The 57,542-nt window shown below is 62.8% G+C and carries 53 protein-coding genes (1 of these 53 running past the window's edge); 19 read left to right on the forward strand and 34 right to left on the reverse strand.

The window, feature by feature from the left end; translation table 11 throughout:
- Positions 1-198 precede the first annotated feature (198 nt).
- Genes BVH06_RS09920 through BVH06_RS09930 form a run of 3 tightly spaced genes read right to left on the reverse strand, consistent with a single transcriptional unit; the run spans position 199 to position 2,198 of the window.
- On the reverse strand, positions 199-1,008 hold the full coding sequence (locus BVH06_RS09920; protein WP_075933957.1) for an OmpA family protein: 810 nt from the start codon (positions 1,006-1,008) through the stop codon (positions 199-201).
- Positions 1,005-1,358, reverse strand: coding sequence for a DUF4398 domain-containing protein (locus BVH06_RS09925; protein ID WP_075933958.1), 354 nt, complete (start codon positions 1,356-1,358; stop codon positions 1,005-1,007). The genes BVH06_RS09920 and BVH06_RS09925 overlap by 4 nt, the downstream gene beginning before the upstream one ends.
- Before the next feature lie 9 nt (positions 1,359-1,367).
- Positions 1,368-2,198 carry an ABC transporter substrate-binding protein gene (locus tag BVH06_RS09930; RefSeq protein ID WP_075933959.1) on the reverse strand — a complete coding sequence of 277 codons (831 nt, stop codon included), beginning with the start codon at positions 2,196-2,198 and terminating at the stop codon, positions 1,368-1,370.
- A gap of 98 nt (positions 2,199-2,296) precedes the next feature.
- On the opposite strand from BVH06_RS09930, the gene BVH06_RS09935 reads away from it, so the two are divergent.
- Positions 2,297-3,262, forward strand: a complete 966-nt coding sequence (locus tag BVH06_RS09935) for an alpha/beta fold hydrolase (RefSeq protein ID WP_075932482.1) — start codon at positions 2,297-2,299, stop codon at positions 3,260-3,262.
- 58 nt (positions 3,263-3,320) lie between these two features.
- Here the strand turns inward: BVH06_RS09935 and BVH06_RS09940 are convergent, their stop codons facing one another.
- Both BVH06_RS09940 and BVH06_RS09945 read right to left on the reverse strand, forming a co-directional pair.
- A complete protein-coding gene (locus BVH06_RS09940) occupies positions 3,321-4,250 on the reverse strand; it encodes an electron transfer flavoprotein subunit alpha/FixB family protein (protein WP_075932483.1) in 930 nt (309 codons plus the stop codon).
- Positions 4,250-4,999, reverse strand: coding sequence for an electron transfer flavoprotein subunit beta/FixA family protein (locus tag BVH06_RS09945; protein ID WP_075932484.1), 750 nt, complete (start codon positions 4,997-4,999; stop codon positions 4,250-4,252). Before BVH06_RS09945 ends, BVH06_RS09940 begins: the two co-directional genes overlap by 1 nt.
- A gap of 320 nt (positions 5,000-5,319) precedes the next feature.
- Between BVH06_RS09945 and BVH06_RS09950 the strand changes: the two genes are divergently transcribed.
- Positions 5,320-6,984: an electron transfer flavoprotein-ubiquinone oxidoreductase gene (locus tag BVH06_RS09950; protein ID WP_075933960.1), complete on the forward strand. Its 1,665-nt coding sequence runs from the start codon at positions 5,320-5,322 to the stop codon at positions 6,982-6,984.
- A 226-nt stretch (positions 6,985-7,210) separates the two neighbouring features.
- On the opposite strand, the gene BVH06_RS09955 is transcribed toward BVH06_RS09950, so the two are convergent.
- From BVH06_RS09955 to BVH06_RS09965, 3 genes are all read right to left on the reverse strand, one after another.
- Entirely contained in the window at positions 7,211-7,777 is a 567-nt protein-coding gene (locus BVH06_RS09955; RefSeq protein ID WP_075933961.1) for a DUF1285 domain-containing protein, read from the reverse strand.
- Between the two features lie 13 nt (positions 7,778-7,790).
- A complete protein-coding gene (locus tag BVH06_RS09960; protein ID WP_075932487.1) occupies positions 7,791-8,396 on the reverse strand; it encodes a DUF4823 domain-containing protein in 606 nt (201 codons plus the stop codon).
- A gap of 101 nt (positions 8,397-8,497) precedes the next feature.
- Positions 8,498-9,136, reverse strand: a complete 639-nt coding sequence (locus BVH06_RS09965) for a TetR/AcrR family transcriptional regulator (RefSeq protein ID WP_075932488.1) — start codon at positions 9,134-9,136, stop codon at positions 8,498-8,500.
- 73 nt (positions 9,137-9,209) lie between these two features.
- On the opposite strand from BVH06_RS09965, the gene BVH06_RS09970 reads away from it, so the two are divergent.
- On the forward strand, positions 9,210-10,343 hold the full coding sequence (locus BVH06_RS09970; protein ID WP_075933962.1) for an aminotransferase class V-fold PLP-dependent enzyme: 1,134 nt from the start codon (positions 9,210-9,212) through the stop codon (positions 10,341-10,343).
- Positions 10,344-11,399: 1,056 nt separating this feature from the next.
- Here the strand turns inward: BVH06_RS09970 and BVH06_RS09980 are convergent.
- The 13 genes from BVH06_RS09980 to BVH06_RS10040 form a co-directional block, all read right to left on the reverse strand.
- Positions 11,400-12,191, reverse strand: coding sequence for a TatD family hydrolase (locus BVH06_RS09980; RefSeq protein ID WP_075933963.1), 792 nt, complete (start codon positions 12,189-12,191; stop codon positions 11,400-11,402).
- 87 nt (positions 12,192-12,278) lie between these two features.
- A complete protein-coding gene (locus BVH06_RS09985; protein ID WP_013791815.1) occupies positions 12,279-12,635 on the reverse strand; it encodes a PilZ domain-containing protein in 357 nt (118 codons plus the stop codon).
- Between the two features lie 34 nt (positions 12,636-12,669).
- Positions 12,670-13,656, reverse strand: a complete 987-nt coding sequence (locus BVH06_RS09990; RefSeq protein ID WP_075933964.1) for a DNA polymerase III subunit delta' — start codon at positions 13,654-13,656, stop codon at positions 12,670-12,672.
- Positions 13,649-14,281 (reverse strand): dTMP kinase, encoded by a 633-nt coding sequence (tmk, locus tag BVH06_RS09995; RefSeq protein WP_075933965.1) that lies wholly within the window; start codon positions 14,279-14,281, stop codon positions 13,649-13,651. The genes BVH06_RS09990 and tmk overlap by 8 nt, the downstream gene beginning before the upstream one ends.
- Positions 14,278-15,342 (reverse strand): endolytic transglycosylase MltG, encoded by a 1,065-nt coding sequence (mltG, locus tag BVH06_RS10000; protein ID WP_075933966.1) that lies wholly within the window; start codon positions 15,340-15,342, stop codon positions 14,278-14,280. Before mltG ends, tmk begins: the two co-directional genes overlap by 4 nt.
- A gap of 3 nt (positions 15,343-15,345) precedes the next feature.
- Positions 15,346-16,158: an aminodeoxychorismate lyase gene (pabC, locus tag BVH06_RS10005; protein ID WP_075933967.1), complete on the reverse strand. Its 813-nt coding sequence runs from the start codon at positions 16,156-16,158 to the stop codon at positions 15,346-15,348.
- Positions 16,158-17,402, reverse strand: a complete 1,245-nt coding sequence (gene fabF, locus BVH06_RS10010; protein ID WP_075932495.1) for a beta-ketoacyl-ACP synthase II — start codon at positions 17,400-17,402, stop codon at positions 16,158-16,160. Before fabF ends, pabC begins: the two co-directional genes overlap by 1 nt.
- Before the next feature lie 215 nt (positions 17,403-17,617).
- Positions 17,618-17,854, reverse strand: a complete 237-nt coding sequence (acpP, locus tag BVH06_RS10015; protein WP_003245177.1) for an acyl carrier protein — start codon at positions 17,852-17,854, stop codon at positions 17,618-17,620.
- A gap of 192 nt (positions 17,855-18,046) precedes the next feature.
- A complete protein-coding gene (gene fabG / locus BVH06_RS10020; RefSeq protein WP_042556697.1) occupies positions 18,047-18,790 on the reverse strand; it encodes a 3-oxoacyl-ACP reductase FabG in 744 nt (247 codons plus the stop codon).
- Positions 18,791-18,805: 15 nt separating this feature from the next.
- Positions 18,806-19,756, reverse strand: a complete 951-nt coding sequence (gene fabD, locus BVH06_RS10025) for an ACP S-malonyltransferase (RefSeq protein WP_075933968.1) — start codon at positions 19,754-19,756, stop codon at positions 18,806-18,808.
- Between the two features lie 98 nt (positions 19,757-19,854).
- Positions 19,855-20,871, reverse strand: coding sequence for a phosphate acyltransferase PlsX (plsX, locus tag BVH06_RS10030; RefSeq protein WP_075933969.1), 1,017 nt, complete (start codon positions 20,869-20,871; stop codon positions 19,855-19,857).
- Positions 20,872-20,874: 3 nt separating this feature from the next.
- Positions 20,875-21,057 carry a 50S ribosomal protein L32 gene (gene rpmF / locus BVH06_RS10035; protein ID WP_025167420.1) on the reverse strand — a complete coding sequence of 61 codons (183 nt, stop codon included), beginning with the start codon at positions 21,055-21,057 and terminating at the stop codon, positions 20,875-20,877.
- Between the two features lie 12 nt (positions 21,058-21,069).
- The gene (locus tag BVH06_RS10040; RefSeq protein ID WP_075932498.1) at positions 21,070-21,597 is read right to left on the reverse strand and encodes a YceD family protein; all 528 of its coding nucleotides are present in this window, start codon (positions 21,595-21,597) and stop codon (positions 21,070-21,072) included.
- A 111-nt stretch (positions 21,598-21,708) separates the two neighbouring features.
- Between BVH06_RS10040 and BVH06_RS10045 the strand changes: the two genes are divergently transcribed.
- The 3 genes from BVH06_RS10045 (at position 21,709) to BVH06_RS10055 (ending at position 25,032) form a co-directional block, all read left to right on the forward strand.
- Positions 21,709-22,287: a nucleoside triphosphate pyrophosphatase gene (locus tag BVH06_RS10045; protein WP_075932499.1), complete on the forward strand. Its 579-nt coding sequence runs from the start codon at positions 21,709-21,711 to the stop codon at positions 22,285-22,287.
- A 520-nt stretch (positions 22,288-22,807) separates the two neighbouring features.
- Positions 22,808-23,731, forward strand: a complete 924-nt coding sequence (locus BVH06_RS10050; protein WP_075933970.1) for a sulfurtransferase — start codon at positions 22,808-22,810, stop codon at positions 23,729-23,731.
- Positions 23,732-23,874: 143 nt separating this feature from the next.
- Entirely contained in the window at positions 23,875-25,032 is a 1,158-nt protein-coding gene (locus BVH06_RS10055; RefSeq protein WP_075933971.1) for a YeeE/YedE family protein, read from the forward strand.
- A gap of 195 nt (positions 25,033-25,227) precedes the next feature.
- Here the strand turns inward: BVH06_RS10055 and recD are convergent, their stop codons facing one another.
- From recD to BVH06_RS10090, 7 genes are all read right to left on the reverse strand, one after another.
- Entirely contained in the window at positions 25,228-27,261 is a 2,034-nt protein-coding gene (gene recD, locus BVH06_RS10060; RefSeq protein WP_075933972.1) for an exodeoxyribonuclease V subunit alpha, read from the reverse strand.
- Entirely contained in the window at positions 27,258-30,893 is a 3,636-nt protein-coding gene (recB, locus tag BVH06_RS10065; protein WP_075933973.1) for an exodeoxyribonuclease V subunit beta, read from the reverse strand. Before recB ends, recD begins: the two co-directional genes overlap by 4 nt.
- Positions 30,890-34,342, reverse strand: coding sequence for an exodeoxyribonuclease V subunit gamma (gene recC / locus BVH06_RS10070; protein ID WP_075933974.1), 3,453 nt, complete (start codon positions 34,340-34,342; stop codon positions 30,890-30,892). Before recC ends, recB begins: the two co-directional genes overlap by 4 nt.
- A 304-nt stretch (positions 34,343-34,646) precedes the next feature.
- Entirely contained in the window at positions 34,647-35,423 is a 777-nt protein-coding gene (locus tag BVH06_RS10075) for a hypothetical protein (protein WP_075933975.1), read from the reverse strand.
- A 172-nt stretch (positions 35,424-35,595) separates the two neighbouring features.
- Positions 35,596-36,153 carry an ankyrin repeat domain-containing protein gene (locus BVH06_RS10080; RefSeq protein WP_083651974.1) on the reverse strand — a complete coding sequence of 186 codons (558 nt, stop codon included), beginning with the start codon at positions 36,151-36,153 and terminating at the stop codon, positions 35,596-35,598.
- An 80-nt stretch (positions 36,154-36,233) separates the two neighbouring features.
- Positions 36,234-37,733, reverse strand: coding sequence for a catalase (locus BVH06_RS10085; RefSeq protein ID WP_371915279.1), 1,500 nt, complete (start codon positions 37,731-37,733; stop codon positions 36,234-36,236).
- Between the two features lie 588 nt (positions 37,734-38,321).
- Complete coding sequence (locus BVH06_RS10090; protein ID WP_075933977.1) at positions 38,322-40,244, reverse strand: methyl-accepting chemotaxis protein; 1,923 nt, start codon at positions 40,242-40,244, stop codon at positions 38,322-38,324.
- 260 nt (positions 40,245-40,504) lie between these two features.
- Here BVH06_RS10090 and BVH06_RS10095 point away from each other — a divergent pair, with 260 nt between their 5' ends.
- Positions 40,505-41,197: a DUF421 domain-containing protein gene (locus tag BVH06_RS10095; RefSeq protein ID WP_075933978.1), complete on the forward strand. Its 693-nt coding sequence runs from the start codon at positions 40,505-40,507 to the stop codon at positions 41,195-41,197.
- A gap of 268 nt (positions 41,198-41,465) precedes the next feature.
- On the opposite strand, the gene BVH06_RS10100 is transcribed toward BVH06_RS10095, so the two are convergent.
- The gene (locus tag BVH06_RS10100; protein ID WP_075933979.1) at positions 41,466-42,389 is read right to left on the reverse strand and encodes an AraC family transcriptional regulator; all 924 of its coding nucleotides are present in this window, start codon (positions 42,387-42,389) and stop codon (positions 41,466-41,468) included.
- A 114-nt stretch (positions 42,390-42,503) separates the two neighbouring features.
- On the opposite strand from BVH06_RS10100, the gene BVH06_RS10105 reads away from it, so the two are divergent.
- Positions 42,504-43,415: an alpha/beta fold hydrolase gene (locus BVH06_RS10105; RefSeq protein WP_075933980.1), complete on the forward strand. Its 912-nt coding sequence runs from the start codon at positions 42,504-42,506 to the stop codon at positions 43,413-43,415.
- A 73-nt stretch (positions 43,416-43,488) separates the two neighbouring features.
- On the opposite strand, the gene BVH06_RS10110 is transcribed toward BVH06_RS10105, so the two are convergent.
- The 3 genes from BVH06_RS10110 to BVH06_RS10120 form a co-directional block, all read right to left on the reverse strand.
- Positions 43,489-43,824 (reverse strand): hypothetical protein, encoded by a 336-nt coding sequence (locus BVH06_RS10110; RefSeq protein WP_075933981.1) that lies wholly within the window; start codon positions 43,822-43,824, stop codon positions 43,489-43,491.
- A 210-nt stretch (positions 43,825-44,034) separates the two neighbouring features.
- Positions 44,035-45,378 carry an APC family permease gene (locus BVH06_RS10115; protein ID WP_075933982.1) on the reverse strand — a complete coding sequence of 448 codons (1,344 nt, stop codon included), beginning with the start codon at positions 45,376-45,378 and terminating at the stop codon, positions 44,035-44,037.
- 228 nt (positions 45,379-45,606) lie between these two features.
- Positions 45,607-45,849 (reverse strand): hypothetical protein, encoded by a 243-nt coding sequence (locus BVH06_RS10120; protein WP_075933983.1) that lies wholly within the window; start codon positions 45,847-45,849, stop codon positions 45,607-45,609.
- Positions 45,850-46,329: 480 nt separating this feature from the next.
- Here BVH06_RS10120 and BVH06_RS10125 point away from each other — a divergent pair, with 480 nt between their 5' ends.
- The 6 genes from BVH06_RS10125 to BVH06_RS10150 all read left to right on the forward strand — a co-directional run bounded on the left by BVH06_RS10125 (position 46,330) and on the right by BVH06_RS10150 (position 51,807).
- Positions 46,330-46,605: a hypothetical protein gene (locus tag BVH06_RS10125; RefSeq protein WP_075933984.1), complete on the forward strand. Its 276-nt coding sequence runs from the start codon at positions 46,330-46,332 to the stop codon at positions 46,603-46,605.
- Positions 46,598-46,855: a LasR-specific antiactivator QslA gene (locus BVH06_RS10130; protein WP_075933985.1), complete on the forward strand. Its 258-nt coding sequence runs from the start codon at positions 46,598-46,600 to the stop codon at positions 46,853-46,855. Before BVH06_RS10125 ends, BVH06_RS10130 begins: the two co-directional genes overlap by 8 nt.
- 491 nt (positions 46,856-47,346) lie before the next feature.
- Positions 47,347-48,207, forward strand: coding sequence for an RNA ligase family protein (locus BVH06_RS10135; RefSeq protein WP_075933986.1), 861 nt, complete (start codon positions 47,347-47,349; stop codon positions 48,205-48,207).
- A 14-nt stretch (positions 48,208-48,221) separates the two neighbouring features.
- Positions 48,222-49,373 (forward strand): AAA family ATPase, encoded by a 1,152-nt coding sequence (locus BVH06_RS10140; RefSeq protein ID WP_075933987.1) that lies wholly within the window; start codon positions 48,222-48,224, stop codon positions 49,371-49,373.
- Positions 49,374-49,800: 427 nt separating this feature from the next.
- Positions 49,801-51,147, forward strand: a complete 1,347-nt coding sequence (locus BVH06_RS10145; RefSeq protein ID WP_075933988.1) for a site-specific integrase — start codon at positions 49,801-49,803, stop codon at positions 51,145-51,147.
- An 18-nt stretch (positions 51,148-51,165) separates the two neighbouring features.
- Positions 51,166-51,807 carry a hypothetical protein gene (locus tag BVH06_RS10150; RefSeq protein ID WP_075933989.1) on the forward strand — a complete coding sequence of 214 codons (642 nt, stop codon included), beginning with the start codon at positions 51,166-51,168 and terminating at the stop codon, positions 51,805-51,807.
- A 72-nt stretch (positions 51,808-51,879) separates the two neighbouring features.
- Here BVH06_RS10150 and BVH06_RS10155 read toward each other — a convergent pair whose 3' ends face one another.
- Positions 51,880-53,295, reverse strand: coding sequence for a YfjI family protein (locus BVH06_RS10155; RefSeq protein WP_139315611.1), 1,416 nt, complete (start codon positions 53,293-53,295; stop codon positions 51,880-51,882).
- 48 nt (positions 53,296-53,343) lie between these two features.
- Positions 53,344-53,586 carry a helix-turn-helix transcriptional regulator gene (locus tag BVH06_RS10160; RefSeq protein ID WP_371915277.1) on the reverse strand — a complete coding sequence of 81 codons (243 nt, stop codon included), beginning with the start codon at positions 53,584-53,586 and terminating at the stop codon, positions 53,344-53,346.
- A 324-nt stretch (positions 53,587-53,910) separates the two neighbouring features.
- Between BVH06_RS10160 and BVH06_RS10165 the strand changes: the two genes are divergently transcribed.
- From BVH06_RS10165 to BVH06_RS26265, 5 genes are all read left to right on the forward strand, one after another.
- Entirely contained in the window at positions 53,911-54,237 is a 327-nt protein-coding gene (locus tag BVH06_RS10165; RefSeq protein ID WP_075933991.1) for a hypothetical protein, read from the forward strand.
- 92 nt (positions 54,238-54,329) lie between these two features.
- Positions 54,330-55,298, forward strand: coding sequence for a DUF932 domain-containing protein (locus BVH06_RS10170; RefSeq protein WP_075933992.1), 969 nt, complete (start codon positions 54,330-54,332; stop codon positions 55,296-55,298).
- 86 nt (positions 55,299-55,384) lie between these two features.
- Positions 55,385-56,389, forward strand: a complete 1,005-nt coding sequence (locus BVH06_RS10175; protein ID WP_075933993.1) for a YqaJ viral recombinase family protein — start codon at positions 55,385-55,387, stop codon at positions 56,387-56,389.
- Positions 56,390-56,477: 88 nt separating this feature from the next.
- Entirely contained in the window at positions 56,478-57,374 is an 897-nt protein-coding gene (locus BVH06_RS10180; RefSeq protein WP_075933994.1) for a hypothetical protein, read from the forward strand.
- A 41-nt stretch (positions 57,375-57,415) separates the two neighbouring features.
- Positions 57,416-57,542, forward strand: the 5' end (the start) of a protein-coding gene (locus BVH06_RS26265) for a hypothetical protein (protein ID WP_371915278.1). The gene runs 164 nt beyond the window's last position; only the first 127 of its 291 coding nucleotides appear in the window; its start codon is at positions 57,416-57,418; its stop codon lies off the right edge, out of view.

Consider the following 57,542-nt stretch of genomic DNA (forward strand, 5'->3'; position numbering starts at 1 on the left):
CAATGACAGAAAAGCCCTCCCAAAAGGGCAGGAACGTATTAACATCGTGCACAAGAACGCCGGTTTGTAGATGTGTTTGCTCGCACGAACATCATCCATCAAACCGGCGTTCTTGTTTCTGTCTTTCCCAGGATTCCGTGAAGAACCAATAAAAAACCCCGCCCTGTTATCCAGTGGCGGGGTTTGGTGACAACTGATTCAGCGCGTGGCGCCTAGGCGCCCCTGCTCGTCGGAGAACAGAATCTCCACCCGCCGGTTCTGCGCGCGCCCCTTGGCCGAGGCGTTTTCGGCGACCGGGAAGCTTTCGCCGAAACCCTGCACCTCGATGCGCTTGGCGTCGATGCCGAGGTCGATCAGCGCATCGGCGACGGTCTGCGCGCGTGCCCTGGACAGCGCCAGGTTTTCCTCACGCTTGCCGCTGCTGTCGCTATAACCCTCGATACGCACCGTACGGCGCGGGTTGAGTTGGAGAAACTGCACCAGCTTGAGCACGGTACGGTTGGCACTGGTCTTCAGGCGCGCTTCGCCGGCATCGAACAGCAAGTCACCGAGGGTCATCACCAGGCCGCGATCGGTTTGCGCCGTGGCCAGGTTGACGATCTGCTCTTCCAGCCAGGCATTCTGTTCCTGCACGCTGACCAGCTTGGCCTCGCGCAGTGCCAGCTGCAGGCGTTGGCGATCCAGCTCCAGACGCGCGGCACGCTCCTGGTCCAGGGCGAGCTTGGCGTGCTCACGGGCGATATCGCTGTAGCGCTGGCTCAGGTAGGCGTAGTGAGCGACATCGTCGGCACTACCCCAGTAGCCCGCCAGGCGTTCGGCACGGCCAAGGGACTCGCCAGCGCGAATCACGTCCTTGGGCGCGCTGCGCAGCACCTGCGGGTCTTCCTTCACGGCCTGGAAGCTGGCCCGGGCCGCATCCAGCTCGGCGGTGTGCTCGTCACCAAGGCCGGCACAACCGGCCATGGCCAGGCTCAGTAGCGCCAACGCGCCACTACGCAGCGGGCTCATGGCATCGCTCCAAGCTGATCACGCAAGCGCCCGATACGGCGATTGAGTTCGGTCAACTGCGCCTGGCTGCGCAGCGTCAATACCCGTGCTTCGGCCAGGCGCGCGTCCAGTTCAGCCTGCTCGGCCTGTACCCGCGCGGTGCGGTAAGCACCTTCTTCCATGGCCGCCTGCGCCTGGGCGAGCTTGTCTTCGGCTTGGCTCAGCTCGGCAACGGTTTCGCCGGCAGCCACGGTACGCGCCTGCTCGATCACCTGCTCGGTCAAACGCATCTGCTCGGTTGGCGCGGGATCGCTGGCACAGCCCTGAAGCAACAGCAGCGCCAGAGCGGCGCTGGTATATCGATAGATCACGGGTACGTCCTACTGATTCGGAACACTGGCGGCCGGTGCGGGCTGTTGCTCCTTCCAGCGCTGCAAGTTGCGCTGCAGAAGGGTTTGCGGCATGCCGGCGGCGGTGAATTCTGTCATTTTTTTGGCCAGCTGTCCGCGCAGCCAGGCGTCATTGCATGCCGAGTTGTGCGACAGCGCCAGGTGCAACCCCTCGCTGGACACCGGCGGATCGAGCACCTGCAGATCGTCCTGCAGGCCCAGGGTCGAGGCCAGTGCCTGCCCCGGATAGCGTTCGTAGAGCACGTAATCGGTACGTTCGAGCAAGAGTTTCTGGAATGCCTGGGTGAGGCTGGAAACGCCCTCGAGCGTCAGGTTGTCGCGGGCATAGGCATCGAACGCCTGGCCGAAGCTGTTGTTGACCAACGTGTCGCCGGTACGGCCCTGCAGATCGGCCCAGCTGGCGTAGGGAAATTCGTGGCCCTTGCGCACCCACACCACGCTCGGCGTGGATAGAAAGGCCGGGTGCACGAAGTCCATGGTCTCCAGGCGCGGCACGGTGAGGAAGGCGCCAGCCAGCATGTCGACACGGCCGGTGCGTACTTCCTCCTGGGCTCGCGACCAGGGCCCGGCGTAGATCACGTCGATGCCGACGCCAAGGTCCTTGGCGACCGCCTTGAGCAGATCGACCGTCGCGCCGACCAGCTTTTCCGGGTTCTGCGGGTCACGCCAGAGATAAGGCGGATACTCGGGGTTGCCCGTGGCGACCAGCCGCTCGCATTTGCCGGCAGCCTGGGCGCCGCCTGCCAGCAACATGCCGGCGCACACCCACAGCCCGAACCAGCCCAACCCTCGCTCACCCATTTGCACACTCTCGATTCGGATACAGCCGGCCATCCACCGGCCAGAGATTCATGACATGCTAGCTCATACGATCTCGATAATCAGCGATAAGACGCCGCATGAAGAAATTGATCCTTGCCGTATTGGTTCTCCTGGCTGCAGCGGGCACCGCTCTGTACCTTTCACCAGCGGCGCAGCTGGCGGTCTATCAGGGCGTCGAGCAGTGGCGCGCGGGGCTGCACGCGCGCAGCGTCAGCGTGAACGACCTCAAGGTCAGCTATTACGAAGGCGGCCCCCAGGGCGCCGAAACCGTGCTGCTCATTCACGGTTTCGGTGCCGACAAGAGCACCTGGCTGTGGTTCGCCCGGGAGCTGACTGAGCGCTATCACGTCATCGCCGTGGATCTGCCCGGTTTCGGCGATAGCGACCGCCCCAACGGCAGCTATGACGTCGGCACCCAGACCGAGCGCCTCGCCGCATTCGTCGACGCCCTGGGCATCCGCCGCCTGCACCTCGCCGGCCACTCCATGGGCGGGCATATCGCGGCGCTCTATGCAGCCCGCTATCCCGAACAGGTGACCAGCCTGGCGCTGATCGCCAACGCAGGGGTCACTGCGCCGCGGCGCAGCGAATTCTTCCAGCGCCTCGAAGAACAGGGCGACAATCCGTTGCTGGTGGAAAGCGCGCCGCAATTCGACGAGTTGCTCGACTGGCTGTTCGTGGCGCCGCCGCAGTTGCCCGAGCATCTTCACCAGTACCTGGCGCAACGTGCCGTTGCCGACAGCGCGCACCAGCGGCAGGTATTCGAGCACCTGCGCGACCGTTATCTGCCACTCGAACCCGAACTGCCGAGAATCGACGCCCCTACCCTGCTGCTCTGGGGCGACCAGGATCGCATCATCGACGTCTCCAGCATCGAGACCATGAAACCGCTGCTCAAGGACGCCAGCGTGGTGATCGTCAAGGGCTGCGGTCATGCGCCGATTCTCGAGCGCCCTCAGGAAAGCGCGGCTGATTACCTGAAGTTCATCGACCAGGCGAGCCTGCAAGCGGCCCAGGCCCGCAAAACAGCGCCAATCCGATAGCATCGAAGCAATAAAAAACCCGCTCGATGAGCGGGTTCTTTCGTTGCGGGAAATGCTGTCAGACCAGTTTTTCCAGCTCCGGTACGGCTTCGAACAGGTCGGCTACCAGGCCATAGTCGGCGACCTGGAAGATCGGCGCTTCTTCGTCCTTGTTGATCGCGACGATCACCTTGGAGTCCTTCATGCCCGCCAGGTGCTGGATGGCACCGCTGATGCCGACCGCGATGTACAGCTGCGGCGCGACGATCTTGCCGGTCTGACCGACCTGCATGTCGTTGGGCACGAAGCCGGCGTCGACGGCTGCACGGGAAGCACCCACTGCCGCACCGAGCTTGTCGGCCAGGGTATACAGGTGCTTGAAGTTGTCGCCGTTCTGCATACCGCGACCACCGGAAACCACGATCTTGGCAGCGGTCAGCTCCGGGCGGTCGGACTTGGCCAGTTCTTCACCGACGAATGCCGACTTGCCGGCGTCGCCACCTGCCGAAACGTTCTCGATGGCAGCGGAGCCGCCTTCGGCCGCCACGGCGTCGAAGCCGGTGGCACGCACGGTGATGACTTTCACGGCAGCCGACGACTGTACGGTAGCGATGGCGTTACCGGCATAGATCGGGCGCTTGAAGGTGTCCGGGCTTTCCACGGAAACGATCTCGGAGATCTGGTCGACGTCCAGCTGCGCGGCGACGCGCGGCAGGATGTTCTTGCCGTTGCTGGTGGCAGCAGCCAGCACGTGGCTGTAGCTCTTGCCAAGCTCGGCCACCAACGGCGCGACGTTTTCCGGCAGCTGATGAGCGAACGCAGCGTTGTCGGCGACCAGCACCTTGGCCACGCCAGCGATCTTGGCGGCGGCTTCGGCAACGGCACCAACGCCCTGGCCGGCGACCAGCACGTGGATGTCGCCACCGATCTTCTGGGCAGCGGCAACGGTGTTCAGGGTGGCAGGTGCCAGCGCGGAATTGGTGTTTTCAGCGATTACCAGGATAGTCATTAGATCACCTTCGCTTCGGTTTTCAGTTTCTCGACCAGTTCGGCGACCGACTTGACCTTGATACCGGCACCACGTGCCGCAGGCGCCTCGACCTTGATGGTCTTGACGGTGGACGCAGTGGAAACGCCCAGCGCGTCGGGCGTCAGGGTTTCCAGCGGCTTCTTCTTGGCCTTCATGATGTTCGGCAGCGAAGCGTAGCGCGGCTCGTTCAGGCGCAGGTCGGTGGTGACGATGGCCGGCAGATTCAGGGCAACGGTCTGCAGACCGCCGTCGATCTCACGGGTCACGTTGGCCTTGTCGCCATTGACGTCCACCTTGGAGGCGAAGGTGCCCTGGGCGTAGCCGGTCAGGGCAGCAAGCATCTGGCCGGTCTGGTTGTTGTCGCTGTCGATGGCCTGCTTGCCGAGAATGACCAGCTGCGGCTGCTCCTTGTCGACCACGGCCTTGAGCAGCTTGGCGACGGCCAGGGAATTCAGCTCGTCGGCGGACTCGACCAGAATGGCGCGATCAGCACCCAGTGCCAGGGCGGTACGCAGTTGCTCCTGAGCCTGGGTCGGGCCGATGGAAACCACCACGATCTCGCTGGCGACGCCCTTTTCTTTCAGGCGCACGGCCTCTTCAACGGCGATTTCACAGAAAGGGTTCATCGACATCTTGACGTTGGCAAGATCGACGCCGCTGTTGTCCGGTTTGACGCGAACCTTGACGTTGTAATCGACCACTCGTTTGACAGCTACAAGAACCTTCATGGATTCCTCGTTACTCTCCGGTGAATAGGAATGTCGCCAGAAGCGAGCATGCGGGTGATGCAGACAAGCAGGACGCAAGCGACCTTCAGCCCAGACGGCGAGCGCAAAACCGCCCGTATCTTGACCGTACGACCTAGCTCGGTCAATACGACTGGCTGCGAGCCATTCGTGTTGTAGCCGGATTCTAGCAGGCCTACAGAAAATTCAAACAAACGTTTGTATTGGCCCTGATCCGGGCTCGCTATATACTGCGCGAGCGTGCCTCGGGAAGGATGCCGGCCCGCCATGAAAATTAGAGAGCCTTGATGAGGAGATAGCCCGTGGAACGCGAATTTATGGAGTTCGACGTCGTCATCGTCGGCGCCGGCCCTGCCGGTCTGTCCGCCGCTTGTCGCCTGAAGCAGAAGGCCGCCGAGGCTGGCCAGGAAATAAGCGTCTGCGTGGTCGAGAAAGGCTCCGAAGTCGGTGCCCACATCCTCTCCGGCGCGGTATTCGAACCGCGCGCCCTGAACGAGCTGTTTCCCGACTGGAAAGAGCTGGGCGCCCCGCTCAACACCCCGGTCAAGGGTGATGACATCTATGTGCTCAAGAATGCCGAAAGCGCCACCAAGGTGCCGGGTTTCTTCGTGCCCAAGACCATGCACAACGAAGGCAACTATATCATCTCGCTGGGCAACCTGTGCCGCTGGCTGGCCCAGCAGGCCGAGAACCTCGGCGTGGAAATCTACCCGGGCTTCGCCGCTCAGGAAGCACTGATCGACGAAAACGGCGTGGTGCGCGGCATCGTCACCGGCGACCTGGGTGTCGACCGTGAAGGCAACCCGAAAGAAGGCTATTACACCCCCGGCATGGAACTGCGCGGCAAGTACACGCTGTTCGCCGAGGGTTGCCGCGGCCACATCGGCAAGCAGCTGATCAAGAAGTACAACCTGGACAACGAAGCCGACGCCCAGCATTATGGCATCGGCATCAAGGAAATCTGGGACATCGACCCGAGCAAGCACCAGCAGGGCCTGGTGGTACACACCGCTGGCTGGCCGATGGACATCATGGGCACCGAAAACACCGGCGGCTCCTTCCTCTATCACCTGGAGAACAACCAGGTTGTGGTCGGCCTGATCGTCGACCTGTCCTACGCCAACCCGCACCTGTCGCCGTTCGACGAGTTCCAGCGCCTCAAGCATCACCCGGTGCTCAAGCAGTACCTGGAAGGCGGCAAGCGCGTTGCTTACGGTGCCCGCGCCATCGCCAAGGGCGGCCTCAACTCGCTGCCGAAGATGGTCTTCCCCGGCGGCGCGCTGATCGGCTGCGACCTGGGCACCCTGAACTTCGCCAAGATCAAGGGCAGCCATACCGCCATGAAGTCCGGCATGCTGGCTGCCGAAGCCATCGCCGAAGCCCTGGCTGCCGGCCGCGAGGGCGGCGACGAACTGCGCAGCTATGTAGACGGCTTCAAGGCCAGCTGGCTGTACGACGAACTGTTCCGCAGCCGCAACTTCGGCGCGGCGATCCACAAGTACGGCGCGGTGATCGGCGGCGGCATCAACTGGGTCGACCAGAACCTGTTCGGCGGCAAGTTGCCATTTACCCTGCACGACAACAAGCCGGACTACGCCTGCCTCAAGCCGGCGGCCGACTGCAAGAAGATCGACTACCCGAAACCGGATGGCAAGCTCAGCTTCGACAAGCTCAGCTCGGTGTTCCTGTCCAACACCAACCATGAAGAAGAGCAGCCTTGTCACCTGAAGCTCACCGACCCGAGCATCCCGATCGGCAAGAACCTGCCGCTGTACGATGAGCCGGCGCAGCGTTATTGCCCGGCCGGCGTGTACGAAGTGGTGGCCAACGACGATGGCAGCAAGCGCTTCCAGATCAACGCGCAGAACTGCGTGCACTGCAAGACCTGCGACATCAAGGATCCGGCCCAGAACATCACCTGGGTGGCGCCGGAGGGTACGGGCGGGCCCAACTATCCCAACATGTGACTACGGCCAGCTGCGCGTCGGCCCTGCGGCGTTAAAAACAGGCTCGGCGAGCCGCTTGCGGCTAACGCACTTCAGTGCGGCCCCGAAGGGGCGAGCGAAGCGAGTAATGCCTACACTCCGCTTCCTCGCCTGTTTTTGCGGGGCCGCCCAGGCCTGGCAGGGCTCTAGCTCGCAAGCCCGTCAACATCGCGAAATCAAGGCTCCTTCGGGAGCCTTTTCATTGGTGTTATTCCAGCGGACCGATGGGAAAGAACACCCCGCCACTCCACACGCCGAGCCAGGGCTGGCCATCGATTTCGCGAGTCTGCGCCAGCTCCACCAGCTGATAGAACACGTTGCGGTGAATCAGCGCGTCCAGGTTGGCGCGCACGTGCACGTAGGGAGAAGGCTCCTGGGTTTGCGGGTCGAGCTCGACCCGCAGCGGATGCTCGGCACCTGCCTCGACCTCGTCGCCGACGTTGGTGACGAACTTCAGCACCTGGGTTTCGCCCTGCCCGCTCGCCTGCAGCGACACCGCCACGAAGGGCGCATCATCGACGGTGATGCCGACCTTCTCCACCGGCGTGACCAGAAAGTAGTCATCGCCATCGCGGCGAATGATGGTCGAAAACAGCCGCACCATCGCCGGCCGCCCGATCGGCGTGCCCATGTAGAACCATGAGCCGTCGCGGGCGATGCGCATGTCGATATCGCCACAGAAATCAGGGTTCCACAGGTGCACCGGCGGCACGCCCTTGCTGCCTGCCGGCGGGATTTGCGCCAGCAAGTTGCCGGCCTTGTCGCCCTCGCTCATTGTCACTCCTGGGTTATCGACTGAAACCCAGGAGTGTACGCGCATAATCCTCGAGCGGCGCCCGGATCAGGTCTTCGGGCCTGGCATCGTAGAAGGTCAGGAAACCGCCGCGGCTGCGAATGCGCGCGGTGTCGACCAGAAAACGGGTGTTGGTCTCGATCAGCATCAGTTGCAGCACGCTGCGGTCGGTGCCCAGGCGATCGAATTCCTCCTGATCCTCCCACTCCTCCATCGTGCCGATACGATCATCGGCATAGGCGAAACGGGTGTAGAGCAGGTAGTGGGCGCCAGCGGCACGGGCCTCACCCAGCGCTTCATCCAGGCCGACCGGCGCGCGGGCGCGGCGAACCATGGGGAAATACTCGACGAAGCCGCGAAACGCTTCCTCGGCCACCACGTTGGGCCGCGGATAGGCGTGCTTGCCGTTGGGGGTGAATGGCCCCTGGGCGATGTAGATGAACGAATCAGGCTGCAGACGCCAGGAAGCCGAGCGGCGGATCTTGCTGTAGTCCAGCACGCCGGCATCGCGCAGGTGGTAGGTGGCGCCATCGGCCATGTCGCTGACGTTCATGCAGCCGGTCAGGCTCAGCACGAAAACCAGGGCGAACAGGTTACGCATATGAAATCTCCCGACACCGGCGACGGAAAACCGGCGAATGACTGCCTCAAGCAGGTTTCGCGCCAGGAGACGCGCGCGACCTCGACAGGCCGCGCCACGAGTCAGGCGGGAGGCGTTTCGCTGTCGCGCTTGCGCTTGTTGCCCATGCGCACGCCGATGTCCATCAGGAACTGGAAGAAGCCTTCCTGATCCTCGAGCACGTTGCTCCAGAACGGCGAGTGATAGAGCGCCACGGCGCCATGCACCAGCGCCCAGGCCGCGCAGTAATGGAAGTACGGCGGCACGTCTTCGAGCTTGCCTTCGGCGATGCGCCCCTTGATCAAGTGGGTCAGCCGCTCGAAGTTCGAGGCGCGGATGGCGTGCAATTGCTCGACCAGTTCCGGCACCTGGTTGCCCTTGACCACCTTCTCTTCCAGGCGATCGAACAGACGATAGCGCTGCGGGTCGCGCATGCGGAACTCGAAATAGGCCCGCGACAACGCTTCCTTGTCACGGTCGATATCGGACGAGTGCAGCAGCTCGTTCAGATCACGCTCGTAGTCGAGCATCAGGCGCAGGTAGATTTCCGCCTTGGACTTGAAGTGCTTGTAGATGGTGCCTTTGCCGATACCCACGGCATCGGCAATCATCTCCACGGTCACGCTGTCCTCACCCTGCTCGAGGAAGAGTTTCAGAGCGATGTCGAGGATCTCCTGCTCACGGCGGCGAAACTCACGGATCTTGCGGGGTTCTTTCTGCATAGGGAAATGACAAGGTCGGAATTCAAGTCCGCTATTATGCCCAACTAACGCCAAATTGCACGGATCACGCGACATGAATGCCATCATTGACGAGTTTCCCCAGCCGACCGATCTCTACTACCTCAATCACGCCGCCGTCGCCCCCTGGCCAGCACGCAGCGCACGGGCCGTGGAGCGCTTCGCCCGGGAGAACATCGCCACCGGCGCTCGCGACTACGCGCAATGGCTGATCACCGAACGCACCCTGCGCGAGCGCCTGGCGCGCTTGCTCAACGCCGCCTCGCGCGCCGATATCGCGCTGGTAAAGAACACCTCCGAAGCCTTGTCGTTCGTCGCCTTCGGCCTGGATTGGCGCGAAGGTGACCAGGTGATCATCAGCACCGAGGAGTTTCCCTCCAACCGCATCGTCTGGGAAGCGTTGCGCCCGCGCGGCGTGGAAGTGGTGCAGGTCGACCTGCAGGGCGGCGATGCCGAAGGCGCCCTGCTCGCCGCCTGCACGCCGCGCACCCGCCTGATGGCGATCAGCGCCGTGCAATACGCCAGCGGCCTGCGCCTGGATCTCGAACGCCTGGGCGTGGGCTGCGAGCAACGCGACGTGCTGCTGTGCGTCGATGCCATCCAGCAACTGGGCGCCCTGGGCATGGACGTGCAGCGCAGCCGCTGCGCCTTCGCCATGGCTGACGGCCATAAATGGCTGCTCGGCCCGGAAGGCCTGGGCGTGTTCTATTGCCGCCAGGACCTGCGTGAGCGCCTGGCCCTGCACGAATACGGCTGGCACATGCTGGAAAACGCCGGCGACTACGACCGCGATGACTGGGCTCCAGCGCGCAGCGCCCGCCGCTTCGAGTGCGGCAGCCCCAACATGCTCGGCGCCATGGCCCTGGAGGCCAGCCTGTCGCTGCTCGAGGAGGTTGGCATGCCCCAGGTCGAACGCGCATTGCACGAGCGGGTGCAATGGTTGCTCGATGGGTTGGGCGAGACGGCCGGCATACGCTTGCTCAGCGCGCAGCAACGCGAGCGGCGTGCCGGCATCGTCACCTTCACGGCAGACAGCTGGGATAATCGCCAGCTGCACGAACGCCTCAAGGCCGAACAGATCATCTGCGCGCAGCGCGGCGGCGGCATTCGCCTCTCACCGCACTTCTACACCGAGGCGCGGGTGATCGAACACACCTTGCAACGTCTGCGGGCGATCCTCAGCGAATAGGCACTCAGAGGCGGCGGGAGTATTCCAAATCCGTTTAAAGCCGCCATGGACGATGGCCGCGGATGACCGATACTCAAGCATACCGGTGCGGCATATTCCCCCAAGTGTCGCAGCGGCCGAAGTGCCGAGGACCGTGCACTTCGTTTGACTCCTAATGGTCTTGACCCGGATTCCGTCCCGAAGCCGGGTTTTTTTATGCCTCTTCGCATAGTTTGGGAAAGTTAGGGTTACTGCCGGACTGGCAAGTTTGTGTGCGTACTACCTACATAGCACCATCCATTACCGAGTCCACTGAGCGTTTGTGTTGCGCCCCTTACGGGCGCCACACCTTTCTTGCTTGCCCAAGAAAGGTGTGCCAAAGAAGGGCACCCCGACATCCGGGTTTCGCTGCGCGAAACTTCCCTCGCTCCGGCGCTGCTCCGGGGGCCGGCTTACAAGGGCCGTCCCTGGCCCTTTAAGCCTCTCGCCGCATCCATGCGGCTCGCTCCCCTACGCAACACCTCCACTCGGCCTCCTGACGGGACCAAGGCGCGAGCTTGCAAGATTTCCACGGGCTCAAGTTCGGCGGCGTCTATTTTTTCTTTTGCTCTCGAGTTGCGATCGAACAGATGAAGCCCAAGTCCCCTTCAGGTGGCCGAGCGGAATCACTACGTAAGGGGCCGGGCGGGTAGCCATGAGCGACATGGATGTCGCGAGAGCCGTGATGGGCCAGGGATGGCCCTTCACGGCGTGCCCCTGGAGTGGTGATGGAACGAGGGAACCCCGGCGCAGCAGGGCGGGGGCGCCTAGCCCGAATGGTGGGGTGCCCTTCTCTTTGGTTACTTTCTCTTGGGCAAGCAAGAGCTACGAAGCGCAGCGAAGTAACAGCCGTAGGCTGGCCCGAAGGGTGAGCGCAGCGAATCAAGTGACTCGCCCGTAAGGGGCGAAACCCATCCGGCCAGGCGGCGCGCTAATGGAGAATGAAAGTTGTCGACAGCTAACACTTAATTGCCAGTCCGGTAGCAAGCAGATCTTCACAGCGAAGACGACAAAACCGCTCGCGGTTTTCCTGGCGCGTCAGGCGTCAGCGGCGACTCGGGCCAGGGGGAACAGACGCCGGAAATTGTCGCCAGTCTGCTGCGCCAGGGTTTCGTATCTGACGCCGCGCAGCGTCGCCAGATACTCGGCAACATCGCGCACGTACTCCGGCAGGTTCGGCTTGCCACGGTGCGGCACGGGCGCGAGATAGGGTGAATCGGTTTCTACCAGCAGCCGGTCGGCTGGCACCTGACGGGCGACTTCGCGCAGCGCCTCGGCGTTGCGGAACGTAACGATGCCGGACAGCGAAATGTAGAAGCCGATATCCAGCGCCGCCCTGGCCATTTCCCAGTCCTCGGTGAAACAGTGCAGCACGCCACCCTGGGGCAGCGCGGCTTCGCGCAGCAACTTCAGGGTATCGGCGCGGGCTTCACGGGTATGCACGATGACCGGCTTGCCGGTAATCTGCGCGGCCTGCAGGTGCAGGCGAAACGCTTCCTGCTGCAGCTCGGCCGCTTCGGGCTCGTAGTGATAATCCAGGCCGGTCTCGCCGATGGCCACCACGCCAGGATGGTCCAACTCGGCGAGCAGCCAGTCCAGCGCCGGCGCACTGCTGGGCTCGAGGTCCAGCGGGTGGATGCCGACGGAGCAATCGACATCGGCATAGCGCCCTGCCAGCTCGCGCACCGCGGCAGCGTTGTCGGCGCTCACGCCGATGCACAGGAAATGGCGGACGCCACGGGCGCGGGCAGCAGCCAGCGCATCGTCCAGGGAACCGCCATGGGCGGCCAGGTCGAGACGGTCGAGGTGGCAGTGGGAATCGATGAGCATAAATCAGAACCTTGAGCGGCAGGCGGGATGCGGCACGTTACCCGGCAGACCAAGGGGCCTGCCAGCCAGGCGCACAAAGGGCCGCTGTTACATCGTATGGGTGGGGCGATCGGACTTGAGGGCGCCAGCCAGGTAGGTCTCGATCTTGTTGCGGGCGGTATTGTCGCCTTCGTTGAACTGCACGCCTACGCCAGCGGCGCGGTTGCCCTGGGCGCCTTTCGGGGTGATCCACACCACTTTGCCAGCCACCGGAATCTTTTCCGGCTCGTCCATCAGGTTGAGCAGCATGAACACTTCATCACCGAGCTTGTAGCTCTTGTTGGTGGGAATGAACAGGCCGCCATTCTTGATGAAGGGCATGTAGGCGGCATACAGCACGGACTTGTCCTTGATGGTCAGGGACAGGATGCCGTTACGGGGTCCCAGATTAGGTGGCAAGTTCATGCGTGATTCCTGAAGTCATGACGTGAGCCCGATTCTAGCTCGGTCCAGGCAGGCTTGCCCACTGCACCAGCAAGGCTTCGAGAAGCAGCACACGGTTGAGGTTGGCTTTGCCCAATACTTTCTGGCGCTGCTGCAGCAGCCATTCCTGGATGGCCATTACCTTGGCCCGGGACGCTTTCTGCGCCAGGTACTGGACCACCTTGGCCATGTCCGCCGGGCCAAGGCCCTGTTCGTCCTGGGTGAGCTGATAGCGCAGGGTCAGGTGCGCCCAATCGCAGAACCAGTCGAACAACAGCGTCAGCGGCACGTCCTTCCAGCCTTCGGCCAGTTGGCTGGCAGAAGCCTGCTGCTTGTGCAGCTTCTTCACCCCATCGACCACCAGCGCGCGCTGCTCGCGCACGCCCTGCTCCTGCAGCCTGGCAGCCGCCAGCGGCGAGCCCGCCGCCAGGTACAACAGTTCGCGGATTTCCTGCTCGCTGCAAGCAGGCAGGGTTTCGCTCAACCACTGCAGGCTCATCGCCTCGCTAGGCAGTGGGCAAGCCTGTTGCACGCAACGGCTCTTGATGGTCGGCAGCAGGCGGCTCGGCTGATGGCTGATCAGCAGCAGCACGGTATCGCCCGACGGCTCCTCGAGGCTTTTCAGCAGCGCGTTGGCCGCGTTGAGGTTCATCGCTTCGGTGGGCTCGAGCAGCACCACCTTGCGCCCGCCGAGCTGCGCGGTCTGCACCACGAAGTGGACCAGCGCACGTACCTGGTCGACCTTGATCGGCTTGTCGGCCTCTTCCGGCTCCAGCACGTAGTTGTCCGGGTGACTACCGGCAGCCAGCAGATGGCACGACTTGCACTGCCCACACGGCTGCAGATCCACCGGCGACTTGCACAGCAGCAAGGCCATCAGGCGCTCGGCCAGCGCGCGCTTGCCGATGCCGGCCGGGCCATGCAGCAGATAGGCATGCGCGTGCTGCGTACGTCCAGCCAGTTGCTGCCAGAGCGCGGTCTGCCAGGGGTACACGTCAGCCACGCTGCAGCTCCACCAGTTGCGGCAGTAGCGCATCCAGGTCCCGCTGCACCGCCTCGAGGGACTGCGACGCGTCGAGAATTCGGTAGCGCGCAGGCGCCGCCTCGGCGCGCTGCAGGTAGGTAGCACGCACCGCTTCGAAGAAACCTCGGCCCTCCTGCTCGAAGCGATCCAGACGACCGCGCGCGGCGGCACGGGACAGGCCCACTTCCACCGGCAGATCGAACACCAGGGTCAGGTCCGGGCGCAGCGAACCCTGAACGAAGGTTTCCAGCTGAGCGATGCGCTCGACATCCAGGCCACGACCTCCGCCCTGGTAGGCATAGGTGGCATCGGTGAAGCGATCGCAAAGCACCACCGCACCGCGGTCGAGGGCTGGAACGATGACCTGGGCCAGGTGCTGGGCACGGGCGGCGAACACCAGCAGCAGCTCGGTATCGCTGGCCATGGGCTCATCACTGGGCGCCAGCAGCAGCTCGCGTACCCGCTCGGCCAGTGGCGTGCCGCCCGGCTCGCGGGTCAGCAGCACGTCGATCCCCTGCTCGCGCAAACGCGCCGCCAGGTACTCCCGATTGGTGCTCTTGCCGGCGCCCTCGGGGCCTTCCAGGGTGATAAACAAGCCGCTCACTGGGTGTCCTTTTCGCTGGTCTGGGGAATGGGCGCCGGGCTGGACCGGTAGTCCGTGCGGCGCTTCAACTGATACTCGCGAACCGCACGATTGTGGGCATCGAGGGTTTCCGAAAACACGTGACTGCCGTCGCCGCGGGCGACGAAATACAGGGTCTTGCCATCGACCGGATGCAAGGCCGCATGGATCGCTTCACGACCGACCAGAGCGATCGGCGTCGGCGGCATACCGTCGATGGTGTAGGTGTTGTAAGGCGTGGGCTCGCGCAGGTGAGCACGGGTGATGCGCCCCTGGTAGCGCTCACCGAGACCGAAAATCACCGTGGGGTCGGTCTGCAGGCGCATGCCGATGGCCAGGCGACGCACGAACACGCCGGCGATCTCGCCGCGCTCTTCGGGCACACCGGTTTCCTTCTCGATCATCGAGGCCATGATCAGCGCCTCGTAGGCATCCTTGTAGGGCAGCGCGTCGGCGCGCTTCTCCCACTCCTCGTCGAGCACCACCTGCAGGCGCTTGTGGGCCTGCTTGAGCAGGTCCAGGTCGCTCATGCCGCGCACGTAGCGGTAGGTATCGGGGAAGAAGCGCCCTTCGGGGTTTTCGCCGGGCTGGCCGAGCTTGGCCATGATCTCGGCGTCGCTGAGCTCGCTCAGGGTCAGTTCCAGCTTGTCCTGGCGCGCCAGGGCGGCGCGCACCTGGCGGAAGGTCCAGCCTTCAACCAGCGTCAGGCTGTACTGCACCACTTCACCGCGGCGCCACAGGTCGAGCATGTCGCGTACCCGCAGGTCGGGGGTCAGGCGGTACTCGCCGCTGTGCAGCGGCTGGCCCTGCAGGTTGAAGCGCCAGTACAGGCGCAGCCAGAAGGCGCCGTCGATCACGCCGTCGGCCTCCAGGCGATTGAGCACGCCGCCAGGCGTGGCGCCGGCCGGCACTTTGATCAGACGTTCCTGGCTGAGGGTCAGCGGCTGTTCGAGCGCGCGATGCTGCTGCCAGGCGACCAGACCTAGGGTAAGGCCGGCCAGCACCACGACGATTTCGAGCATCAACAGTAATTTGCGAATCACGAATCAGCGGTCCAGTAGATGTCGGGCAAGAGCCTGCAGTTTACGGGTGAGCGGGCCCACCGGCCAGTGACGGGCCTGCAGCTGACGCACCGGCCACACGCCATACAGGCTGTTGCAGAGAAAGACTTCATCGGCGCCCAGCAGTTCGTCCAGTTCGATATCGCGAACCTGGCATTCGATGCCCAGCACCTGTGCCTGGTCGAGTAGCTCGGCGCGCATCACCCCGGCCACGCCGCAGCGCTGCAGGTCTGGGGTGATCAGCGCGCCGCCGCTAACCAGAAACAGGTTGCTGAACACACCTTCGATCACCCGCCCGGAAACATCGCGCATCAGTCCTTCGGCATGCTCGGCATCCTGCCATTCGCCGCGCGCCAGCACCTGCTCCAGGCGATTGAGGTGTTTGAGGCCGGCGAGCAGCGACTGCTCGCCCAGGCGCGTGACGCAGGGATACAGGCAAACGCCCTGTTCGGCGTGCTGGACGGGATACGCCGGCATGGCGGCGGATTGCAGGATGTGTCGCGGTGCGCCGGTCGACGGCGCGTAGCCGCGCTGGCCATCACCACGGGTGACGATCAGCTTGGCGACGCCCTCCCCCAGCTCGGCACAGAAGGCCGACAGCTCGCGGCGCAGCCGGTCGACATCCAGCCCGATACGCAGGCGTGCGCAACCAGCCGTGACCCGCGCCAGATGCCGTTCCAGCAGCACCGGCCGGCCACCACGCACCGCCATGGTCTCGAACAGGCCGTCACCGTAGGCCAGGCCGCGGTCAGCCAGGGGCAGCGACGCCGCTGGCTGACCGTCGACCCAGTGCAGCATCAGTCGGCGTACCGACGGAATACCAGCGAGCCGTTGGTGCCACCGAACCCGAAGGAGTTGGACAGCACCACGTCCATCGGCATCTTGCGCGCCTCATGGGGCACGAAGTCCAGGTCGCAGCCTTCGTCCGGCTGGTCCAGGTTGATGGTCGGCGGCGCGACCTGATCACGCAGCGCCAGCACGCTGAAGATCGCCTCCACCGCACCAGCGGCACCCAGCAGGTGGCCGGTCATGGACTTGGTCGAACTGACCGCCAGCTTGTGCGCGTGCTCGCCGAACACGGTCTTGATCGCCGCCACTTCCGCCTTGTCGCCGGCCGAAGTCGAGGTGCCGTGGGCGTTGATGTACTGCACCGCGGACGGCTCGATACCGGCATCACGCAGGGCGTTGGCCATGCAGCGGGCGGCACCGGCGCCATCTTCGGGTGGCGAGGTCATGTGGAAGGCATCGCCGCTCATGCCGAAGCCGATCAGCTCGGCGTAGATGGTCGCGCCGCGGGCCTTGGCATGCTCGAGCTCTTCGAGCACCAGAGCGCCAGCGCCGTCGGAGAGCACGAAGCCGTCCCGGTCCTTGTCCCACGGACGGCTCGCCCTGGTCGGCTCGTCGTTGCGGGTGGACATCGCCCGCGCTGCGCCGAAGCCGCCCAGACCCAGGCCACAGGCGGCCATCTCGGCGCCACCGGCGATCATCACGTCCGCCTCGCCATAGGCGATGTTGCGCGCGGCCATGCCGATGCAGTGAGTACCGGTGGTGCACGCCGTGGAAATGGCGTAGTTGGGGCCCTGCAGACCCAGGTGGATCGACAGGAAACCGGAAATCATGTTGATGATCGAGCCCGGCACGAAGAACGGCGAAATGCGCCGTGGCCCCTGATCAAACAGCGATTTGCAGTTGTTCTCGATGTTGGTCAGGCCGCCGATGCCGGAGCCCATGGCCACACCGATACGGTCACGGTTGGCGTCCGTGACTTCCAGCCCGGAATCGCGGGCGGCCTGGAAGCAGGCGGCCAGGCCGTACTGGATGAACAGGTCGAGCTTGCGTGCCTCTTTGGGCGACAGATAGGGCTCGACATCGAAATTCTTTACCGAGCCGCCGATGCGAGTCGAAAAAGCGGAAAGATCCATGTGTTCGATCAGGCCGATACCACTGCGGCCGGCCAGAATGCCCTGCCAGCTGCTCGGCACATCGTTACCCAGCGGCGACAACATGCCCATACCGGTAACCACGACGCGTCTACGCGACACAGCAATCTCCTCTTATCAGGTTTTTCGACGCCGCGATGCACCTGGCAAACCGTTGCCCAGGCCGTCGATCATCCGGCGATTGGCTCAGGGTAGTCGGTACCCGAGCGGGAAGACGCCCAAAGGCGCTCTTGAAAACTTTTACAGCGAGCCTTCAAAGAAAAGCCGCACGCCTTTGCAGACGTGCGGCTTTTCCGATTCGGGAAGCGACGAACTGCTTACTGAGCGTGAGCAGTAACGTAGTCGATGGCTTCCTGAACAGTGGTGATCTTCTCGGCTTGTTCGTCCGGGATCTCGGTCTCGAATTCTTCCTCGAGAGCCATCACCAGCTCAACGGTGTCAAGCGAGTCGGCACCCAGGTCTTCAACGAAGGAAGCGCTGTTGGTTACTTCTTCTTCCTTCACGCCCAGTTGCTCGGCAACGATTTTCTTGACGCGTTCTTCGATGGTGCTCACGTGTTATCACTCCTATTGGACAAATCCAGCCAGCTGGTTGTGCCGGCAAGTGTATAGAAAGGGTTTTCAGCTTTTCAAGCTGAAAGCCAGTGGCGCCCACGGAAATACGTCAACGATTCGGTGTGCAAACTTACAGCTTTATTACCAAGTTCGCATCGAATCGCAGACGTTCGCCGACGGCGCCCCTCGGATTCAGCTCATGTACATCCCGCCGTTCACAGGGATAGTAGCCCCTGTGACGTAAGCTGCACCATCGGAAGCGAGGAAAGAAACCACGTTGGCGATCTCCTGCGCTTGCCCCAGACGGCCCAGCGGAATCTGTGTCAGCAGCGCTTCACGTTGCGCTTCGGGCAATTCACGGGTCATGTCGGTATCGATGAAACCCGGTGCCACGGCGTTGACCGTGATCGAGCGCGAGCCCACTTCACGGGCCAGCGCACGGCCAAAACCTTCGAGGCCGGCCTTGGCGGCTGCGTAGTTCACCTGCCCGGCGTTGCCCATGGCACCCACCACCGAACCGATGTTGATGATACGCCCGAAACGGGCCTTGGTCATGCCGCGCAGCACGGCCTTCGACAGGCGATACAGACTGTTGAGGTTGGTATCGATCACGTCGTACCACTCGTCGTCCTTCATGCGCAGCATCAGGTTGTCACGGGTGATGCCGGCATTGTTGACCAGCACCAGTACCTGGCCGAAATCCTTCTGGATTTTTTCCAGGGTCGCCGCAACGGACTCGTCGTTGCTGACGTTGAGCATCAGGCCGGTGCCTTCGATGCCGTTTTCCTTGAGGGTCGCGGCGATGCGCTCGGCACCCGCCTCGGACGTGGCGGTACCGATCACCACGGCGCCCTGACGGCCCAGCTCCAGGGCGATGGCCTGGCCAATACCACGGCTGGCACCAGTGACCAGCGCAACCTTACCTTGCAGACTCATAGCATTCTCCCTTGTTCAGGACTGTACGTCGGCCAGTGCGGCGCGCGCAGCGGCAAAGCTTTCGGGGGTGTCGAGGTTGTGGGTGTTGACGCCCTTGACACAACGCTTGTTCAGGCCCGACAGCACTTTGCCCGGGCCACATTCGACTAGATCGGTAACGCCCTGCTCGCCCAGGCGAACGATGGACTCGACCCAACGCACCGGGCTGTACAACTGAGCCAGCAGGTCGCGCTTGAGCGTATCCAGGTCCACCACCACGGCAGCGCTGACGTTCTGCACCAGCGCAAGCTGCGGCGCCTGCCAGGCGATGGCGTTGACCGCCTCGGCAAAGCGCTCGGCAGCCGGGCGCATCAGCTCGCAATGCGACGGCACGCTGACCGGCAGCGGCAGCGCACGCTTGGCGCCACGGGCCTTGCAGGCCTCGACGGCGCGGGCGACAGCGGCAGCGGAGCCGGCAATGACCACCTGCCCCGGCGCGTTGTAGTTCACCGCGCTGACCACATCGCCCTGGGCGGCTTCGGCGCAGGCAGCCTGCACGTCGGCATCTTCCAGGCCGATGATCGCCGCCATGCCGCCCTGCCCGGCCGGTACGGCCTGCTGCATCAATTGGCCACGCAGCTCGACCAGCTTGACCGCTTCGGCGAAGCCGACGGCACCGGCAGCGACCAGCGCGCTGTATTCACCCAGGCTGTGCCCGGCGACGAACGCCGGACGCGCACCACCTTCGGCCAGCCACAGGCGCCACAGGGCGATGGAGGCGGCGAGGATCGCGGGCTGGGTCTTGTCGGTCTGGTTGAGCTGCTCTTCCGGGCCCTGCTGGGTCAGTGCCCACAGGTCATAACCCAGGGCGCTCGAAGCTTCGCCGAAGGTATCGAGGACCAGCGCGTGCTCTGCGCCGTGTCCGGCCAACATGGTCAGCGCTTGCGAGCCCTGACCGGGAAAGACGAATGCGAGGGATGCAGACATGGAACGGTTCCCTTAGTGATCTTCTCGTCGAAAATTTACGCCCGCCACTCGCGAGCGCTGGAAAACTGACACCTTGGATGGCTGGCCATCCCGAGCGGTCACATATTACGGATCAAGTGCTCGATTCGACCACCCAGTCGCGCCGGCAAATTCTCCTGCACATCGGTCATCGCCCGGCGAATGGCGCTCTTTATACCATCCGGCCCGGCACTGCCGTGGCTCTTCACCACGATGCCCTGCAAGCCGAGAAAACTGGCGCCGTTGTGACGCGCCGGCGCCAGTTCGCCACGCAAGCGGCGCAGCAGCGGCAAAGCCAGAAGGCCGGCGACACGCCCCAACAAAGTGCTTCGAAACAGCGCCTCGAGCCGAGACACGATCATGGTCACCAGCCCTTCACTGGACTTGAGCAAGGCATTGCCGACGAAGCCATCGCACACCAGCACGTCAGCCTCACCGGCATACAGGCCATCGCCTTCGACGAAGCCGATATAGTTGAGGCCATCGACACCCTCGAGCAGCGCGGCGGCCTGCTTGACCTGCTGGTTGCCTTTGGTTTCTTCGCTGCCCACGTTCAGCAAACCGACGCGCGGCGCCTCGGCGCCCTGCACCTCGGCAGCCACCGCCCCCATGATCGCGAACTGGCAAAGCTGCTCGGCCGTGCAATCGACGTTGGCGCCCAGATCCAGCAACAGGCACACACCCTTGCGACTGGGAATGGCGGCGATCATCGCCGGCCGATCGATACCCGGCAGGGTTTTCAGCACGTGCCGCGACAGCGCCATCAGCGCACCGGTGTTGCCCGCGCTCACGCAGGCATGGGCCCGCCCCTCGCGCACCGCCTCCAGCGCCACGCGCATGGAAGAGTCCGGCTTGCCACGCAGGGCGTGCCCGGGGCGCTCCCCCATCTCGATGCTTTCTGCCGCATGCTCGACACGCAGGCGCGCGCGATCCACACCGGGAATACCAGCGAGCAGTTCTTCAATCAGGGGAGCTTGGCCGACGAGGACCAGGTGCAGCGAGGGGAATTCGGCCAGGCAGGCGACGCTGGCTGGAACAATGCAGTGGGGACCGAAGTCCCCACCCATTGCATCAATCGCGATGATCGGAGCGGACAAGATTTACTCGTCAGCGCCCTTGTCGATCACTTTGCGACCACGGTAAACGCCTTCCGGCGATACGTGGTGACGCAGGTGAACTTCACCGGTGCTCTTCTCAACGGACAGAGCGTTACCCTCGAGCGCGTCATGCGAACGACGCATGTCACGGGCGGAACGGGATTTTTTGTTCTGCTGAACAGCCATACTAGTTAACTCCTAAACGTTTGGGTCACGCTTTAACTGTGCCAATACACTGAACGGGTTGGACCGCGTCACCTCGTCCTCGCTCGGCTCGGGCTCATCGAGGCCCGCCGGCTGCTGGCAATCTTTCGGGTCATGCATCGGCACGATGGGCAAAGCGAGCAACAGCTCATCCTCGACCAAGGCCAACAGATCCAGAGGATCTTCACCCATTTCCAGTACGTCATAGCCTTGCGGCACGGACTGGGTATTCGCGCCTTCCTTCACCACAGCGTAATCACACTCGCTGAGGATCGGTAAGGTGACCTGATCCAGACACCGCTGGCAAACCATCTTGACTTCGACCTCAAGCTGGCTGTGGATGACCACAGCATGGCGCTCGTCACGCTCGAAGCTGAGCTTCGCACGCACGTTGCCGCCATTATCAGCGAGAGGATCACAGAGCCTCGAAAAATCGGCTAGCGGCAATTCACCCTGAAGGGTGGCGCCGCGATCAGCGAGTTTGCGTGGATCAACGTGAGGTGGAATCGGGCCATTTGACATAGGCGCCGCATTCTATGGATGCAACCGTGCGCTGTCAAAGGAAATTCCGCCTGTCCAGGCCCTGGAGCGACGACTAGAATCGGCGCTCCGTTCCACACGAGGTCAATGCCCATGCCGCCCCTGGTTCTCGCTTCCAGTTCTCCCTATCGCCGCGAGCTGCTGAGCCGCCTGCGCCAGCCCTTCGAATGGGCCGCGCCGAGTATCGACGAGTCGCGCCAGGATGGCGAGCCGGCCGAGGATCTGGTGCGCCGCCTGGCCCGGGAGAAGGCTGCGGCATTGGCCGAGCGATTCCCCGCTCATCTGATCATCGGCTCCGACCAGGTGGCCGTGCTCGACGGCCAGGTGCTCGGCAAGCCCCACGGCTTCGAGCGCGCCCATGCCCAGCTCAGCGCCGCCAGCGGCAAGCGCGTGACCTTTCTCACCGGCCTGGCCCTGCTCGACAGCAGCAGCGGCGCCTGCCAGGTCGACTGCGTTCCTTATACCGTGCATTTTCGCACACTGGATGCCGAGCAGATCACCCGTTACCTGCAGGCCGAAGAACCCTACGACTGCGCCGGCAGTTTCAAGGCCGAAGGATTGGGCATCAGCCTGTTCCGCCGTACCGAAGGCAGCGACGTCAACAGCCTGATCGGACTGCCGCTGATTCGCCTGGTCGAGATGCTCGACCAGGTGGGCATCAAGGTGCCCTGAAACGCTTTCTTACAACTGCTGAAGATGCCGGACAACGGGCCTGCCTGATACCGGCATTGAGCCAGCCTGAGGCTTTCAGGGCATTACCAGGGCCGATGTACTCGATCATCGGCAGATGCATCTAAGCTAATTCCCTTAAATTATTTGCTTGGCTTTTTTTAGATCATCTAGCTTGCTTCTACCGGATCACCGGACACCCTGCTGACGCCAGACCGTTGTCCCGTGACCCGCCTCATCCCAGGCTGGCACGCCCTGATGAGGCCTTCTTATGTGTCACGCATTTCCCTGCGCAGATCGCTACCCGCTTCCCGTCTTCGGTGCGGTCGCGGCCTGCCGGAACCTGTGCCCGCAGACAGCAGCCGGCTTCTTCAGTGGCCCGATGGCCTGATCGGTATTCGCCGCCGAGTCGAAGCTCGACGACCAAAACCCTCTTCACCAGCCAAGACCCAGCAGCCAGCGCACGGTCATCGCTGAAAGATCCTCACGACGCCAATTGCATCAGATGAAAAAGGAGCCTCACATGCACATTCGTTCCCTGTTCAACGTCGGCGTGATCGCCGTCGCCAGCCTGTTGTCTGCGCCCCTCTGGGCGGCGAGCGAGTTCCTGGTCACCAGCGACTGGTTGGAGAAGAATCTCGACAACCCCAAGGTGCGTATCATCGAAGTCAGCGTAGCACCGGGTGTCTATGAGCGCGGTCATATCCCCGGCGCAGTAAACCTGGCCTGGCACAGCGACCTGGTCGACCCGGTCAAGCGTGATATCGCCAGCCAACAAGCCCTGCAGAGCCTGCTGCGCAAATCCGGCGTATCGGACGACACCACCACCATCCTCTATGGCGACAATAACAACTGGTTCGCCGCCTGGGGCGCCTGGGTGTTCGATGTCTACGGCGTTGAGAACGTCAAGCTGCTCGACGGCGGGCGGGGCAAGTGGGAAGCGGAAAAACGCCCCCTGAGCAACCGCGCCAGCAGTCCGGGCAATGGCAACGTCACCCTCAAGGCCGCCAACCAGCAACTGCGCGCCTTCCTGCCGGACGTGCTCGCCGCTGCCGAGAAACGCAGCGACGAGCAACTGGTGGATATCCGCTCCGCCGATGAGTACAACGGCAAGGTCTTCGCACCCCAGGGCGTCCAGGAACTGGCCGTGCGCGCCGGTCACGTACCCGGCGCCGTGAACATTCCATGGGGCCAGGCTGTCGCCGCCGATGGCACCTTCAAGTCTGCCGAGGAGTTGAAGAAGGTCTACGCCGCCGTGGGTATCGACGGCAGCAAACCGATCATCACCTACTGCCGGATCGGCGAACGTTCCAGCCACACCTGGTTCGCCCTGAAGAAGATTCTTGGTTACGACGTGCGCAATTACGACGGCTCCTGGACCGAATACGGCAATGCCGTTGGGGTTCCGGTGGTCAACGTCGCCGGCACGGTCTGGGGCGGCAAGTAAGCCGCAGGAGGCACCCTTTGACGGGGGCGGACGTACCAGGCATGGCGTCCGCCCCTTTTTTATGGGCGCCCTGCTCCGGGATCTGCCCGACTCGACATTCGCCCCACTCCCTCAGCGGACAACCGTCAATGGAGCAACCTTGCATGCTTACCTTACGCACCGGCAGCGCTACCCTGATTCTGTTCACGCTGGCCATAGCCGCCTGGGTGCTGGCTACGCCGAGCAACGAAGGGCGAGCGCTGAGCTTTTCCCTGCTGGCGGGCGGCCTGTTCGGCGTGCTGCTGCAGCGGTCGCGCTTTTGTTTCTTCTGCGTCAGTCGAGATTTCATCGAACACCGAGACCCACGCGGGCTGCTCGGTATTCTCGCCGCTCTGGTGGTCGGCACCCTGGGGTATCACGCGGCTTTTGGTGCCTTTCTGCCGGACCCGACCAACGGCCGCCTGCCCCCAGACGCCCACATCGGCCCACTGAGCTGGGTACTGGCGCTGGGCGCCACCCTGTTTGGCCTGGGCATGGCGATTTCCGGGTCGTGCATCAGCGCCCATCTGTATCGCCTGGGCGAAGGCGCCCTGGCCTCGGTGCTGGCCCTGATCGGCGCGCTGGTCGGTTTCTTTCTGGGGTTCCTGAGCTGGAACACCCTGTACCTGGCGAGTATTCAGGAGGCACCGGTGATCTGGCTGCCTGCCAGGCTCGGCTATGGCGGTTCGTTGTTGCTGCAGCTGGCGCTGCTTGGTGGCCTGGCGCACCTGCTGCTGCGCTACCGCCAGAACCAAGAACCTCGGCAAACCAGCAATGGCCTGGGTGAACTGCTGTTCGGCCCACGCTGGCCGACCTGGATTGGCGGCATCCTAATCGGCACGCTGGCCCTGGCGGCCTACCTGCGCGTCGGTCCGCTGGGCGTCACCGCCGAGCTCGGCAGCCTGTCGCGCACGGCTGCCAACGGCCTGGGCTGGCTGCCAGAACGCCTGGAGGGCCTGGACGGTTTTTCCGGCTGCGCCACCGTGGTGAAGGAAACATTGCTGTCGAACAACGGCCTGTTCATTCTTGGCCTGGTCTTCGCCGCCTGGGCCAGCGCCCTGCTCGCCGGCGACTGCGCGCCACGCTGGCCAGGAGTACGGGAAGCGCTGCGCAACTTCATCGGCGGCATACTGCTCGGCCTTGGCGGCATGCTCGCCCTAGGCTGCACCGTGGGCACCCTGCTCTCCGGCATCATGGCCGGCGCTGCCTCCGGCTGGCTGTTCGCGGTGTTCTGCTTCATCGGCCTGATCGCCGGGCTGCGTCTACGTAAGGTGATTGGCTAGAGATGACTCTTGGAGCAGGAACCGTAGGGTGGAAAACGCTTTACCCTTCCAGCGCTCTTCAATCGCAACGGTGGACAAAAAGAGCGTTGCCCACCCTACGGCCTGCAGTTTGAGGTCGAACACGTATTCTGTGGGAGGGCGCCATGCGCCCGATTCGCGGGCATGGCCCGCTCCCACAAAATAGCTAGGTAGCCGCTACGGCACGCCGGCAACCAACCGCTCCCACAGCCCGCTGCGTCGTTCCACGCGGCGTCCGATGGCCGCCTCGAAGATGCCCGCGCGGCTTTCGATCAAACTGAAGCAGTCCCGGGCGCGGGTGATGCCGGTGTACACCAGTTCCTTGGTCAGCACCGGGTTGAGGGTATCCGGCAGCACCAGGGCGCAATGGGCGAATTCAGAGCCCTGGGATTTGTGCACGGTCATGGCGAACACGGTTTCCACCGCGCCCAGGCGGCTGGGCAGGATCGAGCGCAGCTCGCCCGAGCCGTCGTTGCGCGGGAACACCACGCGTAGCGCTGAGCGCATCGCCCCGCCCGCCTCCAGCGCCGGCTCGGGCACACGCAGGGCGATGCCGATATCGCCGTTCATCAGGCCCAGGCCGTAATCGTTACGGGTGACCAGCACCGGACGACCTTCGTACCAGCCGTACTCCTGCTCGATCAGCCCACGCTGCAGCAACGCATGGGCGATACGCCCGTTGAGCGCCTCGACGCCCCAAGGGCCCTTGCGCACTGCACACAGCAACTGGAAGCGATCGAAGGCCGCCAGCACCGCGGCCGCCCAGCCGTTCCAGCGCTCCTCGCCGTCGGGCAAGCCTGGGCGCTGCTCATGCAACACGTTCAGGTAATCCGCGTAGCCCACCGCCCGATCTTCACCGCCGGGCAAGCCTTCGAGCAGCAGGCGTTCGAAGGCACGATCCTGCTCACCAGCCAGGCGCAACTGGTGCAAGTCCGCCCCGCCACCTGCCAGCACCTCACGGGCCTCCAGGGCCGCACCGCGATTCACCGCCAGGGCCAGGCGGCCAATCCCCGAGCCCCCGGCAAAGCGCCGGGAGTGGCGAAGCATCACGATATGCTGCGACAACGCCTGCTCGCCCGGCTGCAGCCCTGTTCCCTCGATGCGCTCGCCGGTCTGCTGCGCCAACCAGGCGCGGGTGGCCTCGCTGTAGCCGCCGGCTTCGGCGTCGCGGCACAGATCACCAAGTACCGCCCCCGCCTCCACCGACGCCAGTTGATCCTTGTCGCCGAGCAGAATCAGCCGCGCATGCATCGGCAGCGCGTCGAGCAGGTTGGCCATCATTTCCAGGTCGATCATCGAGGCTTCGTCGACCACCAGCACATCCAGCGGCAGCGGGTTGGCCGCATGGTGACGGAAATGACGGCTGTCCGGCCGGCTGCCCAGCAGGCGGTGCAGCGTGGTGACGGTATTGGGAATCTGCTCGCGCACCTGCTCGCTGACCGGCAGGGTCGCCACCTGGGCGCCGATGGACTCGGTCAGCCGCGCAGCCGCCTTGCCGGTGGGCGCGGCCAGGCTCAGGCGCAGCGGCGCGCCGCGATCCAGCGCGGCGGCCTGCAGCAGCGCCAGCAGGCGCACCACGGTAGTGGTCTTGCCAGTGCCGGGGCCGCCGGTGATGAGGGTGAAGCGCCCCCGCGCCGCCAGGGCGCAGGCCAGTTTCTGCCAGTCGGTGAGGCGCTGACCATCGAGCAGCAACGGCTCGGGGAACAACACGGCCAGACGCTGAGCGAGATCGGCCGGCGCATCACCCGCCGCCCGCAGGCGCTCGCCGATATCCTCGGCGACGCTGCGCTCGTAATCCCAGTAGCGGCGCAGGTACAGGCAGGTGCCGCGCAGCACCAGCGGCGCGACTTCATCCTCCGCATCGTGCAGCAAGGCGCTGCCGGCACAGGCCGCCAGCCAGGCGCCCGCTGTCAGGCCGCCCAGCACCTCGGAAGGCAGCAGGCTGACGCCCTTGGCGTCCTCGCCTTCCGGCGGCAGCGACAGCGCCGAATCCGGATCGGCCAGGGTGGTCTGCAGATCGAGGCACACATGGCCCTGGCCCAGCTGATGGCTGGCCAGCGCCGCCGCCAGCAACAGCAACGGCGGTGCCTGGGGATCCAGCTCGGCGAAGAAATGCGCCAGGGTTCGGTCCAGTTCGCGCAACCAGCCGCGCTCGCTCCAGGCGGCCAGCAGTTCGAACAGCGCGTCGCGGTTTTCCAGCATCGGCGTCATGCCGGTTCCTCCGCCGGCTCGCCGAGAAACAGCGCGTCCAGCCTTTCGATCAGCGCCCGCTGCGGGCGCGCCAGGTATTGGCCCGCAGCTGGCGCACGCAGGAACAGGTACAGCGCGCCGCCCACATGGGTGTCGTAGTCATAGTCGGTCAGGCGCAGCCGCAGGTGGCGATGCAGCGCCAGCACGTAGAGCACGTACTGTAGGTCGTAGCGATGGCTGGCCACGGCAGTGTTCATGGCCTCGGCCGTATAGGCCTGTTCGTCGGCGCCCAGCCAGTTGGACTTGTAGTCGACCACGTAGTAACGGCCCTCATGCTCGAACACCAAGTCGATAAAGCCTTTGAACATGCCATTGAGGGTGTCCGGGCTGAGCACGGGCCGCGCCACGGTCGGCATCTCGAAATGGCGCACCAGCGCATCCAGGCGCAGCACGTCGACCCGGCGTGCCTCGAACCAGAATTCCAGCTCCGCCTGGTAGTCGCTCAACTGCGCCAGGCTCACCGCGTTTCCATTGCCCAGCGACAGGGGCTGCACCAGCAGGCTCTGCAGCCACAGCCACAGCGGCTCGATCCAGGTTTCCAGGCCGCGCCGCTGGCAACGCCGCGCCAGGTGCTCGCGCAGTACATCCGGCGTCGCGGCCATGGCCGCAAAGCCTTCTGCCGCAGCGATTTCCAGCAAGCCATGGAGAAAGGTGCCAGGGTTGGGCCCGCGCGGAAAGCGGTGCAGGCCCTGGGCCGAGACGGGAATCTGCTCCAGCGCCAGGGCCGGATCCTCGTCGTCACTGGCGATCTGCACCGCCGAGCTGTCCGGCGAGACGTCGTCGTGGCGATCCACTACGGCAGCTTCGCCCTCCTCCATACGCAAGGCGCTGTAGGAAGCGATCCACCAGTGTTCGGCGGCGCGCCGTGCTGGCGTGCGCCAATGGGGCTCGAAAGCGTCGGCATCCTGGGCGCGATAGGCCTGGTCGCTGGCCTCGGGCACAGGCAACGCCACGCAGCGCGGTGGAACGGCCAGCGGGCTGAGCCAGTCGATCAGCTGCGCGCTCTGGGCCAGGGGCTGGCCAGCGCCGAGCAGGTAACCCAGGGCGCTCTGGTGCAGGCGCGAGGTCTTGGCGGTGCCGATCTTCAGGTCGGCGATACCCAGCCAGCAGGCATGCCGCGCCCGGGTCAGCGCCACGTAGAGCAGGCGCAGGTCTTCGCCGAGGCGCTCGCGCTCAGCCTTTTCCAGGCTTTCTTCATCGGGTTTGAGCAGCAGCCGGAGGCGTTCGCCGTCGTGCACCTGCACCGGCTTCTTGTCGTCCAGCGGGCGGAACGAACAGATGAAGGGCAGGAACACCAATGGGTATTCCAGGCCCTTGGATTTGTGGATGGTCACCACGCGCACCAGGGCATCGTCGCTTTCCAGGCGCAGCACCTGCTCCTCGGCTGCCTGCCCACGCCCGGCCAGGCAGTCGCCCAGATGACGGATCAGCGCCAGCTCACCGTCCAGTTCGGCAGCGGCCAGCTGCAGCAATTCGGCCAGGTGCAGCAGATTGGTCAGAATGCGCTCACCGTCCGGGCGGCTCATCAGCCGTTGCGGCAGGCCGAAATCCTGCAGCAACTGGCGCAGCATCGGCAGCACGCCCTGGCGCTGCCAGCGCTGGCGGTACCCACGGAACTGCATGACCCGCGCCTCCCAGAAGCGCTCGTCGAGGTTCAGTTGCTCCAGTTCGGTAAGGCTCAGGCCAAGGGTCGAGCTGGCCAGTGCCGCACGCAGGGGGCGATCCTGATCGGGCTCGGCGCAGGCACGCAGCCACAGCAACAAATCGTGGGCCTCGACCGTGGCGTACACCGAATCCTTGTCGGACAGGTACACGCTGCGCACCCCGCGGGCCGCCAGCTCGCCGCGGATCGCCTGGGCTTCCTTGAAATCGCGCACCAGCACGGCAATATCGCTGGGGCGCAGGGCCGTCAGTTCGTCGCCCTTGAGAAAACCGGCGCGCTGCTGCTGCCCGAGCACCAGCAGGCGGACGATTTCGCTCGCCGCGCTGGCGGCCAGAGCGTCCAGATAACGCCCCTTGGCGACTGCTTCCTCGCTGGGCAGGTGCCATAGGTTGAGCGCCGGCTGCGCCTCGCCCTCCACCGTCCAGAGTTCCTTGCGGCCCTGAGCGCCGACCGCGATGAACGGCAGGTCGTCACGCAGCAGAAAGGCGCCCTGCCCGCCTTCACGGCTCTCGGCCCGTTCGAACAAGCCGTTGACCGCCGCGACCATGGCCTCGCTGGAGCGGAAGTTGGTGTCCAGGTTGTAGTGCCGCCCGGCCGTGGCCCGGCGGGCGCGCAAGTAGGTGTGAATGTCCGCACCGCGGAACGAGTAGATGGCCTGCTTGGGGTCGCCGATCATAAACAGGCCACAATCCGATCTATTGGCCTCAACTTGGTAGAGCGTGTCGAAGATGCGGTATTGCAGCGGGTCGGTGTCCTGGAATTCGTCGATCAGCGCCACCGGGAACTGCTGGCGAATCACCTCGGCCAGACGCGGGCCACTGTCGCCCTGTAGAGCGTCGTCCAGGCGGGTGAGCATGTCGTCGAAGCCCATCTCGGCGCGTTGGCGCTTCTCGCGGTCGAAGCGCTGGCGAATCCACGCGGCGGCGTGGCGCAGTGCAGCCTCGCCCGGTGCCGGCAAGGCGTCGAGCTCGCCCTTGAGCGTGGCCATGGCCTCCAGCGCCGGGTGCGCGGGCGGCGAGCCGACCTTCCAGGCCTCGGCCAGGCCGTCCGGGGTCAGGCGGGTGAAGCCAGTGCCGATATCCAGCAGCTCGTCGTCGCCATCGGCCCAGGCGCGCAGCTTGTCGAGCCAGGGTTTGTAATAGCGCGCTTGCAGCTTGCGGGCATCGACCTGTTTCTCCGCCGCGGCCTGGTCGAGCAGGCCCTGCAAGGCATCGGCCCAGGCGCTCCAGGGCTCCTTGAGGGCATGCAGTGCGCGCTGGCGGTCACGCAACGTGCCATCGAGCAGATCCCCAAGCGCCAGGGCAACGCCCTCGTCCTGTTCGCCCAGCAGCGGGCGGATGCGCTGACCCAGCGTGTCCGGCGCGTCCCAGTTCTCCGCTACCCAGTCCAGGGCCAGGCCCTGCAGCGGATAGCAATGCTGACGCCAGTAGTCGCGCACCACTTCGGCGAACAGCTCGCTGTGGTCGGTTTCCAGGGTTTGACTGAACAGGCTGCCGCTGTCGAAGGCGTGCTCACGCAACATGCGCTGGCACCAGCCGTGGATGGTCGACACCGCCGCCTCGTCCATCCACTGCGCCGCCAGCTCAAGGCGCCGTGCGCACTCTGGCCATTCGGCGGAAGCGAAGTCGGCCTTGAGGGCGGCCAGCAGCGCGTCGCCTTCGCCATCACCGCGAAACACCGTGGCCGCTTCCACCAGACGCGCGCGGATACGATCACGCAGTTCGCGAGTGGCGGCATCGGTAAAGGTCACCACGAGGATCTGCGGCGGCAGCAGCGGCTCGCGAAAGGCGGCGTCGCCGCCATGCCGCAGGATCAGGCGCAGATAGAGCGCCGAGATGGTGTAGGTCTTGCCGGTGCCGGCACTGGCCTCGATCAGGCGGCTGCCGTGCAGCGGAAAGCTGAGCGCCAGGGGGCGTGCTGGCTGGCTCATGGCTGATCATCCTGAAGTTCGCTGATCGCCGCCTCGAATAGCGACTGGTAGAGCACGGCGCCCCACTGGGCGAACTGGCCGTCGCTCAGCAAGGCGTCGAAATCCGGATACTGGCGGGCCAGGCTGGCGCTCTGCTGCACTTCGCCGGTGGTGGTGTGGCCGTCGCCTTCGTAGACTTTGCGGGCAGCGTCCGCGGCCTTGTCTTCATCCTCGCTCTTGGCGAGCTGGGCGAACCAGGCCGCAACCGTTCTGATCGCCACTGGCAGCGGCGCCTGCATGCCAGCGGCGTAGCCGTCCAGCCACTGACGCAGCAGGTGTTCGGCATCAGCCTGGCTCAGCGGATCGAAGGCCAGACGCACGTCTTCGGCGACCAGCAGCGTGGTCAGCGGATGGCCACAGGCAGCGGCCGCCACATGGCTGACCCAGGGCCTCAGCAGGCGATGCCACTTGTAGGAAAGATCCTTGCGCTTCAGCCCGCCAGGCTGCAGCTCCAGCCGTGCCAGGGCATCACCGGCCGCGTACAGATCGCCGAGCCAATCCTCAAGCGCGAGATCACCATGGGCGAAGCTCAGGCGCAGCGGCGATGGCAGGCGCTCGGGCCAGCGCGCCAGCAGCGCGGCGTAGCCTTGCAGCTGCGCCGGTAGTGGTTCGAGCAATTGCGCGCGCAGGCGCTCTCCGAAGCCGGCCACCGGTAGCCGGCCACTGCGCTGGATGCGCCGCGCGGCCCGCTCGAGTGCCGCGTCAACAGGCTGATTTTCCTGCAGGGCCAGTGCGGCAGCCTGCAGCATCTCCTGCTGGATCTGATGGCGCTGCAGGCCATCGAGGGCAAAGGGTTCGGCATCCAGTTCGGCCTGTTCGGCTTCGTCCAGGTGCACATTGAGGCGCCCGGTGAAGAACTGCTTCACCGGGTCACGCAGGAAGCGTTGCAGGGTTTCCAGGTTCAGCGCATCGTCCACCACGTAAGCGCCCAACGGCTGCTCACTGGCCGGCGCCAGCGGCGCGCGGTGGGAGGCGGCCCATTCGTGCACGTAACTGAACAGCGGCCCATCGCCGGAGAAATAACGGCGGCTGAAGGGTTGCAGCGGGTGCTCGGTGGTCAGGGCATGCAGCAGATCGCCGCCGCCCGCCAGGCGCCAGGCGCTGGCCAGGTGATCACGCAGTTGACCGATCAGCACCGACGGCGGCCGCTCGGTATTGTCGCGAATGCTGCGCCCGACCCAGCTGATATAAAGGCGCTCGCGTACCGCCAGCAGCGCTTCGAGCAGCAGATAACGGTCGTCCTCGCGGCGCGAGCGGTCGCCGGGGCGGTAGTCGCCGCCCATCAGGTCGAAGTCCAAGGGCGCCTGGCTGCGGGGGTAATCACCATCGTTCATGCCCAGCAGGCACAGGTGACGGAACGGGATGGCGCGCATCGGCATCAACGTGCAGACGTTCACCGCGCCGGCCAGAAAACGCTGGCTGAGCCCGCCCTGGTCGAGCCCACCGAGCCAGGCCTCACGGACCACGGCCAGCGGCAGGGCTTCTTCCAGGCTGGCCGCGTCGCACAGCTCCAGCCAACCCTCCAGGGCATCTTGGGCCTGGTTGCGCAGCACTTCGTCGCGTTCGTCCTGGGGCAGGAAGAAGTCGTCCAGCAACGCCCGCAGGCGTTCGCCCCAGGTTACCGGCAGCAGGGTTTCGGCGAGGCTGTCGCCATGCAGTTCCAGCGCATCCAGCAGCCGGGTCAGCGGGCCGATCAGCGCGGCATCCAGGCCACCGATCTCGTCGAAGGGTTCGATGCCCGCCCGTGCGCCAGCACCGCCTACGGCATAGCCGAGCAGCATGCGGCGCAGGCCGAAACGCCAGCTGTTCTGCTCCAGCCCGGCGCCCAGGCCGAGGCCTTCGCGCTGTTCGGCATCCAGCCCCCAGCGTACCCCGGCGCCTTCCAGCCAGCGGCGCAGCAACGGCAACTGTTCATCGGCGATGGCGAAGCGCGCGCGCACCGCAGCCACATCGAGCAGGTCGAGAATCTCGCTGACGCTGAAGCGGCTGTCCGGCAGGCGCAGCAGGTGCTCCAGGGCGATCACCAGGGGCTCCTTGCCGCGCAGCCCCTGATCCGCCAGGGTGAAGGGAATGAAGCGCGGGTCGTCGCCCGCGAACTGGCCGAACACCGCGCGGATGTGCGCGGCGTAGGTGTTGACGTCCGGCACCATGACGATGATGTCGCGCGGGCGCAGGGTCGGGTCTGCGCTGAACGCCGCCAGCAGGTGATCGTGCAGCACCTCGACTTCGCGCTGGGCGCTGTGGGCGACATGGAAACGCAGCGAATGATCCCTGGCCGGGTCGACCGCCGGCCAATGCGTGCGGCTTTCTTCGACCGGGCGCAGGTCGAGGATGTCGTTGTGCAACTGGCCCAGCAGCGTGCCCTCGTCCATCGCGCTGAACAGGTCGATGCGCTCGAACTGCTCGCGGTAGCGCTGCGGCTCGTCGTACTGGTCGAGCAGGTTGATGTAGTCGCGGCCCTGCTTGCCCCAGGACGCCAACAGCGGCTGGCCATGCTGGTGCAGCGCCTCGACATCGAACAGCCCAAGCTGGCCGACCTGCCCCGCCTGGCCGCCAGCCTTGCGCTTGTGCCGGCGGTACTCGTGGCGCAGCAAGTCCTTGTCTTCGACGATATCGCCCCAGTGGTGCTGGGACGGGTTGTGCACGTAGAGCATCACCTGGCTGAAGCGCGCCATGGCCGCCAGCGCCTCGAGCATCTGCGCCGGCAATGAAGAAATGCCGAACACCGTGACCCGCCGCGGCAGGCCGCGGTGCGGCGCATCCAGCTCGGCCAGCCTGGAGACGAAGCGCGGATGCACCCCGGCGCGGCTCTGGGACAGATGCTCCTCGCCGACATCGGCCAGCAGCGTGCGCCACAGCAGCGGCTGCCACAGCGCGGTGTCATCGAGGGGCTTCACGCCGCTGCGGGCGTTGCGCAGTTGATCATGCCCGTCGGCCCAGTCCGCCAGCCAGTCGGCGCGGTACACCTGGTACTGGTCGAACAGGTCGGCCAGGCGCTCGGCCAGCTGGTGACGCTTGCGCAGGTCGGCGTCGTCGGCCAGAAAGCGGCGTAGCGGCGCGAAACAGGGCTCGTCGAGCAGGCTCGGCAACAGGCGCATCAGCCGCCAGGTCAGCGGCGCCTTGTCCAGCGGCGACTGCTGGGGAATCGCCTCGCTGCCCAGCACCGTGCGGTAGGCCTGCCAGAGAAAGCGCGCCGGCAGGCTCACATCGGTGGCCGCCGCGATGCCGCAGCCGTCCTGCTCGGCCAGCGCCAGCTTGAGCCACTGGGCGATACCGTTGCTCTGTACCAGCAGCACCTCGTTCTCCAGCGGGCGCAGCGGGTACCGACGCATCCACTCCACCGCCAGGGCGCGTAGCTCCTCGAGGCGGTTGCCATGGATGACGATCAGACCGGGGTTAAGCGCCGACATGCAGAATTCCTGAGAGCAGAATCAGACGACGAATGATGACAGAGCATGGCGACGAGGTGTGACGCGCCGCAGGATTTTAGCGCTCACGAATTGATGTTGGCGCTTAGAGCCTGTTCAAAGTCTCGCGAGCTAGAGCAATGCAAGGCCTGGGCGGCCCCGCAAAAACAGGCGAGGACCGGTCGGAGTCGCGCTCGACTTTACGAGCTGTAAATGAGCAGTCTGACGGGAACGCCTAGTTTGGGCTGGCAATCCAGCCTGTTTTTAACGCCGCAGTGCCGACGCGCAGCAGACTTTGCACAGGTTCTTAGCCGACATCCTTGCGCGTGGTGCGCTGGTTGCTGATCCGCGCGCGGCGAAAGTTCCAGCCCAGAAAAAGCCGCGAGGCCAGGTTGTCGCGGCTGTGGGGTTCACCGTAGTGCAGCAGCACGGTGGAGCGCAGCGCCTTGGGGTCGCAAGGCTCGTTGGCATGCAGCGAGCGGTAGCCCCAGAAGAAGTAGGCGTTGCCGGGCACGATCTTGATGGTGACAGGTTTCAACCAGCCGCGTTTGACCGCGAAGGTGACCAGCTTCTGGGTCAGGGTGTTCTGCATCAGCGCCTTTTCCAGAATGTTGAAGTACAGGTTGGAGCGGATGTTGCGCAGGTTGGGGAAGAAGATGAAGTCGCCGCAGTAACGGCCCTCGGTGGGCGTGACCAGCGGAATCAATGCTGTCAGCGCCGCGGCGTCATAGTGGAAGTAATAGGACTCGCGTTTGCCGCTCTGCCCCTGCAGGCAGCGTAGCGCCGGAAAGATGTCCGGTGAGCGCGGCGGCTGGCCAATGCCGCCTTGGTAGATCCGCCGGAACAGATCCTTGACCTGCGGCGAGACGCTCATCTGCTCGAAGATGCTGCCCCTCACGGCGTCCAGCCCCTGCAGGGCGAAGTACTCGTGCTCGTGGCGCTCCACTTCATGGTGGACGTGGGCGCGGGCGGCCTGCAACTGTTCGTCGGTGAGAAAACCTTCGATAACGGCATACCCATCCCGCTGCATGTCATGGAGCAGGCGTGGTACCTCCTGCGGGTCGGCTTTGGCGAAGTCGGGCATGGGGGCGGCGTCCTTAGCTGAGAGCGACGATCAGGCTGCAGGCGACTGCTTTCGAATCGCCTGCAATTGATACAGGTTCTCACTGTGTAGCCATTGGAACGCCGCAGCACCCGCTTTAGCGCGCGGTTTCTGACGAATGGGTACTGGCCTTAAGATGGCCATTACGCCTCGATCAGGGCTGTTGCGCCGACCAGCCCGTGCGTATTTCACCGTTATCCAGGCCCTGCACCGAATTGCCGAAAGCGTCCCTGGCATTCAGGTCGGCGCCCTTTTTTGCCAGACCATCGAGCATTTCCTTGCGCTGGAACAAGGCCGCATACATGGCCGCCGTCTGGCCGCTGTCGTTGCGTTGATCGGGGCTGCAGTCGGCATCGAGCAGGCGCTTGGCGATGCGCACCTCGCCCTTGAAGATCGCGCCCATCAGCGCGGTATTGCCACGCCGGTCCTGGGCGCAGGCGTCCGCCCCTGCACCCAGCAGGCGCTCCACCGCGGCGCGGTGACCGTGATAGGCCGCCAGGATCAGCGCGGTGTAGCCCTTGTCGTCAGCCGTATCGAGGTCATAACCCGCAGCGATGAATTCATCGAGCATCGCCACGTTGCCCTCACGGGCGGCCTGGAAGTAGTAATCGCGCAATTGCGCCTGAATGCGCTCGGCATCCGGCGGCGGTGTGCCGGCCAGCAGCGGCGCGGCAACAGCCAGCGCAAGGGCGAAACAGAACGTACGCAGCATGCAATCCTCCCGAGCGGCATTGCGCCGCATCTGGTCGCGGCGTGCGGCTCGCCCGAGCTGCACGCCATGAGCTGGCAGGCCTAGTCCTGCAGCTTGGCAGCCAGCGCCTTGACGCGGGCCAGGTCGCCCTTGGCTACTTTGGTCAACCCCTCGCCGTACTGCGCATCGGCCTTGTAGAAGAACGACAGCATGATGTGCTTGCTCTCGTCCTCGGCTTCGGCCAGAGCGCCGCCCAGGCTGGCGATCAGGTCGTCCTGCATCTTCTTGTCGTAGGAGCGGTACAGCTCACCGGCCTGCTTGAAGTTCTGCTCGCGCTGGATCTTCTTCTGCTCGGTGCTGCCGCTCAGTGGCAGGTTGCTGTAGCGCGCGTGCTCGCTGGCAGGCCGCGGGTTGATGCGGCTGGGCTCGTAGTTCACCTCTGTAGTGGTATGCCCGCTGTTCGCCGCGCCATCCTGGTTGCCGTTGTTGACCGGCACCTTGGCCTGGTTGATAGGCAGAAAGGCGTGGTTGGCGCCCAGCCGGTACATTTGCGTGTCGGCATAGGAGAACAGTCGGCCTTGCAGCAGGCGATCCTCGGAGGGCTCGATGCCCGGCACCAGGTTGGAGGGCGCCATGGCCACCTGCTCGGTTTCCTGGAACACGTTGTCCGGGTTCTTGTTCAAGACCATCTGGCCGATCTTCTTGTAGGGCACGTCCGGCCAGATCTTGGTGGCATCCAGCGGGTCGAAGTCGTACCTGGCCAGGTCAGCCGGTTCGAGCACCTGGATGTACAAATCCCACTTGGGGTAGTCGCCAGCGTTGATCGTGGTGATCAGGTCGCGGCTCATGTGGTTGAAATCCTTGCCCTGGATCTGCTCGGTCTGCTTGGGGTCGTTGTTCTTGATGCCCTGCTGGCTGCGCCACTGGAACTTGACGTAACGGTACTCGTTCCTGGCGTTGACCAGCTTGTAGGCGTGCACGCTGTTGCCGTTCATTTGCCGGTAGTTGGCCGGCGTACCCTCGTTGGAATACAGCAGCGTCAGGGTGCGAGTGGCTTCGGGCACGTGGCTGAAGAAGTCGAACTGGGTGCGGTTGCTGCCGTAGTTGGTGTTGGGGTCGGGCTTGAAGGCGTGCACCATGTCCGGGAACTTGATGGCATCGCGGATGAAGAAGGTCGGAAAGTTGTTGCCGACCAGGTCCCAGTTGCCTTCGCTGGTGTAGAACTTGGTGGCGAAGCCGCGTGGGTCGCGCAGGGTTTCCGGGGAGTGGTTGCCGTGCACCACGCTGGAGAAGCGCACGAACACCGGCGTGGTGGTGCCCTTGGTGAAGACCTTGGCGCGGGTCAGGTCGGCGATGTCTGCCGTGGCGGTGAATTCGCCATGGGCGCCGGTACCGCGGGCATGCACCACGCGCTCGGGGATGCGCTCGCGGTCGAAGCGCTGCAGCTTCTGGATCAGTTGCACGTCCTGCAGCAGGGTTGGGCCGGTGTCGCCTGCGGTCTGCGAGTTCTGGTTGTCGCCCACCGGCGCGCCGTTGTCGCGGGTCAAGGGCGCGGCCTGGGCCGAGAGACTGAGCAGCGAGGCGGACAAGGCCGCAGTCATCAAGCCAAGGGCGGGCGCCCGTTGGGTCGTGGGTTTCATGGGTGAGTCCTCGTCGTTTTTATGAGTACGCGCGTCATGCGCTCGCACCAAACTACGAGAGGCCGGCCGCCTGGCTAAATTGGAAAAAGCCAGCGCCTTGATAGGCAATGCTTATTACCTGATAGAGCGAAGCCGTGATAAGCGAAGCGGTGGACAACCCACCGCACATGTGGGGGCGCCGACCTCGGCGCGAAGGATCGTGGCCATGCCGCGATTACGGCGCTGGCCAGACCATTCGCCCCGGTCGGGGCTCCCACAAGATCCGAGAACCCGGCAATCCCGAATCCCCCACCGCCCGCGTGGGAGCGTCGCCCTCGGCGCGAAGGATCGTGGCCATACTGCGATTACGGCGCTGGCCGGACCATTCGCCCCGAGTCGGGGCTCCCACACGACCCCGGACAACCCACCGCACATGTGGGAGCGTCGCCCTCGGCGCGAAGGATTGTGGCCATGCCGCGGTTACGGCGCTGGCCAGACCATTCGCCCCGAGGCGGGGCTCCCACGGGGCGCCGGCCGACCCACGCTATCTCGGATAACCCACCGTGCGCCTCACACCCGAAAGTGGCTGACCATCGTTTGCAACTGATTGCCCAGGCGCGCCAGCTCGACACTGGAGGCGGCGGTTTCTTCGCTGGCTTCGGCAGTCTGCTCGGAGATGTCGCGTACGTTGACCACGCTGCGGCTGATCTCCTCGGCCACTGCGCCCTGCTGCTCGGCGGCAGCGGCGATCTGCTGGTTCATCGCCTGGATGTTCGACACCTTGCTGGTGATCGCGCCCAGGGCGTCACCGGCGCGGCGGGTCAGCGCCACGCTGCTGTCGGTCAGCTCGCGGCTGCCCTGCATGATCGCCGCCACTTGTTGAGTGCCCTGCTGCAGGCCGGCGATCAACCCCTCGATCTCCTCGGTGGATTTCTGCGTGCGCTGGGCCAGGCCGCGCACCTCGTCCGCCACCACCGCGAAACCACGCCCGGCCTCCCCGGCCCGCGCCGCCTCGATGGCCGCGTTGAGAGCAAGCAGATTGGTCTGCTCGGCCACGGACTTGATCACATCCATCACCCCGCCGATCTTCTTGCTCTCGCTTTGCAGCTCACCCATCGCCTCGCTGGAGCGGCTAACCTCGGCGGCCAGGCGGTCGATCTGCGCGATGGCCTCGTCGACCACGCGATCGCCCTGGCTCGCTTCCCGGTCTGCATCCACGGCTGCTTGGGACGCTTCGGCGGCACTGCGCGCGACCTCTTGCACGGTGGCGGACATCTCCTGCATGGCCGTGGCCACCTGATCGGTCTCCACCTTCTGGCTGTTGACCCCGGCGCTGGTCTGCCCGGTCACGGCGGACAGCTGCTCGGCCGCGCTGGCGATCTGGGTAACGCCATCACGAATGCCGCCGATCAGCTCGCGCAGGGTGCTGCCCATACGCCCGATGCCTTGCTGCAGCACGCCCAGCTCGTCACGGCGGCTGACCTGCAGCGTGTGGCTGAGGTCACCACTGGTGATGCGCTCGACAGCGACCAGGGTTTCCTGCAGCGGCCGGGTGATCTGCCGGGTGATCAGCCAGGCCGCGAGAATGCCCACCAGCAGCGCCAGCAGGGTGGCGGCCGTCATCATGCGAGTGGCAAAGGCGCTGTCGTCGTCACGCAGGGTGACCTGCATGGCCAGCAATGCATCGCTGCCCTTGACGATTTCCTGCACCTGGGCGGTCATCGCATCGCGCAATTGCACGCGCTCGGCGGTTGCCGTGCGATAGGTGCCCAGCAGGCTGCGGTAATCGCGCACGGTGCTTTGCAACTGCTCGATCACGTCGCGGTAGTCACCGGCAAACGCCGTGGTCAGGCCGCCTAAGCCCTGATCGACCCGCTCGATCTGCTGGTTCAACGCCTGTTCGGTGCGCTCGCTGACGTCGGCGGTGTAGCTCAGCACCCGGTAGCGCAGGGTCTGCACATCGTCCTTGGCGCGGGCAATGGCCTGGTAACGCGCGAAGCCCGCTTCGCTGCCGGCGGCACTGCGTGACACCTCGTCCCTGACGCGGTCGATCAGCTCACCGGCGCGGTCGGCCAGGTCGACCATCTCGATACGAGTCTTGTTGGCGGTGGCATAGGCCAAGGTGGTCTTGTCGTAGGCCTGCTGGTACTGCTCGATCAGCTCGATCTGCTGCTTGATCAGGCGGATGTTTTCCGGGTTCTGGAAGTGCGGCAGGATTTCCTGTTGCCGCTGAGACAGCACGCGAATCTGCTGCTGTACCTGCTCACCTTCCGCAGCGCCGCCATTGGAAAGCAGATACTGCAAGCGCGCCACACGCAAGTCGGTCAGGGTGTGGGTCAGCTCGTTGACGTCCGTCATGCGCTCGCTGCGCTGCACCACGCTGCCCAGGCTGGTCCAGCCGACGAAGGCCAGGGCCATGGTCAGAAGCAGCACCAGGCCGAAGCCCAAAGCCAATTTGCGGGTGACGCTGATGTTGCCAAACCATGCCTTCATGGATCGCTCCGACTACTCGAACAGATGATCAGGAAAGTGCGCGATGGCTGGCCGTGTTGCCCAGGGCTAAGCCCAAAAGCAGCACCCAGAATCGCTAGATATCACTTTGATATCGCATTGACGTGATACCGCTCACCTTGGTTCAACCAATTTGCGAGCCAGCTCGTCTAGCACGGCGCTTCGCTGGCCGAGCACATCGAGTTCGACCCATTCGGCTGCCAGGCGGTCTCACCCATATAGGCAGGCTGGCGGAGCGATGGATGAACGCATTCGATTGGCAGCGCATGCTGCTGGGTGATTTCCCATTCCTGTTTCTGGGTGAAGTGGCGTTTCGCGCGCTGTTCGCCTTCGTGGTGGTGTTCGTGTTTCTCAAGGTCAGCGGCCGGCGCGGCATTCGCCAGCTGTCGCTGTTCGAGCTGGTGGTAATCCTCACCCTCGGCTCGGCGGCCGGTGACGTGTCGTTCTACGACGACGTGCCGCTGCTGCCGGTGGCCATGGTGTTCGTCACCCTGCTGGTGCTGTACCGCGTCACGGTGACGATGATGCGCCGCAGCGAGCGCATCTCCGACTGGATGGAAGGCAAGCCCGTGACCATCATCAAGGACGGCCTCTACGAGCTGAACAGCCTGGATCACCTGAACATTTCGTCCGATGAATTCTTCATGGAGCTGCGCCAGCAAGGCGTCGAGCACCTGGGCCAGGTGCGCCTCGGCATTCTGGAAACCGACGGCGACATGAGCCTGTACTTCTTCGCCGCCGATGCGGTAAAGCCCGGCCTTAGCGTGTTGCCGGCCGAGCACCGCCGTGACTACCAGCAGGTACCCGAGGCCGGCACCTACGCCTGCGTGCGCTGCGGCTACACGCAGCCGATGGATGCAGGGCAAGCGGCCAATTGCCCGCGCTGCAGCCAGCGCATCTGGTCGCCAGCGCTGAGCCATGAACGGCTACGCTGATCGCCACAGCGCCCACCGGAAAAAATCACCTGAACGGTTCTGCATCGTGGCGCCTCTACCCTCCTATCGCGCCAGCAACGAGGCGCCCACAGAAGAAAAGGCCCGCACCATGACTGCATTTCTGATCGGCTCGGCAGTGGTATTCCTGGCTCTGTTCGTGATTGGCCTGTACTCCGGCGTCACCCTGCTTCACGAACTCGAATAAGCACCGCGCCGACTAGAAAACCGGCAAATGCCGGTTTTGTCCCTTAGCGGCAGCACTTATCGATCACACGGCCAGCATGGCTCCGCGTTTTACTGCGCCTGGCGACATACCCACTGAACGCTTGAAGGCCCGGCTGAACGCCGCCAGTGAGCCATAGCCAAGCGCCTCGGCCACCCGCTCGACCGATACCTGCTCATCACGCAGGCACTGCAGTGCCAGGCGCATCCGCAGGTCGGTCAGGTAACGCAATGGGGCGACCCCCAAAGCGCGTAGAAAGCGCTGTGCGAATACCGAGCGCGACTGCCCTGCCTCGCCTGCCAACGCGGCTACCGTCCACGGCCGTTCCGGGTGTCTATGCATCGACAGCAGCGCCTTGCTCAACCGCGGGTCGTGCAGCGCACTGATCCACCCGCCCGCCTCGCCATCACCGGCAGTAATCCAGCCCCGTACGATCAGCGCAGCCACCACCTCGGCCAGCCGCGCCAGGATGCCGCCGTGACCGGCCAGCAGCAGCAGGGACTCGCGCTCCATCGCCTCGAGCAGCGGACGAATCTCCGGCGCGCAGTCGAGCAGCGTGTCGACACGCATCACCTCCGGCATGGCCGCTACCAGCGGCTGCATGCCGCCCAACTCCAGTTGCATGCAACAACTGAAGATAATCGCCGCCTGCGGATCGCACGGCTGAGCGTCGGCCGGCAGATTCAGGTCGAACGCCTGAATGGCACGGCTGCCAACCTGCGGTGCCGCCAACATCGCGTGCTGCCCGCCACGGGGCAGCAACACCGCATCGCCGCTTTCCAGGCGGTGCATGTCGCCACCTGGGCTGCGTAGCCAGACAGGCCCACGCGCCACGAAATGAAACTGCCCGCGCCCCAGCTCATTGGTAAAGCCAATGCCCTGAGCCGCCCGCACCGTAAGGCGACGAAACTGCACACCGCAGAGGCGCATGCCGCCCAGCAGCTCGCTGATCAGGTCATTCGCGCTCATGGTGGATCCTCAGAAGATCAGGACGATCGATCAATAATCAAAAACGATTCGTCATGGATCGTCCCATATCATCGCCATAGACTCAACGCCATTCGTTCATCCCCAGGAGCCCCCATGAATCCCTCACATCCCTCCAGAACCGTGCGCGATCTCTGGCTCGTACTGCTGCTCGCTGCGGTATCCAGCGCCGCTTTCGCCACCGAGAAACACTACCGTGTGACCACGCCCGCTGGCCTGCAAGTTGCCGTACAGGAAGCGGGCAATCCCGATGGCCCGGCCATCGTGTTCATCCATGGTCTGCTGGGCAGCCGGCTGAACTGGCAACGCCAGATCGAAAGCCCAGCGCTGCAGGGTTACCGGTTGATCAGCTACGACCTGCGCGGCCACGGCCTCTCCGACAAGCCGACCGATAGCGATGCCTACAACGATGGCCGCCGCTACGCCGACGACCTGGCCGCCGTACTGGCCGCAACGGGCGCCAAGCGACCCGTGCTGGTAGGCTGGTCCCTGGGTGGGCTGGTGATATCCGATTACCTGGCCGCCCATGGCGATGCCGCGATCGGCGGGGCTGTCTACGTCAATGCCGTTATCGAACTGACCGAAGCGCTGATCACCCCACACCCCAAGGTGTACGCCGGCCTGGCCTCGGATGACCTGAAAACCCACCTCGATGCCCTGCGCGCCTTCGTGCGCCTGTGCTTCCACACCCAGCCCGATGCCGACAGCATGGAGGTGCTGCTGACCAACGCAGCGATGGCCTCCTGGCCGATGACCCGCGCCATTCCAGGCATGCGCAGTGCGGCCGCTGACGGGCTACCCAAGGCGCAGGTTCCGCTGCTGTTGCTCTACGGCGCCAGGGACCAGCTCGTGCAGGTGCAACCGAGCATTGCCCGCGCCCAGGCGCTCAACTCGCGGGCGCAGGCGAAACGTTATGCGCAGTCCGGGCACGCGCCCTTTTTCGAAGAAGCCGAGCGCTTCAACGGGGACCTGGCGGCTTTCATGAAGACTGCCTCAGCCGGGCGATAGACGTGAAAAAGCCCGGCCATCCCTGGCCGGGCTTTCACACTGGGGCTCTGGATGCGGGCCAGTGGCCCTGGCCTTACTGGCCGAACGGCGCGGGCCGGCCGTTGCCACTGCCCTTGCTCTGGCAATAGGCGGAAGGCTGCATCAGGCCGAAGCTGGCGACAGCGAAGGAGGCACCGCTGGCGCCGCTGGGCACGGTGCAGTTGTAGTCACCCGAACTCGTGCGCGCGACGAAGTAGGTCTGCATGGAGTCGCTGCGCACGTTGCCGACGCTGCTTACCGGCTCGCCCAGATTGGTCTCGGCCAGCGACTTGAGCTTGTCTTCGGACGGATTGATATTGCTGCAACCAGCAAGGCCAACAAACAGGGCGCCAAGCAGCGCGAGGGAGGTGACCGGGGAACGCAGTTTCATGGTGTGCTTCCTTGAAATTATTGTGATGCTCCACAACGAACGGTTGCCTCGCTGCAAATGCGCAAGGACTTGAAAACGTTGGAGATACCACCAAACCATAACCCCGCATCACAGCCCGGTCATTAGCACAGGCGTGCTAATGGCACTATGAAACCGACTGCAATCATCCGCTGCGTGCCACCTTTACTCAGGCGTTGGCAGTCGCCCCGCTCAGCTATCCACCACCTTGTAGTCCTCGGCCTTCAGCGGCTTCACCCCGCCGGCCCGGCTGATGCCATACAGCACCACACCGACCAGCAACAGCGCGCCAGCCCGTAGCCAGGTTTGCGCGTCCTGCTGGCTCATCAGCAGCAGGCACGAGGCCACGCCGAGCACCGGTACCCAAGTCGGCACGCGGAAATGATCCGCCGCCACCTTGTCCCGACGCAGCACCAGCACCGCCAGGTTGGTGCTGATGAACACGAACAGCAACAACAGCACCACGGTCTGCGCCAGCGTGGCCAGCGAGCCGGTCAGCGTCAGCACGATGGCCACCAGCGTGGTCGCCACGATGGCTGCCGCCGGCGTACGCCGCTCGGCCAGCACTCTGCCCAGCAAACGCGGCAACAAGCCCTGATGGGCCATGCCATAGGCCAGCCGGCTGGCCATGATCATCGTCAGCAAGGCGCCGTTGGCCACGGCGATCAACGCGATAAAGGCGAACAGCTGCGCCGGGATGCCCAGGCCCGAGGCCTTCACCACCTCCAGCAGCGGCGCGGTGGAATGGGCCAACTGTTCCACGGGCATCACCACCGCCGCCCCGATGGCCACCGCCATGTAGATCGCCCCGGCAATAAGCAAGGCGCCAAACAGCGCCCGTGGGTAGGTCTTGCGCACGTCACGAATTTCTTCGGCCAAATTGGCAGAGGTCTCGAAACCCACGAAGGAATAGAACGCCAGCAGCGCCGCACCGAGCACCGCATAGGCCGGGTTGACCCCCGCCTTGAATTCCACCACCCGGCTGAAATCGCCCTCGCCGCCGCGCAGGAACCACGCCGCAGCGACTATCACCAGCAGCAGCCCGGAAAGCTCGATGGTGGTCATCACCAGATTGGCCGACAGCGACTCCTTGATGCCGCGTGCATTGAGCAGGCCGATCACCACCAGAAAAACCAGCGCCGCCACATGGGCGGGAACGTCGACGAACGCTGCCAGGTAATCCCCGGCAAACGCCAGGGACAGCCCCGCCGCACTGGTCACCGCAGCAGCCAGCATGCAAAAGCCCACCAGAAACGACACCAGCGGCGACTTGTACGCCCTGGCCGCAAACACCGCCGAGGCCCCGGCATGGGGGTACTTGGTAACCAGCTCGGCGTACGAACCCGCTGTAAGCAACGCAAAGCCCAGCGCCACCAGCAAAGCCACCCAGACCGCCCCGCCCACCTCGCCAGCGATCACTCCCGCCAACGCATACACCCCAGCGCCCAGCACATCGCCAAGAATGAACAGGGTCAGCATCGAGCCGGTGATCGCACGCTTCAATGTGGGAGTTGGCGGGGTATTTGCGGCGGGCATTGTTCACGTCCTGTTTGTCTTCAAAGCTGCAGCCAAAGCCCCAGGCCACAGGTGGCAGCAAGGCAGAATCACAATTAGCGGGACTCAAAGGATCTGTGGGAGCGGGCGGGGACACCTAGTCCATGCCCGCGAAAAATGCCGACACAACACGCTCCTAAAAGGAAGGCCCCACCCTCAGCCGCGCCACCTCACAGCAACGCAACCGACTCAGCGCCTAGACAAAATGACCTAGCGCTCATCCGTCCGCGCCGTACCATTCTCACGCTCTTTCAACGCATCCTGATCCGAACCCGGATTGCCCGCTGGCGGTGTCCAGTCCACACGATTCTTCTTGGCCTCGGCCTCATTGCTGCCTTGCTTGGGCTCCGACTTGGCCTTCTCCAGCCCCGAGCCATGCCCTGCCCCGGTATCCACTTCCTTGTCGCTGGAAGACTCGAAAGCGGACTCTGATTCGCTATGTTCGACTGCCATGACCACACTCCCGTAACGACGCAGGACATCTGCGCATACAGGTCTGAGAAGCCCTGTACGACGGGAGTGCAATGGTTTCGACAGGCGGCAACGGCGGGCCTTGGTTTTGCCAGCGGCCTGCATGGTTGCCATCTGCAAACCTGCGGGCTAGAGTGCGCGGGTCGTGGTCAATCCCGCGGCCGGGCGTCAGAACCCGCGAAAACCAGGAACGCACTAGCGCTATGAGCGTAGTGAGCATGTTGGTGCTCGCTATCGCGTCTTTATGGCAGGCCGTGCGGGGCAGGCTTCGGCCTGGCCGGTTCCCTTGGTTTCCGGTTTCTGACCCCCGTACGGTCTGCCACCCAAATCGAGTCAGAACGGTCGGTGGCAGCTCCTTAACGAAACCAAGGAGCATAAGGAAAATGCGCCACCCAGCTTTTACGCCAGGGCACCACCCTGCTCGCCCCAACGGCCCACAAACCTCCATCCCGGAGGTGCCCCATGGCTAACCCACTCGGCCGTGTACTCAACTTCCCCAGACGCCCTAACCCGATTACAGGCGCCACCTTCCAGGCCCAAAGCGCACTGGCCGATGCCGACCGGCACGCCGTGCTCCTGAACGAACTACTCGAAGACCTGCTGCGCAAGGAACGAGAGCGCCCCGACTCACTTCGCGTGCGAATGGCCTGCTTCGCCGCCCAAGAACTGCTCACGGAACTGACGGTGCTCTACCGCCGGGCAAGCTGCGAAAGCCGGGGAGGTAAGCGCCATGACTAAAGGCGTGACCACCACCCTAACCACCAACGACGGCTATCCCGGCCTCACAATCGCCTGGTCAAAAGACTGCCGCCCGGCCTTTCATAAAGGCGTCCGCGCGGCAGAACGTTGGTTAAACGGCAAGCGCAGTCACTGGCTGTGGGCTGCGCTGATTTTCGAGCGGGACGCGCTACCGGATGAGACGGACCGGAAAGCCTTTGAGGTGGCGTTTATGAGTCGGATTCAGCAGAGGCTGGAGGGGACTGGCTGAACTAGTTGCAGTGAATGAAAGACCGAGGCACACGCAGCTGCAACTCTGCCTCGGCGCTCGAATTGCTGCGGTTAAAGAGATCGAGCATACAGGTTCTTGAGGCCGCGGGCTGTCCATTAACCCATTGGCCGATACCTCGTGCAAAGCTACAAGACCGCACCAATTCAACAATTTCATTCCGCCAGCGGTCACGGCGGTCGCGGAAGAAAAACTTAATTCTATGTCTGGGAATTGTTGACCACTACAATCTGATCGGCTCAACGGCCAGATAAAAAGTTGACTTCTGTTTTTTTTGGATGTTGAATGCTCCCCCTTATTTCCACCCCCCTCTCTCAAGTGGTGAACGAAGTGCCCTGCTCCAGCCAACAAGCCTGATACCGACGACGGTCCATCGTGCCTGATGGCTGCCTGCGCACTTGCGTGGCCGCTTCCCACATTTTGCCCGCCTGAACCCTTGTCGTCGGTTTTCCCAATTGCAATGGAGAAAACCCATGAACATGGATTTCCGCGCCTATGCGCAAAACCTCGAGCTACAAAAATACCCACGCACGCCCCACCTGGAGAGCTCTCGCCTGCAGCCGGGCGATACCGATAGCGATCAGGTTCGTTATGCCTCACTGAGCGGGCAGTGGCTGGTCGTGGAGGAAAAACTGGACGGTGCCAATGCCGGCATCAGTTTCTCCGCGGCCGGTGAACTCCTGCTGCAATCGCGTGGCCACTACCTGACCGGTGGTGGTCGGGAGCGCCAGTTCAACCTCTTCAAGCAGTGGGCCGTGGCCCACGAGGACTGGTTGCTGAGCCGCCTTGAAGACCGCTACGTGCTGTTCGGCGAGTGGATGCACAAGAAGCATTCGGTGTTCTACGACCGCCTGCCGCACTTCTTCTGCGAGTTCGATATCTGGGATCGGGCCCATGGCCTGTTCCTCCCGACGACAGCCCGGCGCCAGCTGCTGCGCGACGGCCCGGTGCTGTCGGTGCCGGTGCTTCATGAAGGGCTGGCACCAGTGCGGCTCAAGGATCTGCTTGAGCTGCTCGGCGACTCGCAGGCCAAGTCGCCGGCATGGCATAGCGCCTTCGAAGCCACGGTGCAGCGCGAAGGCCTGGACCTGGAACGGGCGTGGCGGCAGTGCGACAAGTCGACGGTGATGGAAGGCCTGTACCTGAAGCTCGAAGACGAAAAACAAACCAACGGACGCCTCAAGTGGGTTCGCCAGGACTTCGTCCAGGCGATCCTCGATGCGGACCAGCATCATGCGAACCAGCCATTCATTCCCAACCTGCTGGCCGACGGGGTTGACCTCTACGCCCCTCGCCTGTCGATGGACTGGAATGGCCAGCGGTCTGGTTATTGAAGGAGAACAACAAAATGGACATTCAACAACTGCAAGGCCTGGTTCCAGAACCGGGCCAGCGCTTCGACGCGAAGGCATGCTTGGAAGCGATTCCTGCCCTGCTGCGCCTGGCGAGCACACCCCAGGATCCGCACTACCACGCCGAGGGCGACGTATGGATCCACACCTGCATGGTGGTCGAGGCCCTGCTCGCGCAACCGCGCTATCAGCAAGCCACCGAGGAACAGCGCCTGGTGCTGTTCCTGGCAGCGCTGCTGCACGACATCTCGAAGCCGGACACCACGGTGATCGACACCGAAACCGGGCGCATCGGCCAGCCCGGCCACTCACGACGCGGCGCCGTGGATACTCGCCTACTGCTGTGGCGGGCAGGCATGCCCTTCGAGTTGCGCGAGCAGGTATGCCGGATCATCTCGGTGCACCAGTTGCCGTTCTTCGCGCTTTCGGGCAATCGCAGCGGGCAGAGCCCGGAGTTCATCCTGCACAAGCTGTCGTGGGAGCTGCCGGTATGGATGCTCTGCGCGGTCGCGGAAGCGGACATGCAGGGGCGCACCTACGTGGGCAAGCAAGCCGTGCTAGACGAGATCGAGCTGTTTCGCGAGCTGGCCGCCGAGGAAGGCTGCCTGTATGGGCCACGGGCATTCGTCGATGACTACACCCGTATCCAGTACTTCCGCGGTGCCCGGGTGCATCCCGACTACCCGCTGCATGAGCCGGAGGGCTCGCGGGTCATCATGCTGTCCGGCATGCCGGCCAGTGGCAAGAACACCTGGGTGGCCAAACACCACCCGGATCTGCCGGTGATCTCCTTCGACGACGCCCGCGAGGCCCTGGGCCTGCGCCATGGTGAGAACGAAGGCGCCGCTGCGCACTTCGCCATCGACCGGGCCAAGTCATTGCTGCGCGAGAAACAGCCCTTTGTCTGGAACTCCACGCACCTGTCGGCGCAGATGCGCAAGAAGACCCTCGACCTGCTGTACGCCTACCAGGCCAAGGTGCAGATCCAGTATCTGGAGATGCCCGAGAAAGAGGTCTACCGGCGTAACACCCGGCGCGACACCAGCCTGCGTAACGAGGATATCCGCCGCATGCTGTTCAAATGGGAGGTGCCGCTGCCAAGCGAGGCCCACCAGGTTCACTACCACAGCGAATCGGCTGTGCTGTAGCTGGGCGCTCACTTGGGTGCAGACGCTCGAAGTGACCACAAATCGACCCGCATGATGCGGCTAAACCCGCCTCATTGCTGTTGTTGACACGAGGTCATTCGCGCAAGTGGGCTTTTACGACACAGGGTTAACGGCACAAAAACAAAAAAGCCCGATCATTTCTGATCGGGCTTTGATGTTGGGATTATTTGGTCGGGACGGAGTGATTCGAACACTCTACCCCTTGCACCCCATGCAGGTAAAAAACTTTCCAAGGACATCCAATCTAATCCGATCATACCCAGCAAGCGATTGATTTTTATGGAGTAAAGAAATTTAATCGTCCAAAATGGTCCAAAGCAATTCGAGGAAAACCCATCTCAATTGGCAACGAATTGGCAACCAGACAATCTTAATTGGCAACCAATTGGCAACGAGGAGGCTAACTATGGCCAAGATTACAGATCGCCAGATGACAGCCAAACCTGGTATGGGTGACAAGTGGCTGAGCGAAGTAGCCATCTGGGGACACGGCAGCTTGGTGGCCCGTATCACCCCAAGCGGAGAACGCCTCTTCTATTACCGCTACACAAACAGCAGCAGTGAGCGCATCACCTTCCCCATCGGAACATACAGTCGCGATGGCAGCGAAGGCACTATGACACTCGCTGAGGCAGGTCAGCGAGCCAAGGAGCTCGCAGGCCTTCATAAGTCAGGTGTCAGAGATGTAAAAGAACATCTCGAAGCTGAGGAAGCCGCTCGCGTGGCGGTACGCGACGCTGAGTTTTCACGGATTGCCGCAGAAAAGGCTGCATTGGAGGCGGCCCAGGCCCGACAAGCCGCCAGAAAAACTGTCCAGTATCTATTCGACCACTGGGCCAAGGTCGACTTGATCAACCGCAAGGACGGCGGGGCCGAGGTTCGCCGCATGTTTGAGAAAGATGTTCTGCCGTTCCTAGGCAAAATAGCTGTCGAAGATGTGAAAAAAGGTCATATCACAGAGGTAACTGACGCCCTGCTTGCCCGTGGCGTCAACCGGATGGCGAAGATGATTTTCAGCCTGATGCGCCAGATGTTCAGATTCGCTGTAGACAGAGATCTGATTGATCACGATCCTACTGCGAGCATTCGCAAAGCTAAAATTGGCGGCAAGGATGTCGAGCGAGATCGTGTATTGAGCGAGGAAGAAATCCGCGCATTATCAAGACTTGCTCCGCAAGCTGGCCTACTCCCCTCCTCAGAGGCTGCAATTTGGATCGCTTTGTCGACTTGCTGTCGCATCGGCGAACTGCTGAATGCCCGATGGGAGAACGTCGACCTAATCAAAGGCAACTGGCACATACCTGCAGAGCAAAGTAAAAACGGTAAGGCCCACAATGTAACCCTCTCCCCATTCGCAACCCAGCAGTTCAAGGTCGTCATGGCATCCAGCTCTGCCAGCGAATGGTGCTACCCCAACACTCAAAATAATGGCCCTGTTTGCTCGAAGACAGTAACCAAGCAGCTCGGGGATAGGCAACGCTTGCCAAACCAAGGGATCTTGAGTAACAGAAGTGCCAATGCTCAGGCGCTACTTCTCCCAGGAGGAAAGTGGACTCCACACGACCTTAGACGGACTGGTGCCACGATCATGACCGCCCTTGGTGTCCTCCCGGAAGTCGCTGAGCGCTGCCTCAACCACACTGAGGAAAACAAGGTTAAGCGCACCTACCAGCGACATAGCTACGCAAAAGAAATGGCGGAAGCTTGGCGGACACTCGGCATTCGACTAGAACAACTAGCGAACAAAACTTAAATATCGAAAAATAATCTCATGAAAAAAATCGCACAAGAAAAAACCAATGAAAACCAACTTACCAACTTACTTAACACCAGCCTAAAGAACATCAAAAATAAAACAACCATATATTTAAATACCATAGACCCCAGCACAAGCACCGAGGAAGCCATCGACTATATAAGAAAGAACAGAAGCACACGAGACGCCAACGAAATCATCAACAGTTTCAACATCGAGAGACTTACAACCTCAAATCTAAAGAAAAGAACAGATTCCACGATAAATCTATTACTACACTATTTAATAATCGTAGAAGAAGCACTGATAGCAAAAAACCACCTAACCGCTTGGGACTCGCTGCTCATAGCAATCGAACACCTAGGCTATCTTGAAGGCCTAAACGACCCCATAATAACTAAGAGAGCCTCTCGCTCCGAAGATGGGGGACGCGCAAAAGCAACAAAGCAAAGCGACCTAACAAAAGCCATACAACAACATATCGAAAACCACCCACAGAACAAAAATAAAAAAAATGATCAGATAGCCAGGGAAATAACAGACTCCATGTACGAAAACGAAGCAGAGCGCAGGCTTTTTGGCAAAAAAAGCAAAGACGACATAATCAGCCTCATACTCAACATACTAATTGAGCACCGTAAAAAGCAGAGCATATAACAATGGCACGCCTATACTCTCGATAACAGAGTTGCCGCTGGAGCATTCCACTCTTAATATCCAGCCGCCCTCTCAACGGCAGATACGAACTATAACCTTACCTAAACGCCGTTCGTCTAGCCGAATCTTATTTGCTTCGCTGAGCATATTCAAAATCGGCTCCAACACTTCCTTCTTCCTCATCCTAAACGGCCCATACTGAAGAACCTCGTTCTTTTTTGTATCACGCCCATCTTTAGCCCTTCGAGCTAACAACCACTCATACAGCTCGATTGAGTCGACTTCAAGTTGGCTAGGCGGCACAAAAACCCCCTTGAATTGATCAGAAAACCAAAAGCCCAATTCGATAGCAAACTCGAAGACGTCAAGAGATATTTCACCTTCCATGCCCTCAAAATAATGTATCACCGCTGCAATTCTTGCCATATTGTCAGCCAGCTTTGAAGCAAAATCCGGCATCCGCTCATAGCGCCCACCCTTTAACATTCCCAATTCTATTTCATTGAAAACCTCCATCCAGCGCACGGCAGCGGCAGGACTGAACTTAACCTTCTCTCGCCCCGCCTGACACTCTTGGAATGCTGAGTTCCGTTTTAACAACTCTTCAACTCTTTCACTAAAATCATTGGCTCGCTGCCACGAGCTGGTAAAAGTCGTCATCAACCTAGTCCCCCTTATTGACTTAGGCTGACAAACTAAAAATCTTGCCCAGAGACCAACACCACGAGCCTGCTCACCTTTTCGCGACATATAGCTGAGAAAAGCTTGCTCTTGAATCATCATAGATACAGTAAGCCTCGCATCTGTTAACTGATAGCTTTCAGAGGACGTCCGATCAATCGTAATCTGGCCACCACTCCATAGCGTATTCAACTTTGAAAAATCGTTAAACGCCCGACCATTCAACATTCCAGAGGCCTCGTCCGAAACAAGACCCACACTAGACCCATCCTGGTACATCCCTAAGAACAAAGCTTGCGATGTAGAATCCTCATATATCATCCTAAATCTTCTAGGCCTCTCTGGCTTTTTACTTTCATGCTCAAATAGCTCCGCCTCTATTTCTACACAACACAGGCTAAGCCTCTGATTCTTACGCAACACCTTAAGCAGCTCTTTCTTTTGCACCTCCCACATTGCCACTTTCAAATTCCAAACACCAATCGCCTCAAGGTATTCATCATACTTCTGTTGCTCATACTCTCTGATCGCCCTCGTAAATACCGCCTCAGATGTGCTTTTTCGATCGCCCGAATCAGATATTGTCAATAGCATTAAGGAGACAGGGGATTTCTGCCCATTCGGTTTCACAACATCAATTAACGCTTGGCAAGTTAAAGAAGCAGCAGCCAACGCCCCCATCATAACCATCGCCCTAGGAGCCTTAATATTAGACTCAACTTCATCTACCGCCGCAGCAATTAGCGGAGCAGGAACAAAAACTGGGATATCACGGTCAACTTTATAAGTATTAAACTTATTACGCACGACTAGCCACCTACAAACACCATTTTTAAAAAACTTAACAGCCTTACCTCATCCGCCGCTACCCGCCCCTCCAAGAGTGACTCTTGAATTAATCCAACACACTATCTCAAGCTCTATCCATCCCACCGAATTTCTACCTAGCCTTATAGGCCGAGGAAAGCTCTCATCGTATCTTGGCGACCCTCTATCCATACGATCGTATATAGTTGATCGCGCTAACCCAGTCATACCTACAACATCTTTCAAACGAATCACGCGGGGTAACTTTGTGGCCATCACATCAGGCTCCATCACTGCCTCCAATTTTTTATAAGCGCCTAGCAGAACCCCCTGATCTAGTTTTACTAGCTCAACGCTCTACTCGACTGAAAGAAAGGTGTCGGCTTGGCTTCTTCCGACGCCACAACTCTACGAATTGGGGGGCTGGAGCTCACCACGTCTGCTTAATTTATTTTTTTACGGCAGGCAGAGAGTCGCTGCTGAAATTGTGGTGCCGTGAGCTGCAAGGCTGCTATTTCCGCTACGAATAGCGGAAATAGCAGCCTTGCAGCTTCACTCTGAAAAATTTCAGTCACACATCACCGCAATGACATCCCCATCATGGAGTCTTCAACCATGTCATTGCATTGCCCGGGCTGCGGCTCGTCTCAGGTCTCCACGCATCTCACTGCCATGCGGATTGCCGCTTTCATCGGCATGCTGGGGGGTGCGCTGCGTGGTGCAGGCACCATCCTGCTTACTGGCCCTGCTATTGCCAGTAGCGATCTCGCCAAGCCTCCCAACGTCAACCTCAATGCCCTGTCATCGGCCATTCTCAACGGACTGGTTGGCGCTGCTGGTGGTTGTGCGATGGGCGCTCAGCTTGGCGAAAAACTCGACCGCCATGTGCTGGCCCACAACCTCTGCCTGAGCTGCGGTCACCGCTTCAATCAACCGGTCTGATCCGGCAGTTCTCCTATCTCATTCATCTCTAAATGCTGGTGCTGCGCCATGCGCAGCGCTTTATGCCGGCTATTGCTTAAAGGAAATTCATCATGGCTCATCAAATCGAAAAAATGGCCTACGTCGGCGCAACTCCCTGGCATGGCCTGGGCAACAACCTGCCTCGCAAGCAACCTATCGAGGTCTGGCAACGTGAAGCTGGTATGGACTGGCAAATCCAGGAGTCGCCGGTGCATTTCAAATCGGATGCAGTCGGTCACTTGGGCGCGATTCATTCCTTCCCGGAGCAGAAGGTGCTCTTCCGCTCCGATACCAAGGCCCCACTGTCGGTTGTCTCCAACCGCTACCACACCGTGCAACCACGTGAGGTGCTGGAGTTCTATCGCGATCTGACCGAGGTCTCCGGCTATGAACTGGAGACTGCAGGCGTGCTCAAGGGTGGTCGCAAGTTCTGGGCGCTGGCGCGTACCGGACAAGGCACGTCGATCAAGGGCAATGATCAGGTCAACGGCTACTTGCTGCTGGCGACTTCCTGTGACGGCACCCTGGCTACCACGGCGACACCGACGACCGTGCGTGTGGTCTGTAACAACACCCTGACGGTCGCCCTGGACGGCACTAGCCGGGCGATCAAGGTGCCGCACAACACCCGCTTCGATCCGAAGGTGGTGAAGAAGCAGCTCGGTATCGCCGTCTCGCAATGGGACGACTTCATGTACCGCATGCGCGCGCTAGCTGAGCGCAAGGTGCAGTGGCATGAGGCCTTGGGCTACTTCATGAACGTGCTTTGCGAGGTCAGCCCCATCGGCCAACTGCCCGAACAGTTACCCAACGAGCGCGCCCTGCGCCGTGTGCAGGAGCTGTACGAAGGACGCGGGCGTGGTTCGGATCTGGAGTCGGCTCGTGGTACCGCGTGGGGCTTGCTCAACGCCGTGACCGAGTACGTCGACCACGAACGTCGCGCGCGCAGCACCGAGTACCGCCTCGACTCGGCCTGGTTTGGCCAGGGCGCGCAGGTCAAGCAACGCGCTCTAGATGCGGCCGTGCAAATGGTCGCCTGATCCTCCCCTTTATCCATTTCAGCCACCCATGACGCCAGATCAGCTCAGCGCTGATCGGGCGTTTTTGTGTCCGCAAGGTGAACACCATGAAAGCAACGTCATTGAATGGCAGCGCCAGCAAGAAGCGCCCTGCCCTGCGCCTGGTCAGCACCAAGGAGCTGCCGCGCGAGGACTGGCTGCAGATCCGCAAGCAAGGCATCGGCAGTTCGGATGCAGCGGCGGCGGTCGGTCTCAATCCCTACAAATCCCAGTTGGAGCTGTGGCTGGAGAAAACCGGCCGCGACAGCAACCTGCCGAAGACCGATCCACACGATGAAGAAAGCCCGGCGTACTGGGGAAACGTGCTGGAGCCCATCGTCGCTTGGCATTACAGCAAACGTACGAAGCACAAGGTACGTCGCATCAACGCCGTGCTGCAGCATCCCAATCCGGAGTTGCCCTGGATGCTGGCCAACATTGATCGCGAAGTGATCGGCACGGACGAGGTGCAGATCCTCGAATGCAAGACAGCCGGCATAAACGGGGCACGCCTCTGGAAAGAAGGCGTCCCCGAATATGTACAGTTGCAGGTGATGCACCAGCTCGCCGTCACCGGTAAGCAAGCGGCGGATGTAGCGGTGTTGCTTGGTGGCCAGACGCTGGAGATCCATCGTATCGAGAGAGACGAGCAGATGATCGCTCGCCTGATCGAGCTGGAGCGCCGTTTCTGGCAGTACGTCGAAACGGATACGCCACCGCCTGCCGATGGCAGTGCCTCCGCCGAGCTGGCGCTGCGTTGCCTGTATCCGCAGGACAACGGTCAGGTCGTCGATTTCAGCGGTAATGCCGGCCTGGCGGCAGCCTTCCTGGAGCTGAAGGCTGTGCGCCAATCGATCTCCGAGAAGGAAACGCGCGAAGCCGAGCTCAAGCAGATGCTTCAGCAGGCCATGGGTGAAGCCACCCGTGCCGAGTTCTCCAGCGGCTACGTGAGCTGGCGTAAAGCCAAGGACAGCACCGTGCTCGATGTCGAGCGCCTGCTCCAGGAAAAGCCCTACCTGCAGGCCCGCTATCCGAAACTCAAGGAAGGCAGCCGGCGCTTTCTGATCGGCTGATCACCCTCTTCCACTCAAGCCCTCCCCTTGGCCAGTCCATGCAGTTCGCGCTGCTGGCTGGCCTTTTTTGTTTTCAAGGAGCGCCATCATGCTCAAAGGTCTGGCTATCACTCCGCCCGTGCTCGGGCGCATTTCCATCGGTAAGGTCGTCGAGAAGAACGGCAAACGTCTGCCGGAGAAAGACGACCAATTCACCATCACCTCTCAGGTGCAAGGCAAGGACGGTTGGCTACTGCACCCGCTCAATGACGATCTACGTCAGGGCAAAGACGACAAGCTGCGCAGCATCCCAGTGCGCTTGTTGTTCAACGAACCGGAATTGAATTTCCGCGCTGATTACACCCTGTTTGATCGGCAGAACGGTCGGCCGGTGTGTGTCGGTAACGGTGAAACCTGCAAGCGCATCGGCAAGGACGGCGTTCAATCGCTGCCCTGCCCGTCGCCCGATGCCTGCCCCCTGGCCAAGGGCAACGCCTGCAAGCCTTACGGACGGATGAATGTGGTGATTGGAGATGAGGATGCCCTAGGCAGCTTCGTATTCCGTACCACGGGCTTCAACAGCATCCGCACGCTGATTGCCCGGTTGCAGTACTTCCGGGCCATCTCGGGTGATCGCCTGGCGTGCCTGCCGCTGGAGCTGCGTCTACGTGGCAAATCCACTCGGCAGAGCCATGGCACGCCGATTTTCTACGTCGATCTGACGTTGCGCAGCGGCATGACCGTGGAGCAAGCGTTACTTACTGCGCGTGAGTTGGATGAGGCGCGTCAGGCGGCGGGTTTTGATCAAGGCGCGCTGGATGCCACGGCGCGTGTCGGTCTGGGTAACGGCATCTTCGAGGACGACGGCGAGGACAGCAGCGCCATTGCTGAAGAGTTCTTTCCAGATGGCCAGCCTGCCGCGTCGAAGCCCAGCGACACCGTTCACACCCAGTCTCTGGCAGAAAAGCTGGAGGCCCAATGCCATCAACTCGAACCATCTGCCTAACCACAGGCGGGCCGAACCGGCTCGCCATCCGGAGGCACACCATGAAATTTCACAAGCTTAAGGCCACTGAAGTCGCCGGCAGTTACCTGGTGAATTTGCCAGTCATCGAAACCGACATCCTGCGCATGGCCCGGCAGCTGGACCCTTCGGGGCAAACAAGGCCATCTT

The organism is Pseudomonas sp. PA27(2017), assembly GCF_001945445.1.
Taxonomy (GTDB): domain Bacteria; phylum Pseudomonadota; class Gammaproteobacteria; order Pseudomonadales; family Pseudomonadaceae; genus Aquipseudomonas.

Coding starts and splice junctions, on each gene's coding strand:
- BVH06_RS09920 (WP_075933957.1), bottom strand. CDS start 1,008: ATGAGCCCGCTGCGTAGTGGCGCGTTGGCGCTACTGAGCCTGGCCATG.
- BVH06_RS09930 (WP_075933959.1), bottom strand. CDS start 2,198: ATGGGTGAGCGAGGGTTGGGCTGGTTCGGGCTGTGGGTGTGCGCCGGC.
- BVH06_RS09935 (WP_075932482.1), top strand. CDS start 2,297: ATGAAGAAATTGATCCTTGCCGTATTGGTTCTCCTGGCTGCAGCGGGC.
- BVH06_RS09940 (WP_075932483.1), bottom strand. CDS start 4,250: ATGACTATCCTGGTAATCGCTGAAAACACCAATTCCGCGCTGGCACCT.
- BVH06_RS09945 (WP_075932484.1), bottom strand. CDS start 4,999: ATGAAGGTTCTTGTAGCTGTCAAACGAGTGGTCGATTACAACGTCAAG.
- BVH06_RS09955 (WP_075933961.1), bottom strand. CDS start 7,777: ATGAGCGAGGGCGACAAGGCCGGCAACTTGCTGGCGCAAATCCCGCCG.
- BVH06_RS09960 (WP_075932487.1), bottom strand. CDS start 8,396: ATGCGTAACCTGTTCGCCCTGGTTTTCGTGCTGAGCCTGACCGGCTGC.
- BVH06_RS09965 (WP_075932488.1), bottom strand. CDS start 9,136: ATGCAGAAAGAACCCCGCAAGATCCGTGAGTTTCGCCGCCGTGAGCAG.
- BVH06_RS09970 (WP_075933962.1), top strand. CDS start 9,210: ATGAATGCCATCATTGACGAGTTTCCCCAGCCGACCGATCTCTACTAC.
- BVH06_RS09980 (WP_075933963.1), bottom strand. CDS start 12,191: ATGCTCATCGATTCCCACTGCCACCTCGACCGTCTCGACCTGGCCGCC.
- BVH06_RS09985 (WP_013791815.1), bottom strand. CDS start 12,635: ATGAACTTGCCACCTAATCTGGGACCCCGTAACGGCATCCTGTCCCTG.
- pabC (WP_075933967.1), bottom strand. CDS start 16,158: ATGCTGCACTGGGTCGACGGTCAGCCAGCGGCGTCGCTGCCCCTGGCT.
- fabG (WP_042556697.1), bottom strand. CDS start 18,790: ATGAGTCTGCAAGGTAAGGTTGCGCTGGTCACTGGTGCCAGCCGTGGT.
- fabD (WP_075933968.1), bottom strand. CDS start 19,756: ATGTCTGCATCCCTCGCATTCGTCTTTCCCGGTCAGGGCTCGCAAGCG.
- rpmF (WP_025167420.1), bottom strand. CDS start 21,057: ATGGCTGTTCAGCAGAACAAAAAATCCCGTTCCGCCCGTGACATGCGT.
- BVH06_RS10040 (WP_075932498.1), bottom strand. CDS start 21,597: ATGTCAAATGGCCCGATTCCACCTCACGTTGATCCACGCAAACTCGCT.
- BVH06_RS10045 (WP_075932499.1), top strand. CDS start 21,709: ATGCCGCCCCTGGTTCTCGCTTCCAGTTCTCCCTATCGCCGCGAGCTG.
- BVH06_RS10050 (WP_075933970.1), top strand. CDS start 22,808: ATGCACATTCGTTCCCTGTTCAACGTCGGCGTGATCGCCGTCGCCAGC.
- BVH06_RS10055 (WP_075933971.1), top strand. CDS start 23,875: ATGCTTACCTTACGCACCGGCAGCGCTACCCTGATTCTGTTCACGCTG.
- recD (WP_075933972.1), bottom strand. CDS start 27,261: ATGACGCCGATGCTGGAAAACCGCGACGCGCTGTTCGAACTGCTGGCC.
- recB (WP_075933973.1), bottom strand. CDS start 30,893: ATGAGCCAGCCAGCACGCCCCCTGGCGCTCAGCTTTCCGCTGCACGGC.
- recC (WP_075933974.1), bottom strand. CDS start 34,342: ATGTCGGCGCTTAACCCCGGTCTGATCGTCATCCATGGCAACCGCCTC.
- BVH06_RS10075 (WP_075933975.1), bottom strand. CDS start 35,423: ATGCCCGACTTCGCCAAAGCCGACCCGCAGGAGGTACCACGCCTGCTC.
- BVH06_RS10080 (WP_083651974.1), bottom strand. CDS start 36,153: ATGCTGCGTACGTTCTGTTTCGCCCTTGCGCTGGCTGTTGCCGCGCCG.
- BVH06_RS10085 (WP_371915279.1), bottom strand. CDS start 37,733: ATGACTGCGGCCTTGTCCGCCTCGCTGCTCAGTCTCTCGGCCCAGGCC.
- BVH06_RS10090 (WP_075933977.1), bottom strand. CDS start 40,244: ATGAAGGCATGGTTTGGCAACATCAGCGTCACCCGCAAATTGGCTTTG.
- BVH06_RS10095 (WP_075933978.1), top strand. CDS start 40,505: ATGAACGCATTCGATTGGCAGCGCATGCTGCTGGGTGATTTCCCATTC.
- BVH06_RS10100 (WP_075933979.1), bottom strand. CDS start 42,389: ATGAGCGCGAATGACCTGATCAGCGAGCTGCTGGGCGGCATGCGCCTC.
- BVH06_RS10105 (WP_075933980.1), top strand. CDS start 42,504: ATGAATCCCTCACATCCCTCCAGAACCGTGCGCGATCTCTGGCTCGTA.
- BVH06_RS10110 (WP_075933981.1), bottom strand. CDS start 43,824: ATGAAACTGCGTTCCCCGGTCACCTCCCTCGCGCTGCTTGGCGCCCTG.
- BVH06_RS10115 (WP_075933982.1), bottom strand. CDS start 45,378: ATGCCCGCCGCAAATACCCCGCCAACTCCCACATTGAAGCGTGCGATC.
- BVH06_RS10120 (WP_075933983.1), bottom strand. CDS start 45,849: ATGGCAGTCGAACATAGCGAATCAGAGTCCGCTTTCGAGTCTTCCAGC.
- BVH06_RS10125 (WP_075933984.1), top strand. CDS start 46,330: ATGGCTAACCCACTCGGCCGTGTACTCAACTTCCCCAGACGCCCTAAC.
- BVH06_RS10130 (WP_075933985.1), top strand. CDS start 46,598: ATGACTAAAGGCGTGACCACCACCCTAACCACCAACGACGGCTATCCC.
- BVH06_RS10135 (WP_075933986.1), top strand. CDS start 47,347: ATGAACATGGATTTCCGCGCCTATGCGCAAAACCTCGAGCTACAAAAA.
- BVH06_RS10140 (WP_075933987.1), top strand. CDS start 48,222: ATGGACATTCAACAACTGCAAGGCCTGGTTCCAGAACCGGGCCAGCGC.
- BVH06_RS10145 (WP_075933988.1), top strand. CDS start 49,801: ATGGCCAAGATTACAGATCGCCAGATGACAGCCAAACCTGGTATGGGT.
- BVH06_RS10150 (WP_075933989.1), top strand. CDS start 51,166: ATGAAAAAAATCGCACAAGAAAAAACCAATGAAAACCAACTTACCAAC.
- BVH06_RS10160 (WP_371915277.1), bottom strand. CDS start 53,586: ATGGAGCCTGATGTGATGGCCACAAAGTTACCCCGCGTGATTCGTTTG.
- BVH06_RS10165 (WP_075933991.1), top strand. CDS start 53,911: ATGTCATTGCATTGCCCGGGCTGCGGCTCGTCTCAGGTCTCCACGCAT.
- BVH06_RS10170 (WP_075933992.1), top strand. CDS start 54,330: ATGGCTCATCAAATCGAAAAAATGGCCTACGTCGGCGCAACTCCCTGG.
- BVH06_RS10175 (WP_075933993.1), top strand. CDS start 55,385: ATGAAAGCAACGTCATTGAATGGCAGCGCCAGCAAGAAGCGCCCTGCC.
- BVH06_RS10180 (WP_075933994.1), top strand. CDS start 56,478: ATGCTCAAAGGTCTGGCTATCACTCCGCCCGTGCTCGGGCGCATTTCC.